The sequence below is a fragment of the Enterococcus sp. ZQ21 genome, assembly GCF_030053755.1.
Taxonomy (GTDB): Bacteria; Bacillota; Bacilli; order Lactobacillales; family Enterococcaceae; genus Enterococcus_B; species Enterococcus_B lactis.
In genome coordinates, this window is record NZ_CP125658.1 from 1,219,218 (window position 1) to 1,276,888 (window position 57,671).

The 57,671-nt window shown below is 36.8% G+C and carries 61 protein-coding genes, 1 tRNA gene and 4 pseudogenes (2 of these 66 cut by a window edge); 43 read left to right on the plus strand and 23 right to left on the minus strand.

The window, feature by feature from the left end; genetic code table 11:
- The 23 genes from trhO to clpB form a co-directional block, all read left to right on the plus strand.
- A protein-coding gene (gene trhO / locus QK255_RS05875) for an oxygen-dependent tRNA uridine(34) hydroxylase TrhO (protein WP_002291988.1) crosses the window boundary here: on the plus strand, positions 1–65 show its 3' portion. The gene continues 877 nt to the left of window position 1, outside the view; only the last 65 of its 942 coding nucleotides appear in the window; its start codon lies beyond the left edge, outside the window; its stop codon occupies positions 63–65.
- Positions 66–133: 68 nt separating this feature from the next.
- Positions 134–865: a metallophosphoesterase family protein gene (locus QK255_RS05880; protein ID WP_002291986.1), complete on the plus strand. Its 732-nt coding sequence runs from the start codon at positions 134–136 to the stop codon at positions 863–865.
- A 143-nt stretch (positions 866–1,008) separates the two neighbouring features.
- The gene (locus QK255_RS05885) at positions 1,009–3,189 is read left to right on the plus strand and encodes a Tex family protein (protein WP_002291985.1); all 2,181 of its coding nucleotides are present in this window, start codon (positions 1,009–1,011) and stop codon (positions 3,187–3,189) included.
- A gap of 19 nt (positions 3,190–3,208) precedes the next feature.
- Entirely contained in the window at positions 3,209–3,679 is a 471-nt protein-coding gene (locus QK255_RS05890) for a SprT family protein (RefSeq protein WP_002291983.1), read from the plus strand.
- 27 nt (positions 3,680–3,706) lie between these two features.
- Positions 3,707–4,468, plus strand: a complete 762-nt coding sequence (locus QK255_RS05895; protein WP_002291980.1) for a YdcF family protein — start codon at positions 3,707–3,709, stop codon at positions 4,466–4,468.
- A gap of 130 nt (positions 4,469–4,598) precedes the next feature.
- Complete coding sequence (gene murC / locus QK255_RS05900) at positions 4,599–5,933, plus strand: UDP-N-acetylmuramate--L-alanine ligase (RefSeq protein ID WP_002291978.1); 1,335 nt, start codon at positions 4,599–4,601, stop codon at positions 5,931–5,933.
- 306 nt (positions 5,934–6,239) lie between these two features.
- Entirely contained in the window at positions 6,240–6,725 is a 486-nt protein-coding gene (locus QK255_RS05905; protein ID WP_002291977.1) for a MaoC/PaaZ C-terminal domain-containing protein, read from the plus strand.
- Positions 6,718–7,401, plus strand: coding sequence for a Bax inhibitor-1/YccA family protein (locus tag QK255_RS05910; protein ID WP_002306560.1), 684 nt, complete (start codon positions 6,718–6,720; stop codon positions 7,399–7,401). The genes QK255_RS05905 and QK255_RS05910 overlap by 8 nt, the downstream gene beginning before the upstream one ends.
- Before the next feature lie 125 nt (positions 7,402–7,526).
- Positions 7,527–10,172 (plus strand): DNA polymerase I, encoded by a 2,646-nt coding sequence (polA, locus tag QK255_RS05915; RefSeq protein WP_002309058.1) that lies wholly within the window; start codon positions 7,527–7,529, stop codon positions 10,170–10,172.
- 44 nt (positions 10,173–10,216) lie between these two features.
- Positions 10,217–11,053 (plus strand): DNA-formamidopyrimidine glycosylase, encoded by an 837-nt coding sequence (gene mutM, locus QK255_RS05920; protein WP_002291972.1) that lies wholly within the window; start codon positions 10,217–10,219, stop codon positions 11,051–11,053.
- The gene (coaE, locus tag QK255_RS05925; RefSeq protein WP_002291970.1) at positions 11,017–11,646 is read left to right on the plus strand and encodes a dephospho-CoA kinase; all 630 of its coding nucleotides are present in this window, start codon (positions 11,017–11,019) and stop codon (positions 11,644–11,646) included. The genes mutM and coaE overlap by 37 nt, the downstream gene beginning before the upstream one ends.
- A gap of 51 nt (positions 11,647–11,697) precedes the next feature.
- Positions 11,698–12,030, plus strand: a complete 333-nt coding sequence (locus tag QK255_RS05930) for a hypothetical protein (protein ID WP_002291968.1) — start codon at positions 11,698–11,700, stop codon at positions 12,028–12,030.
- Positions 12,031–12,343: 313 nt separating this feature from the next.
- Positions 12,344–12,847 (plus strand): transcriptional regulator NrdR, encoded by a 504-nt coding sequence (gene nrdR, locus QK255_RS05935; protein ID WP_002291966.1) that lies wholly within the window; start codon positions 12,344–12,346, stop codon positions 12,845–12,847.
- Positions 12,848–12,869: 22 nt separating this feature from the next.
- Positions 12,870–14,243 carry a replication initiation and membrane attachment family protein gene (locus tag QK255_RS05940; RefSeq protein ID WP_283341615.1) on the plus strand — a complete coding sequence of 458 codons (1,374 nt, stop codon included), beginning with the start codon at positions 12,870–12,872 and terminating at the stop codon, positions 14,241–14,243.
- Positions 14,243–15,169, plus strand: coding sequence for a primosomal protein DnaI (gene dnaI / locus QK255_RS05945; RefSeq protein ID WP_002306563.1), 927 nt, complete (start codon positions 14,243–14,245; stop codon positions 15,167–15,169). The genes QK255_RS05940 and dnaI overlap by 1 nt, the downstream gene beginning before the upstream one ends.
- Before the next feature lie 128 nt (positions 15,170–15,297).
- Positions 15,298–15,738 (plus strand): hypothetical protein, encoded by a 441-nt coding sequence (locus QK255_RS05950; RefSeq protein ID WP_002291962.1) that lies wholly within the window; start codon positions 15,298–15,300, stop codon positions 15,736–15,738.
- 142 nt (positions 15,739–15,880) lie between these two features.
- Complete coding sequence (locus tag QK255_RS05955) at positions 15,881–16,582, plus strand: tRNA (adenine(22)-N(1))-methyltransferase (RefSeq protein WP_002291961.1); 702 nt, start codon at positions 15,881–15,883, stop codon at positions 16,580–16,582.
- Positions 16,579–17,700: a Nif3-like dinuclear metal center hexameric protein gene (locus tag QK255_RS05960; RefSeq protein ID WP_002291959.1), complete on the plus strand. Its 1,122-nt coding sequence runs from the start codon at positions 16,579–16,581 to the stop codon at positions 17,698–17,700. The genes QK255_RS05955 and QK255_RS05960 overlap by 4 nt, the downstream gene beginning before the upstream one ends.
- Positions 17,701–17,713: 13 nt before the next feature.
- The gene (gene pepT, locus QK255_RS05965; RefSeq protein WP_002291957.1) at positions 17,714–18,946 is read left to right on the plus strand and encodes a peptidase T; all 1,233 of its coding nucleotides are present in this window, start codon (positions 17,714–17,716) and stop codon (positions 18,944–18,946) included.
- Between the two features lie 130 nt (positions 18,947–19,076).
- Positions 19,077–19,985, plus strand: a complete 909-nt coding sequence (locus tag QK255_RS05970; protein ID WP_002291955.1) for a diacylglycerol/lipid kinase family protein — start codon at positions 19,077–19,079, stop codon at positions 19,983–19,985.
- Between the two features lie 34 nt (positions 19,986–20,019).
- Complete coding sequence (locus QK255_RS05975) at positions 20,020–20,292, plus strand: DUF1294 domain-containing protein (protein WP_002340736.1); 273 nt, start codon at positions 20,020–20,022, stop codon at positions 20,290–20,292.
- 10 nt (positions 20,293–20,302) lie between these two features.
- Entirely contained in the window at positions 20,303–21,349 is a 1,047-nt protein-coding gene (locus QK255_RS05980; RefSeq protein ID WP_002291952.1) for a lysylphosphatidylglycerol synthase transmembrane domain-containing protein, read from the plus strand.
- A 249-nt stretch (positions 21,350–21,598) separates the two neighbouring features.
- Entirely contained in the window at positions 21,599–24,208 is a 2,610-nt protein-coding gene (gene clpB / locus QK255_RS05985) for an ATP-dependent chaperone ClpB (RefSeq protein WP_002291951.1), read from the plus strand.
- Between the two features lie 148 nt (positions 24,209–24,356).
- Here the strand turns inward: clpB and QK255_RS05990 are convergent, their stop codons facing one another.
- The 3 genes from QK255_RS05990 to QK255_RS06000 are packed head-to-tail and all read right to left on the minus strand — an operon-like array spanning position 24,357 to position 26,755.
- Positions 24,357–25,043 (minus strand): DUF2238 domain-containing protein, encoded by a 687-nt coding sequence (locus QK255_RS05990; protein WP_002316308.1) that lies wholly within the window; start codon positions 25,041–25,043, stop codon positions 24,357–24,359.
- On the minus strand, positions 25,021–25,515 hold the full coding sequence (locus QK255_RS05995) for a nucleoside 2-deoxyribosyltransferase (RefSeq protein WP_002291949.1): 495 nt from the start codon (positions 25,513–25,515) through the stop codon (positions 25,021–25,023). Before QK255_RS05995 ends, QK255_RS05990 begins: the two co-directional genes overlap by 23 nt.
- 19 nt (positions 25,516–25,534) lie before the next feature.
- Positions 25,535–26,755, minus strand: a complete 1,221-nt coding sequence (locus tag QK255_RS06000; RefSeq protein ID WP_002291948.1) for a GNAT family N-acetyltransferase — start codon at positions 26,753–26,755, stop codon at positions 25,535–25,537.
- A 146-nt stretch (positions 26,756–26,901) separates the two neighbouring features.
- On the opposite strand from QK255_RS06000, the gene lepA reads away from it, so the two are divergent.
- On the plus strand, positions 26,902–28,737 hold the full coding sequence (lepA, locus tag QK255_RS06005; protein WP_002291945.1) for a translation elongation factor 4: 1,836 nt from the start codon (positions 26,902–26,904) through the stop codon (positions 28,735–28,737).
- An 882-nt stretch (positions 28,738–29,619) separates the two neighbouring features.
- Entirely contained in the window at positions 29,620–29,880 is a 261-nt protein-coding gene (locus QK255_RS06010; protein ID WP_002329257.1) for a hypothetical protein, read from the plus strand.
- A gap of 180 nt (positions 29,881–30,060) precedes the next feature.
- Here QK255_RS06010 and QK255_RS06015 read toward each other — a convergent pair whose 3' ends face one another.
- Together QK255_RS06015 and QK255_RS06020 are read right to left on the minus strand one after the other, a co-directional pair.
- Entirely contained in the window at positions 30,061–30,363 is a 303-nt protein-coding gene (locus QK255_RS06015; protein WP_002313710.1) for a hypothetical protein, read from the minus strand.
- Positions 30,364–30,693: 330 nt separating this feature from the next.
- The gene (locus QK255_RS06020; protein WP_002306574.1) at positions 30,694–30,948 is read right to left on the minus strand and encodes a hypothetical protein; all 255 of its coding nucleotides are present in this window, start codon (positions 30,946–30,948) and stop codon (positions 30,694–30,696) included.
- 86 nt (positions 30,949–31,034) lie between these two features.
- Here QK255_RS06020 and QK255_RS06025 point away from each other — a divergent pair, with 86 nt between their 5' ends.
- The 5 genes from QK255_RS06025 (at position 31,035) to QK255_RS06045 (ending at position 33,888) form a co-directional block, all read left to right on the plus strand.
- On the plus strand, positions 31,035–31,178 hold the full coding sequence (locus QK255_RS06025; RefSeq protein ID WP_002291935.1) for a hypothetical protein: 144 nt from the start codon (positions 31,035–31,037) through the stop codon (positions 31,176–31,178).
- Between the two features lie 292 nt (positions 31,179–31,470).
- Positions 31,471–31,668, plus strand: a complete 198-nt coding sequence (locus QK255_RS06030) for a cold-shock protein (RefSeq protein WP_002291933.1) — start codon at positions 31,471–31,473, stop codon at positions 31,666–31,668.
- A 287-nt stretch (positions 31,669–31,955) separates the two neighbouring features.
- Positions 31,956–32,309, plus strand: a complete 354-nt coding sequence (locus tag QK255_RS06035) for an ArsR/SmtB family transcription factor (RefSeq protein WP_002291931.1) — start codon at positions 31,956–31,958, stop codon at positions 32,307–32,309.
- A complete protein-coding gene (locus QK255_RS06040; protein ID WP_002291929.1) occupies positions 32,287–32,964 on the plus strand; it encodes a type 1 glutamine amidotransferase domain-containing protein in 678 nt (225 codons plus the stop codon). Before QK255_RS06035 ends, QK255_RS06040 begins: the two co-directional genes overlap by 23 nt.
- Positions 32,965–33,888, plus strand: coding sequence for an NAD-dependent epimerase/dehydratase family protein (locus QK255_RS06045; protein ID WP_002291928.1), 924 nt, complete (start codon positions 32,965–32,967; stop codon positions 33,886–33,888). It begins immediately after the preceding gene.
- Positions 33,889–33,968: 80 nt separating this feature from the next.
- Here the strand turns inward: QK255_RS06045 and QK255_RS06050 are convergent, their stop codons facing one another.
- The 5 genes and pseudogenes from QK255_RS06050 to QK255_RS06060 all read right to left on the minus strand — a co-directional run bounded on the left by QK255_RS06050 (position 33,969) and on the right by QK255_RS06060 (position 36,906).
- The gene (locus tag QK255_RS06050) at positions 33,969–34,361 is read right to left on the minus strand and encodes a VOC family protein (protein WP_002291926.1); all 393 of its coding nucleotides are present in this window, start codon (positions 34,359–34,361) and stop codon (positions 33,969–33,971) included.
- A gap of 109 nt (positions 34,362–34,470) precedes the next feature.
- The gene (locus QK255_RS06055) at positions 34,471–35,262 is read right to left on the minus strand and encodes a TraX family protein (RefSeq protein ID WP_002291925.1); all 792 of its coding nucleotides are present in this window, start codon (positions 35,260–35,262) and stop codon (positions 34,471–34,473) included.
- 392 nt (positions 35,263–35,654) lie between these two features.
- Positions 35,655–35,891 (minus strand): annotated as a pseudogene (locus QK255_RS13330) (hypothetical protein).
- A gap of 159 nt (positions 35,892–36,050) precedes the next feature.
- A complete protein-coding gene (locus tag QK255_RS13335) occupies positions 36,051–36,311 on the minus strand; it encodes a hypothetical protein (protein WP_033606565.1) in 261 nt (86 codons plus the stop codon).
- Between the two features lie 181 nt (positions 36,312–36,492).
- Entirely contained in the window at positions 36,493–36,906 is a 414-nt protein-coding gene (locus tag QK255_RS06060; RefSeq protein ID WP_002291922.1) for an Hsp20/alpha crystallin family protein, read from the minus strand.
- A 191-nt stretch (positions 36,907–37,097) separates the two neighbouring features.
- On the opposite strand from QK255_RS06060, the gene QK255_RS06065 reads away from it, so the two are divergent.
- Positions 37,098–37,736: a hypothetical protein gene (locus QK255_RS06065; protein WP_002291921.1), complete on the plus strand. Its 639-nt coding sequence runs from the start codon at positions 37,098–37,100 to the stop codon at positions 37,734–37,736.
- A gap of 80 nt (positions 37,737–37,816) precedes the next feature.
- On the opposite strand, the gene QK255_RS06070 is transcribed toward QK255_RS06065, so the two are convergent.
- From QK255_RS06070 to QK255_RS06080, 3 genes are all read right to left on the minus strand, one after another.
- On the minus strand, positions 37,817–38,257 hold the full coding sequence (locus QK255_RS06070) for a hypothetical protein (protein ID WP_050558389.1): 441 nt from the start codon (positions 38,255–38,257) through the stop codon (positions 37,817–37,819).
- A gap of 102 nt (positions 38,258–38,359) precedes the next feature.
- A protein-coding gene (locus QK255_RS06075; RefSeq protein ID WP_086956687.1) for an IS3 family transposase occupies positions 38,360–39,522 on the minus strand; the annotation gives its coding sequence in 2 pieces (ribosomal slippage) (positions 38,360–39,246 and positions 39,246–39,522; 1,164 coding nt in all).
- Between the two features lie 287 nt (positions 39,523–39,809).
- Entirely contained in the window at positions 39,810–40,025 is a 216-nt protein-coding gene (locus QK255_RS06080) for a DUF378 domain-containing protein (RefSeq protein WP_002293281.1), read from the minus strand.
- Between the two features lie 610 nt (positions 40,026–40,635).
- On the opposite strand from QK255_RS06080, the gene QK255_RS06085 reads away from it, so the two are divergent.
- Complete coding sequence (locus QK255_RS06085) at positions 40,636–41,421, plus strand: glycerophosphodiester phosphodiesterase (protein WP_002342184.1); 786 nt, start codon at positions 40,636–40,638, stop codon at positions 41,419–41,421.
- 272 nt (positions 41,422–41,693) lie between these two features.
- On the opposite strand, the gene QK255_RS06090 is transcribed toward QK255_RS06085, so the two are convergent.
- Positions 41,694–42,581, minus strand: coding sequence for a peptidylprolyl isomerase (locus QK255_RS06090; RefSeq protein WP_002293286.1), 888 nt, complete (start codon positions 42,579–42,581; stop codon positions 41,694–41,696).
- A 184-nt stretch (positions 42,582–42,765) separates the two neighbouring features.
- Here QK255_RS06090 and QK255_RS06095 point away from each other — a divergent pair.
- A pseudogene (locus tag QK255_RS06095) lies at positions 42,766–43,604 on the plus strand (CPBP family intramembrane glutamic endopeptidase).
- Between the two features lie 195 nt (positions 43,605–43,799).
- Positions 43,800–44,614, plus strand: a pseudogene (locus QK255_RS06100) (cell wall anchor protein).
- Between the two features lie 212 nt (positions 44,615–44,826).
- Here QK255_RS06100 and QK255_RS13340 read toward each other — a convergent pair.
- Positions 44,827–45,192: pseudogene (locus QK255_RS13340) on the minus strand (Spx/MgsR family RNA polymerase-binding regulatory protein); the annotation flags it as partial.
- A 155-nt stretch (positions 45,193–45,347) separates the two neighbouring features.
- Here QK255_RS13340 and QK255_RS06110 point away from each other — a divergent pair.
- From QK255_RS06110 to QK255_RS06120, 3 genes are all read left to right on the plus strand, one after another.
- Positions 45,348–45,854 (plus strand): cysteine hydrolase family protein, encoded by a 507-nt coding sequence (locus tag QK255_RS06110; protein ID WP_002342186.1) that lies wholly within the window; start codon positions 45,348–45,350, stop codon positions 45,852–45,854.
- A 168-nt stretch (positions 45,855–46,022) separates the two neighbouring features.
- Positions 46,023–47,936: an alpha/beta fold hydrolase gene (locus QK255_RS06115; protein WP_033706156.1), complete on the plus strand. Its 1,914-nt coding sequence runs from the start codon at positions 46,023–46,025 to the stop codon at positions 47,934–47,936.
- A gap of 4 nt (positions 47,937–47,940) precedes the next feature.
- A complete protein-coding gene (locus QK255_RS06120; RefSeq protein ID WP_002293296.1) occupies positions 47,941–48,942 on the plus strand; it encodes an alpha/beta hydrolase in 1,002 nt (333 codons plus the stop codon).
- A 244-nt stretch (positions 48,943–49,186) separates the two neighbouring features.
- Here the strand turns inward: QK255_RS06120 and QK255_RS06125 are convergent, their stop codons facing one another.
- Together QK255_RS06125 and QK255_RS06130 are read right to left on the minus strand one after the other, a co-directional pair.
- Positions 49,187–49,393 carry a DUF3955 domain-containing protein gene (locus QK255_RS06125; protein WP_002293297.1) on the minus strand — a complete coding sequence of 69 codons (207 nt, stop codon included), beginning with the start codon at positions 49,391–49,393 and terminating at the stop codon, positions 49,187–49,189.
- An 844-nt stretch (positions 49,394–50,237) separates the two neighbouring features.
- Positions 50,238–50,387 carry a hypothetical protein gene (locus QK255_RS06130; protein WP_002293298.1) on the minus strand — a complete coding sequence of 50 codons (150 nt, stop codon included), beginning with the start codon at positions 50,385–50,387 and terminating at the stop codon, positions 50,238–50,240.
- Positions 50,388–50,549: 162 nt separating this feature from the next.
- Between QK255_RS06130 and QK255_RS06135 the strand changes: the two genes are divergently transcribed.
- From QK255_RS06135 to QK255_RS06145, 3 genes are all read left to right on the plus strand, one after another.
- Positions 50,550–51,041: a flavodoxin family protein gene (locus QK255_RS06135; protein WP_002293299.1), complete on the plus strand. Its 492-nt coding sequence runs from the start codon at positions 50,550–50,552 to the stop codon at positions 51,039–51,041.
- Between the two features lie 242 nt (positions 51,042–51,283).
- Entirely contained in the window at positions 51,284–51,484 is a 201-nt protein-coding gene (locus QK255_RS06140; protein WP_002293303.1) for a cold-shock protein, read from the plus strand.
- 525 nt (positions 51,485–52,009) lie between these two features.
- Complete coding sequence (locus tag QK255_RS06145) at positions 52,010–52,597, plus strand: metal-independent carbonic anhydrase family protein (protein WP_002329249.1); 588 nt, start codon at positions 52,010–52,012, stop codon at positions 52,595–52,597.
- Between the two features lie 222 nt (positions 52,598–52,819).
- Here QK255_RS06145 and QK255_RS06150 read toward each other — a convergent pair whose 3' ends face one another.
- From QK255_RS06150 to QK255_RS06165, 4 genes are all read right to left on the minus strand, one after another.
- On the minus strand, positions 52,820–53,185 hold the full coding sequence (locus QK255_RS06150; protein WP_002306607.1) for a TIGR02328 family protein: 366 nt from the start codon (positions 53,183–53,185) through the stop codon (positions 52,820–52,822).
- Positions 53,186–53,262: 77 nt separating this feature from the next.
- Complete coding sequence (locus QK255_RS06155; RefSeq protein WP_002306609.1) at positions 53,263–53,508, minus strand: helix-turn-helix domain-containing protein; 246 nt, start codon at positions 53,506–53,508, stop codon at positions 53,263–53,265.
- 69 nt (positions 53,509–53,577) lie between these two features.
- Entirely contained in the window at positions 53,578–53,832 is a 255-nt protein-coding gene (locus tag QK255_RS06160; protein WP_002306610.1) for a hypothetical protein, read from the minus strand.
- Between the two features lie 156 nt (positions 53,833–53,988).
- Positions 53,989–54,312, minus strand: a complete 324-nt coding sequence (locus QK255_RS06165) for a hypothetical protein (RefSeq protein WP_002306612.1) — start codon at positions 54,310–54,312, stop codon at positions 53,989–53,991.
- 172 nt (positions 54,313–54,484) lie between these two features.
- Between QK255_RS06165 and QK255_RS06170 the strand changes: the two genes are divergently transcribed.
- Positions 54,485–54,558 (plus strand) — tRNA-Ile (locus tag QK255_RS06170).
- A gap of 513 nt (positions 54,559–55,071) precedes the next feature.
- On the opposite strand, the gene QK255_RS06175 is transcribed toward QK255_RS06170, so the two are convergent.
- Positions 55,072–55,575 (minus strand): cysteine hydrolase family protein, encoded by a 504-nt coding sequence (locus QK255_RS06175; RefSeq protein WP_002291257.1) that lies wholly within the window; start codon positions 55,573–55,575, stop codon positions 55,072–55,074.
- Between the two features lie 39 nt (positions 55,576–55,614).
- Positions 55,615–56,424 (minus strand): Cof-type HAD-IIB family hydrolase, encoded by an 810-nt coding sequence (locus tag QK255_RS06180; protein ID WP_283341616.1) that lies wholly within the window; start codon positions 56,422–56,424, stop codon positions 55,615–55,617.
- 333 nt (positions 56,425–56,757) lie between these two features.
- Between QK255_RS06180 and QK255_RS06185 the strand changes: the two genes are divergently transcribed.
- Both QK255_RS06185 and QK255_RS06190 read left to right on the plus strand, forming a co-directional pair.
- Positions 56,758–57,615: a glycosyltransferase family 8 protein gene (locus tag QK255_RS06185; protein WP_002291260.1), complete on the plus strand. Its 858-nt coding sequence runs from the start codon at positions 56,758–56,760 to the stop codon at positions 57,613–57,615.
- Positions 57,608–57,671, plus strand: the start of a protein-coding gene (locus tag QK255_RS06190; RefSeq protein WP_002291262.1) for a glycosyltransferase family 8 protein. Its footprint extends 839 nt past the window's final position; 64 of the gene's 903 nt are visible here — the first part of the coding sequence; its start codon is at positions 57,608–57,610; the stop codon falls past the right edge of the window. The genes QK255_RS06185 and QK255_RS06190 overlap by 8 nt, the downstream gene beginning before the upstream one ends.

Sequence of the window (57,671 nt, forward strand, 5' to 3'; positions counted from 1 at the left end):
ATGTTCAAGACCATGGAATCTCTCCAGAAGAAGCAGAACTGCGGTTTGCAGCTTTAAATAAATAGAAAACAATAGTTTTGATTGTCGACCATTTCCAATATGCGCTATACTATCGTTGAGGATGGTGATCCACATGAAATCATTGATTTATGCTATTGGCGATGTCCATGGTAAATATGATCTTTTTGAAAAACTTATTCACTATTATGATCCGACGATCCATCAGCTTGTTTTATTAGGAGATCTCAATGATCGAGGACCTCGTACAAAGGAATGTTTTCTATTAGGAAAACAATTAGTCGAAGAAACAGGAGCCATTTATCTCCGGGGCAACCACGAAGAATATTTTTTGCAATTTCTGCAAGCACCGGAGGACTGGTATGCGCCTTATATCAGAAATGGTGGAAAAGAAACATTTGAAAGCCTACTTCACCCAGGTGCGTCGGAGGAATACTCCCCGACTGAAATCTCAATGATGATCCGATCGAGATACCCAGAACTGATTGAATTTTTAGTCCAGCGCCCCTTGTATTATGAATGGGAAAATTATCTGTTTGTCCATGCTGGAGTGGATTTGACAAAGAAAGACTGGCGTAAGACAAGTCCAAGCGATTTTATTTGGATACGGGAACCATTTCATGAAGGGAAAAACAATACAGGTAAGACAATTGTATTTGGACATACGATTACACCAATGCTCCATGGAGATATGCAGACAACAGATCTCTGGATTCAGGATCATAAAATCGGAATGGACGGTGGGGCTGTATTCGGAGGGTCATTGCATGGGGTTGTTTTTGACAAGGAAGGCATCCTTCAAGACATTGAATATCAGAACAACGAAGGATCTTGGCAAGGAATCTGACAAATGGAAAGAATGAAGGAGCTGCGACTTTGTTGCGGCTCTTTTTATTTGTATAGATAATATTGTTTCTTTCAGCAGTTTAACCCATGATAAAAAGTATGATAGAATAAAGATGCAATTTTTAGCAGAAAAGAGGCATTTTAATGACGGAAAATTTGAACCAGACAATCATTCAGCTTGTACAAAAAGAGCTTTCAGACTATCGTCCCAAGCAGTTGACGACTGTACTTAATTTGTTAAATGAAGGAAACACCGTTCCTTTTATCGCGCGTTATCGAAAAGAAATGACGGGAAGTCTTGATGAAGTCCAGATTCGTGAAATCGAAGAGCGGTATGCATATCTTGAAAACTTAGAAAAACGAAAAAACGAAGTGATTCGGCTGATCGATGAACAAGGGAAACTGACCCCTGAGTTAGAAACAGAAATCACGCAATCCGTAAAAATGCAACAAGTGGAAGATTTATATCGGCCATACAAACAGAAACGGCGGACAAAAGCAACGATTGCTAAAGAAAAAGGACTTGAGCCACTCGCGCTGTGGCTGATGCAGCTTACAGATGGAGAGGTGCAAACGGAAGCAGAAAAATATATCGATAAAGAAAAAGAAGTCTCTTCTGCTGAAGAAGCGTTGCAAGGTGCGCATGAGATCATTGCTGAACAAGTCAGCGATAATGCAAAGTTTCGGACTTGGATTCGGTCTTATACGTATAACAAAGGCATGTATGTCAGCCAAGTCAAGGATGAGAAAACAGATGAGAAAGGCGTATATGAAATGTATTATGACTTTGCAGAACCTGTCCATAAAATGGTTTCTCATCGGATATTGGCCACTAATCGAGGAGAAAAAGAAGAGGTTCTCAAAGTATTCCTTCAAGTAGACGAAGCAGCAGTTTTAGCTTACTTGGATCGCCAATTAGTGAAAAATCCTGCCTCACCTTCTTCTTCCTTTGTAAGAGAAGCTTATCAAGATAGTTATAAACGCTTTATACAGCCGGCAATCGAGCGAGAACTGCGTAATGAATTGACTGAAAAGGCGGATGAGCAAGCCATCGCTATTTTTGGAGAAAATCTTCGCAATCTTTTGTTGCAACCGCCGCTAAAAGGTAAAGTCGTACTGGGATTTGATCCGGCCTATCGTACTGGATGTAAACTAGCAGTCGTAGATGCGACAGGAAAAGTTTTGGCAATCGAAGTCATTTATCCGCATAAACCTGCAGCACAAGCGAAAAGGGAAGCTGCTGGTCCAGCTTTTATCCAATTGATCAATCAATATCAAGTAGATATGGTAGCTATCGGGAATGGAACAGCCAGTCGGGAATCAGAACTTTTTGTGGCTGAACAATTGAAATCAGCTGACCATAAAGCCTATTATGCCATTGTCAATGAAGCTGGCGCTTCTGTTTACTCTGCTAGCGAAATTGCACGAAAAGAATTCCCGCATCTACAAGTAGAAGAAAGAAGTGCTGTTTCTATTGCCCGTCGTCTGCAAGATCCTTTAGCTGAATTAGTCAAGATCGATCCTAAAGCTGTCGGTGTAGGACAGTACCAACATGATGTTTCTCAAAAACGTTTGACTGAACAATTGGATTTTGTCGTGGAAACAGCGGTCAACCAAGTAGGCGTGGATGTGAACACGGCTAGTCCACAGCTCTTGCAGCATATATCAGGATTGAATAAAACGACTGCCCAAAACATTGTCAGTTATCGTGAAGAAAATGGAGAATTTACTGCACGAAATCAGCTGAAAAAAGTGCCACGTTTAGGACCAAAAGCATATGAACAAGCAATCGGCTTCTTGCGAGTTCCTGGCGGGAAAAACATTTTGGACAACACCGGTATCCATCCCGAAAGTTATTCTATTGCGAAAGACATATTAATGACCGTCCATCTTTCAGAAAAAGAGCTTGGGACAGAAGAAGCAGTAGAAAAATTGACACGGTTATCCGCGGAGAAACTGGCTGAAAGCTTATCAGTCGGAGAAGAAACGTTAGCCGATATTTTAGCTGGGCTGACAAAACCTGGACGAGATATGCGTGATGAGATGCCAGCGCCCCTATTGCGTACAGATGTGTTGAGTATGGAAGATTTGAAACCAGGTATGGAATTGACTGGAACGGTCCGTAACGTCATCGACTTCGGCGCATTTGTCGATATCGGTGTGAAACAAGACGGACTTGTCCATATCTCAAAACTTAGCAAAAAATTTGTCAAGCATCCAACAGACGTCGTGTCAGTCGGAGATATCGTGACGGTTTGGATAGAGCAAGTTGATACGAAAAAAGGCAGAATCAGTTTGACGATGCTTTCCCCTTATGAAGAGTAACAATGAGGAGTAACAAAAATTGACACAAGAAGAACTGCAGCAGTTAGTAGAAGAGATATCATTAAAAAGCTTCCAGCGTCCTTTCAAGCACCAAGCAATGTTCAATCCACGCTTGCGTACAACTGGCGGGCGCTATCATTTAAACGATCATCATTTAGATTTTAATGTAAAGCTGTTTGAAGAGTCAGACAAAGAAACGATTACAGGAATCATCAAACATGAACTTTGCCATTATCATCTGCATCTAACTGGAAGAGGATATCGTCATAAAGATATGGATTTCAAGTATCTTTTGAAAAAAACAGGAGGATTGCGCTATGCGCCAGCCTTGACGAAGAAACAGATAAAGATCGAATATTATCAATGCCAAGATTGTTCTGCCACGATCTGCCGCAAAAGAAGAATCGATGTACACAAATATCGTTGTGGAAGATGTCATGGGGAAATCAAATGGATTGAGACAAAGAGAGAAAGCCTCAATGAAGTATAAAAAATCAGATGAAAGGATGAAGAGTTTTTGGAAAAAAACGAGCAGAGAAATCTAAAAGACTGGAATCAGTTATTAGCCTTTTTAGCCGCGCCTGATGAGAAAGATTTTGAGAAATTGTCGGCACCTACACTTATTTTAGCTGGAAACGGTCTTCCTATCTTAGCTGATAAAGCAGCACAAATGTATGTAAATGGTCAAGTAGAACGTTTGTTTTTGGTCGGCGGGGTGGGTCATGCGACTAGGATCCTTTATGGGAATTTTGAAAAGCAAGGATTTCATTTTGAAGAAGGCATGAGTGAAAGTGAAATCTGTCGTCAGTATCTAAAAGAAGTCTATGATTTGCCCGATAAGGCTTTCCTGATAGAATCGAAGTCTACAAATTCTGGAGAGAACGCCACTTTTTCACTGGAGATTCTTCATTCCTTAGATGCTGTACCAGAAAAAGTCCTATTGATGAATGATCCGACACTGCAACGCAGGACTCGAGCAACTTTTGAGAAAGTATGGCAAAATGAACAAACTGTTTTCGCAAATGCTGTGCCATTTGTGCCGGAAATCCTTCACTTTTCTGAGGAGATCGTCTTTACAGTAAAAGAACTGAACCATCAATGGCCGAAGGAATATTTCTATGCACTGGTGTTAGGAGAAATGGAGCGACTCCACGACGATGAGAATGGCTATGGTCCGAAAGGAAAAGATTTTATTCCTCATATTGATATATCAGAAGAAGTTTGGTCTTCTTATACAAGAATCAAACAGTCAATAAAAACGGATTTTTCCCGTACATGACCTTTTTAGCAGGCGAATCCCCCTTTCTAAATAAATTTGGTTGAAATTTTCAATCGTTTATAAGATAATGAGGAGCGTGTTGAATGTAATAGCTAAAAGAATGGACGCTAGATAAGAGAAGAGGATTCAAATGGAAAATCAAAATAAATTGTATCATTTTGTTGGTATCAAAGGTTCAGGAATGAGCTCCTTGGCTCTTGTTTTACATGAACAAGGTTTAAATGTCCAAGGATCAGACATTGAAAAATATTTCTTTACACAAAGAGATTTAGAAAAAGCAAATATCACGATTCTGCCATTTAACGCAGACAATGTAAAACCAGGTATGACGATTATTGCAGGAAATGCATTTCCTGATTCACATGAAGAAATCCAGCGAGCAAAAGAATTAGGTTTGGAAGTGATTCGCTATCACGACTTTATTGGTCATTTTATCCAAAACTATACGAGTATCGCTGTAACCGGTTCTCACGGAAAAACAAGTACGACTGGTCTGCTCTCTCATGTATTGAGTGGTGTTCGTCCAACAAGTTATCTAATTGGAGACGGAACAGGGCATGGTGATCCGCAAGCGGAATTCTTTTCATTTGAAGCCTGTGAATATCGCCGTCATTTCCTTGCCTATTCACCAGACTATGCGATCATGACAAACATCGATTTTGATCATCCGGATTATTATACAAGTATCGACGATGTATTTACAGCTTTCCAAACAATGGCTGGACAAGTGAAAAAAGCTATTTTTGCGTACGGTGACGACGCTTATTTACGCAAATTAGAAGCAGATGTGCCGATTTATTATTATGGTGTCACAGAAAATGATGATATCCAAGCACGAAACATCGAACGTACAACATCCGGTTCTGCTTTTGATGTCTATCATGGGGATGAATTTGTTGGACATTTCACTGTACCGGCATTCGGCAAACACAATATTTTAAATGCTTTAGGTGTTATTGCAGTCGCGTATTTCGAAAAACTGGATCTGAAAGAAGTTGCGGAAGAAATGCTGACTTTCCCAGGAGTAAAACGTCGATTCAGTGAAAAAATCGTAGCAGACATGACCGTAGTCGATGATTATGCGCATCACCCTGCAGAAATCAAAGCAACCATTGATGGCGCACGCCAAAAATATCCAGATAAAGAAATAATTGCAGTTTTCCAACCTCATACGTTTACGCGTACGATTGCATTGATGGATGAATTTGCAGAAGCACTTGATTTAGCTGATAAAGTTTACTTATGCGATATTTTTGGTTCGGCTCGGGAAGAACAAGGAAACGTTAAGATCGAAGACCTTGGAGCGAAAATCAAAAAAGGTGGAGAAGTCATCAAAGAAAATAATGTATCTCCATTATTAGATTATCATGATGCAGTAGTAATCTTCATGGGTGCTGGAGATGTTCAAAAATTTGAACAAGCGTATGAAAAACTTTTAAGCAGCACGACGAAAAATGTACTGTAATACAATTACTGCAGTGTCCTTATAAAAATAGAAAGAGGGAGAGTGGCAAAATTCTTGTCATGCTCCCTTTTTTACAACTTTTGATAAACGGCGTTCAAAAGCTTGCATCTGCGGTAATAAGCCTAGCCAAATCAAAAACATGAGAAGCTGTTTTTTCTTGGCTGTTCTTATTACTTGATGCAGGACAGCTTTTTCACGACCTCTTTAAACTATAGAAATCTGTTAAATTAAAGGAGCAAAACTTGCCTTTTGCGCTGCTTTTGGTACAATAATGTATGATTAAAAATAAACTGGAGGGTTTCTATCTTGAACATAGGTAAGCCGAGAAAACTAGGAAAAACAATAAATGAAATCGAGGAAGGCGACTCGTTATCTTTAACAGAATCTATTGAAGATAACCAGCTTTTGCTGTATTTGGGATTGACGAATGATGCAAATCCTTTGTATATCCAACATGACTTTGCACAAAAAACAGAATATCATCAGCCAATCGTTCCATCAGTGATGCTGATGGGAATCATCACAAGTGCAATTTCAAAGCATCTTCCTGGACCAGGATCACATGTTGTCAATTTTTCTGTCAATTTTATTGAACCGGTTTTCCATTATGAAACACTGACTTTTCAGTTTGAGGTCATAAAAGTAGATAAGATGAAGGACGTGGTGACGATTTCTGTAGAAGCGGAAAACACGAACGAAGATCGTGTGTTGGATGCTGTTGTTATGGTCCAACCGCCACAAGTTCCTGAATTGGAAATAGCAATCGAAAGTGAAGGTGAATTAAATGAATAATCCAAGTACATCAATGTCAGGCATCAATCGTTTTTATGCAAAAGTTTATGGTTTTTTAGGTATGGGGCTTGCCCTTAGTGCAGTCACTTCTTACTTGGCTCTTTGGGTATTTCCTTTACAACTAGCAACTTTTATCAATAACTTTCCATTAGGCTTTATGGGTCTGTGGATCGTTGAACTGATTTTGGTAATGGTTCTAGGCGTAAAAGCACAAAAGAATCCGAGCTTAGCGATCGGTGGATTCATTGCCTACTCTCTTTTGAATGGCGTAACATTAGCAGTTACTCTTGCATTCTACGATATTGGAACAGTAACACAAGCTTTCTTGACAGCTACCTTGATGTTCATGGGGATGTCTGTTGTCGGAGTGACAACAAAACGAGATCTTAGCGGGGTCGGAAGAGCAGGACAGGCTGCTTTGATCGGAGTGATCATTGCACTAGTCTTGAACATCTTCATTTTGAGAAGTAGCGCAGTTGAGCTGTTCATCTCACTGCTTTTAGTCGTCATCTTTGCAGGGATCACAGCTTATGATAACCAAAGCATTCGTAATATCTATGTCCAGACAAATGGAACAGCACATAGTGGCATTGCTGTATTTATGGCATTGAAGCTGTATTTAGACTTTATCAATTTGTTCTTGGCGTTTTTAAGAATCTTTGGACGGAACAACTAAAAAAGGAAAAAATTGATCAGTTGGGGCTATACCAAAATATTTGGTATGGTCCCGCTTTTTCTTTTCGCATTCCGCATGATTCTTTGTTAGAATGAATAAGAACTTTACAGTAAGGAGTTAAGAAGATGACAAAAAATAAATTATTACTCGTTGATGGGAACAGTGTGGCTTTTCGCGCATTCTTTGCGCTGCACAATTCCCTTGAACGTTTCAAAAACAGAAACGGTCTTCATACAAATGCAATCTATGCATTCAATACGATGTTTGAAAATGTTATGCAAAAAGAGCAACCGACGCATGTTCTGGTTGCGTTCGATGCAGGAAAAACGACCTTTCGGACAGAAATGTATGCGGAGTACAAAGGAGGAAGATCTAAAACACCAGGCGAATTCAAAGAACAAATGCCATATATCCGTGATTTGTTGACGGGATTAGGTGTACAGTATTACGAATTGCCCAATTATGAAGCGGATGATATTATCGGTACTTTGGCAGAAAAAGTAGATAAAAATCAATTTGATGTCGTCGTACTTTCCGGTGATCGGGATTTGACTCAATTAGCTAGTAAAGAAGTAAAAGTGGATATCACTGTAAAAGGTGTCAGCGATATCGAAAGTTATACACCAGAACATGTGGCGGAAAAATATGATGGATTGATACCAAAACAGATTATTGACATGAAGGGACTAGCCGGAGATGCCTCTGACAATATCCCAGGTGTGACTAAAATCGGTGAAAAAACAGCTATCAAGCTATTGAAACAATATGGCTCAGTCGAAGGAATCTATGAGCATATTGATGAAATGAAGCAAAGCAAAATGAAAGAAAATCTGATAAATGACAAAGAGCAAGCGTTCTTATCGAAGAAATTGGCGACCATCAATACTTCAGCCCCTGTGGAGGTCTCTATCGACTCATTGAAGTATGAAGGGAAAAATCTCGATAAACTCGTTCCATTTTATAAAGAAATGGATTTCAATCAGTTCCTTTCTAAACTGAATATCGTTGAAGAAGAAGTAAAAATGGATGATATTTTATTTGAAGTCGTGCATGAATTTAAAGAGGAAATGTTTACTACGGATATGGCACTGTACGTGGAAATGATGGGCGACAATTACCATACAGAGGAAATCGTCGGAGTAGCGTGGGGGACAGAAAAGAAAATCTATGTCACAAATGATCTGTCTGTATTCGAAAACCAAGCGTTCCATTCTTGGATCACTGATCCGAACCGATTGAAAAAAGTATATGATGCGAAACGAACTTATGTTGCTTTAAATCGCTATACTGGAAAAACGAAAGGAATCGATTTTGATGTCTTGCTAGGTGCATACCTTCTCGATACGAATGAAAAAAGCACAGATATCGAAGGAATAGCTGCACATTACGGATACAACGATATCCAATCAGATGAAACTGTATACGGCAAAGGGGCGAAAAAAGGTTTACCAGAAGAAGAGGAACTCTTTTTTGCTCATTTAGCGCGAAAAGTAGCTGCAATCAATGCGTTAACACCAAAATTGAGCCAAGAACTGGCAGATAAAAACCAAGAAGATCTTTTCCGGAAAATGGAACTGCCATTGTCTATCATTTTGGCAGAGATGGAAATAAGCGGGATCAAAGTAGATGCGACTCGCTTACAAGAAATGAAGGGCGAGTTTTCTGCTCGCTTAAGAGAGATCGAACAAAAAATCTACGAAGAAGCCGGCGAAGAATTCAATTTGAATTCACCAAAGCAATTAGGAGTGATCTTATTTGAAAAAATGGGATTACCCGTTATCAAAAAAACAAAAACTGGGTACTCCACAGCCGTAGATGTACTGGAACAGCTTCGTGAACAAGCACCAATCGTAGAGGATATCCTAACCTATCGTCAAATCGCAAAAATTCAATCTACCTATGTCGAGGGACTGCTGAAAGTGATCCAATCAGATGGAAAAGTGCATACCCGTTATGTCCAGACATTGACCCAAACAGGACGATTAAGCTCTGTTGATCCTAATTTGCAGAACATCCCGATTCGATTAGATGAAGGGAGAAAGATACGTCAGGCATTTGTTCCGAGAGAAAAAGACTGGTTGATTTATTCTTCTGACTATTCACAAATCGAGTTACGCGTACTTGCGCATATCTCAAATGATGAACATTTGAAAGCTGCCTTCCTAGAAGGTCAAGATATCCATGCCAGCACAGCGATGCGCGTATTTGGAATCGAAAAGGCAGAGGATGTCACACCAAATATGCGTCGGCAGGCAAAAGCAGTGAATTTTGGTATCGTGTATGGCATCTCTGATTACGGACTTTCACAAAATTTAGGCATCAGCCGAAAAGCAGCACAGCAATACATCGATACGTACTTTGAAAAATACCCAGGTGTCAAAGAATATATGGAAAGAATCGTACGCGAAGCAAAAGATCAAGGCTACGTCGAAACGCTGTATCACCGCCGACGATATTTGCCAGACATCAATTCAAGAAATTACAATATCCGTTCTTTTGCGGAACGAACAGCTATCAATACACCAATTCAAGGAAGTGCTGCTGATATTTTGAAAATCGCGATGATTGAATTGGATAAACGATTAAAAGAAACAGGTCTTCAAGCTACGATGCTGTTACAAGTTCATGATGAACTTGTCTTCGAGGTACCTGAAAAAGAACTTGAATCATTAGATAAATTGGTGAAGGAAGTTATGGAACAAGCTGTTTCTCTCCATGTACCACTGATCACTGACAGCAGTTGGGGAAAAACGTGGTACGAAGCAAAATAAACATTGTTTAAGACAGAGCAATATAATGAAGGTGAAAAGAAAAAATGCCAGAATTACCAGAAGTAGAAACCGTTCGTAAAGGATTGGAACGGTTAGTAGTAGGAAAAACGATTCAGAAAGTGCAGGTCTTGTGGCCCAAGATCATTGAGCAACCAGAGACGCCCATCTTTGAGGCTTCTCTTGTTGGCGAAACCATCCAATCCATTGGACGTAGAGGGAAGTTTTTGATTTTTCATCTCGATCATTATGAACTGATCTCACACTTGCGAATGGAAGGAAAATATCAATTTACGAAAGAAAATACACCAATCGATAAACATACGCATGTACTTTTCTTTTTTGAGGACGGGAGCCAACTTCGCTACAACGATGTACGAAAATTTGGTCGTATGACAATTGTCGAAAAAGGAGCAAGTGCAACTTACCGAGGAATCATGAAATTAGGACCTGAGCCATTGCCTGACAGCTTTTTATTAGCAGATTTTGCAGCTGGACTGAAAAAATCGCACAAAGCAATCAAGCCTTTACTGCTAGATCAACGTCTAGTAACGGGACTAGGTAATATTTATGTAGACGAAGCATTATGGGAAGCGAAGATTCATCCAGAACAACCGGCGAATACATTACGTCCAAAAGAGATAGAACAATTACGTCTATCGATCATTGATGTTTTGAATCGTGCAATAGAAGCCGGAGGTACCACGATTCGCAGCTATTTGAATGCATTAGGAGAATCAGGCGGATTCCAAGTCGCACTGCATGTCTATCAGCAAACTGGCAAACCATGTATACGTTGTGGGACACCGATCGTGAAAATAAAAGTGGCACAAAGGGGGACTCACTATTGTCCGAATTGTCAAAGGCTGAAAATCGAAAAGTAGGCTTTGTTTTAGGTTTGACGGGCGGAATAGCTACTGGCAAAAGTACGGCAGCCAAAGTCTTTCAGTCTCATGGATTTCCTTTGATCGATGGTGACGTGATTGCTAGAGAAACTGTTGAGCCTGGAACGCTTGCTCTGAGGAAGGTTGTGTCCGTGTTTGGCCAAGAGATATTGCAGTCTGATGGTCAGCTAGATCGAGGGAAACTTGGGATGATTGTTTTTCCATCAAAGGAGAAACGACAAAAACTTGATCAGCTATTAGATCCGTTTATCCGAAAAGCGATAAAAGATCAAATCGCCTATCTAAGTTCCCATCATCCTTTAGTAATTGTAGATATCCCATTGCTCTATGAAGGTCATTATGACCACTATATGGATGCAGTAGCTGTCGTTTATACCACGCCAGATATTCAACTCAGACGCTTGATGAAACGTAATCAACTAACACTAGAACAAGCACAGCAGAGAATTAGCAGTCAACTTCCAATCGAAGAAAAAAAGCAGCGTGCGGATATTTTGTTTGACAACAACGGAACAAAAGAGGAACTTGTGGAACAAATCGAAAATTGGCTTTCAGCTAATCGCTTTCTTTGAGTATCTGTGTCAAGTTTGCTATCCTGAGTATATAGAAAGCGAGGGATAGCGATGGGATCATTTAAAAACCAAAAGGATAAAGTCGTAGGTAACGCAAAAGAAAAAATCGGCGAAATACTCAATAAAGAAAATCTAATCGATGAAGGTCGTACGCAATCAGAAACAGCAGAAGAGAAAGAAAAGCAGTACCAAGCAAGAATCGATGAAATAGAAGACCAGCAGGCAGAAAAAGAAGCGAAACAGCAAGATTTGACTCAAGAACGAAAAAATCCGGTACCTGATCGTAGTAAGACACCGCTCCCAGAAAGTGAACACATTCCTGATGAACAAAAAATCGAGGAACAACGAATGAAACACTATACAGGAATCGAAGAGAAGTTATAAAACAATAAGAAATAGAGATGTGACTTGAAGCAGATGATAAGATGTTCATCTGCTTCAAGTTTTTTGTGCTAGCCGACTAAATCAGCTTTTGGGCGAGTCATTTCTCAGCAATCAAGGTCATCAGTACTGGAAAATTAAAATTGAATTAGGACAGGGGACATAATTACGCATGAAAATAGAAAAAATTGTTCTTATATCCGTGTTTTTTTGGGTAGGACAGTCGCGTTTGTGATTTGTTTCGTGTTATAATACAACTAGTTGTAAAGAAAGACACATCCTTTATATAAAAATGCGATGCAAGAGGTGAGACAAAATGAGATGTCCCAGATGTCAACATAATAATTCACGAGTAATCGACAGCCGTCAAGCAGATGATGGACGTGCGATCCGTCGCCGTCGCGAATGTGAGAATTGTTCGTTCCGATTCACTACTTTTGAACGAATTGAAGCTGCTCCGTTATTAGTCATCAAGAAAAACGGGGAACGCGAAGAATTCAATCGCGATAAAATTTTAAGAGGACTCATCCGCTCAGCAGAAAAAAGACCTGTAGCTATGGAGCAAATGGAACAAATCGTCAACCATGTCGAAAACCGCGTACGCAGTCTTGGGGAAAACGAAGTATCAACGAATCTGATTGGTGAATATGTGATGGAGGATTTAGTCGATTTAGATGAAATCGCGTATATCCGTTTTGCCAGTGTTTATCGCCAGTTCAAAGATATGTCTGTTTTCTTAAAAGAGCTGCAAGATATCGTGGATAAAGCAAAAGAAAATAATAAAGAGAATAATAAAGAGAATAATAAAGAAAACAATTAAGAAACAAAAAGGAGGCATTTCCTTGGAAAATGCTTGGAAAGAGCTTCAACCAAAAAATATTTACCAAGGAAGAAAAGAAGCTCCGCTGAGGGAAGACAGCAAGAACGCGTTGCTGTATCTTTATCAGCCACTGATCGGCGGAGAAGCCTTGAGTATCTATTTCACTCTGTTATCAGAGATCTCGCAAGAATCTGGTGAAGGTCCTGAAGGGATACATGCAGATTTACTCAGTAGTCTAGGCTGCGGGATCCCTCAATTTTATGATGCAAGAAAAAAGCTGGAAGGAATCGGCTTACTGGATGTTTATTTTAAAGAAGATAGCGATCTGGGGCCTCGTTTTATTTATGAGTTGTTAGAGCCACTCATTCCTAAAGCATTTTTCAAAGATTCTGTTCTGGCATTTCTTCTTTTGGAAAAAGTTGGTGAACGACGATTCCAGAAGCTTACCCAGTTGTTTGAACCTAAAAGGCATACAACAGAGGGATATCAAAAAATCACAAAAAAATTTTTAGATGTTTATCGCTTCAATGAAGCAGTATACGCTGCTAATCAAGAAAACATCGAATCACTGAATAAATCTTTTGAAGAATCTGAGCCAGTAGCATTACTTGAAACAGATTCGACATTCGATTGGCAATTTTTGAATGATTGGCTGGCAAAAAAACATATGACTGTTCTTGATGATTCAATCATCAAACAAGTCGACATGTATCATCAGCTTTATGGATTCGATGAACTAACTCTTGGTGAACTCATCAGTCAATCTTATGATTTTAGTGAACAAAAAGTATCCATGAAGGAGCTGCAAAAAGCTGTTTTGGCAATGCAAAGACGACCAGTGAAGCAAATAAAGGAAACAGTAGCTGTTGCTGAAAACAGCAATGAATCTCCGACGAACGAACATTTGACAAATGCAGCGCTTCAGTTGATAAAAGAAGCACAGAGCATTCCGCCGATGAAATATCTGGAAGCAATCAAGTCAGAAAAAGGCGGATATGTTTCTAAACAAGAAACTTGGTTACTGCAAGACCTTGTTTCTCAATCAGGTCTTTCCAGCAGTGTGATCAATGTTTTGCTGAATTATGTATTGGTGATCAAAAATAATGCTAGCTTAAATGCTAGTTATGTGAATACAGTGGCAAATGAATGGGCACAAAAGAAAATCGCCACAGCAGAAGAAGCGATTCAGCATATTCGGCAAATAAGCAATCAAGCAAAACAATCAAAACAAAAAAAGCAAACAAATTATCCAAACGGCAAGCGAAATGTTCGGCGGGAAAAGCTTCCTGATTGGGTCAACCAGCCAAAAGATGAAAAACAGATCAGTAGTGAGAAAAAAGCAGAGATTGACCGCCGTTTTAAAGAATACCTGGCGAAAAAGGAGGGTGACATCTAATGGAAGACGTAGGCAAAGAATTGAAGAGGATCATCAGCAAACGTAATTATCAAGAAAAATATGCTGAAATGATTGCTGACGTCCTAAATGATACGGATGTTCAAGCTTTTCTAAGTGCACACCAAGAAGAACTGACACAAGCGGATATTGAAAAAAGCTACGCCAAATTGTATGAGTTCGTGCAAGAAAAGCGTAAATATCAAAAAAACGATCCAACGATGATCGCTCCAGGATACGAGCCGAAGTTGACGTTGAATTTTCATTATGTGGATGTCACTTATGTACCAACAGAAGCATTGTTAGCTCGGCAAAGACAAGAAGAAATTAGAAGCCGAGTAAAAGCAATGGATATGCCAAAAGATATTCAATCAGCATCTTTTGAAAACTTTGAGCGTACAGATGGACGAGGATATGCAAGCTTGGAAGCCCTAGATTTCGTAGAGAAATATACTGCAGATCCAAAAGGGTATCATAAAGGTCTTTATTTGGTGGGGAGTTTTGGTATTGGAAAAACATACTTATTAGGAGCAACAGCGAGAGAACTAGCGATTGCTGGATTCACCACGACATTAGTCCACTTTCCGACGTTTGCCGTTGAGATGAAACAGGCAATCGGAAAAGATCAAGTGGCAGAAAAGCTAGATGCAGTGAAGCGTTCCCCCATTTTAATGATTGACGATATTGGTGCAGACGCGATGAGCAGTTGGATACGGGATGAAGTATTTGGCGTCATCCTTCAATATCGGATGCAGGAACAGCTACCGACCTTCTTCTCATCAAATTTCACAATGGATGAATTGGAACAGCATTTGTCCGTCACTCAACGTGGAGATGAAGAGCCGCTGAAAGCAAAACGCATAATGGAACGCATACGTTATTTGACAAAAGAAATCGAAATGACTGGTCGCAACCGCCGCAATGGTTGAACAGTTGATAAGTCCAACTGATATTTGACCAAGGAGTAAAAGCAGGTCAGCGAATCTTTACATGGACAGAAATGACCGGAGACAATCACCGCAACAAGTAATGCAAAAACTTAAACGGAGGATTTTTTATGAGGGCTATTTTTTCTAGTATATATGTAGTTGGTCTATTTTTTATTTTAGCAGGATGCGGTAGTGCAGACAGCAACACAGGTTCTCTTGATTCGATTGATGCGGGTCAAACAATAAAAACAAGCAGTACGAAAACGGAGGGACAAAGCATATTTGTAGGAACGATTGAAAGCATCACTCAAGTAGAAGCGGAAGAAGAAACGATTCAACTGAAACTCGTCGATGTCATGGCCAAAGAAGATCCAGCGAATATGGGGACATCATTCAGCAATGACGGAGTGATTTTGAATGCTACTGCTGAAAAAATAAGCGTGGACATAGATGAACTGAAAATCGGTGACAAAGTCCAATTTACATTAGTTGAGATGCCGATCATGACGATGTCTATCCCACCACAAGTGCCTGGAGATTCGATCATTGATATTTCATTGAACAAATAATTAACAACATTTTTCAAAAATAAGAAAATGTTGTTTTATAGAACAAAAAGGTATAATTTTTAAGGAGATCTGGGAATTTTTTTATTCCTAGTCTCCTTATTTTATATGGAAAATGCTATAATTACCTAGAAGGAGTGAAGCTATGAACCATTTAGATTTATCTCAGCGCTTAGCGGCAGTTGGTGAATTTGTTCCTGAATCTGCTCGTTTAGCAGACATTGGATCAGATCACGCATACTTACCTGTTGCATTGATGCTAAAAGGAAAAATCAAATATGCAGTTGCAGGTGAAGTCGTTCAAGGTCCTTATGAATCAGCACGTAAGCAAGTCCAAAAAGATGGATTGGAAGACCGTATCACTGTACGTCTTGCAAATGGTCTAGATGCGATCCAACCGCAAGATGCTATAACGGCTGTCACGATCGCGGGTATGGGAGGTTCGCTGATCCGAGAGATCCTAGAAGCTGGCAAGTTGCATCAACGCCTAAGTGGACAAGAACGTTTGATCCTTCAGCCAAATATCGGAGAGCGTACGTTACGATCATGGCTGCAAGAAAATCAATACAAAATCCAATCAGAAAAAATACTTGAAGAAAACAAAAAAATATATGAAATTATTGTAGCCGAAAAAGAACAAAAACCAGTTACTTACAACGAAATGGAGCTGATGTTCGGACCATTTCTGCTCGAAGAGAAAAGTGAGATCTTCAAATCAAAATGGACAAGAGAGCTTCAACAAAGAAAAGCTATCCGTGAACAGCTCAAACAAGCAGCTAATCAAGAGACACGTCAAAAACAAATCGAACAGGAAATCCAAATGATTGAGGAGGTTTTAGAGATATGACAATAAGCGGACGTACCTTCATCCAAAAGTTTGAGAGCTATTGTCCTCAATGGCTAGCTGAAGAAGGAGACCCAGTCGGACTGCATATTGGAACATTAGATAAACCGATTCAACGGGTAATGATGACATTAGATGTTCGCCCAGAAGTGGTCGAAGAAGCAATCGAGAAAAAAATCGATCTGCTGATTGCTAAACATCCCCCAATCTTTCGCCCTGTAAAACGGCTGACTACTGATCAGCCGCAAGAAAAAATGTATGCAGATCTGTTGAAACATGATATTGCCGTTTATGCGGCACACACGAATATGGATATTATTTGGGACGGACTGAATGACTGGTTTTGCGAACTGCTTGGTATTGAAGTGGAGAGTTATTTAGTGAAGACTCATGAAATCCATTATAAAAAACTGGCGGTTTATGTACCTGTGGATCATGCACAGAAAATGCGGGAAGCATTAGCTGCAGCTGGTGCTGGTACGCAAGGCGATTATACCGGTACAAGTTTTACCTCGATTGGACACGGTCGATTTACTCCGAATGTTGGTGCACAACCAGCGATTGGGAAAGTAGGGAAGGCAGAACAAGTCCAAGAAGCAAAAGTCGAGGTTATTTTGCCCGAAACAATCGAAAAACAAGGGATTGATGCCATGCAATCGGTTCATCCTTATGAAGAACCTGCGTACGATCTTTTCGCAATTGATGAACCAGTCGAAAAGTTTGGGCTAGGTCGAATAGGTGAATTACCGCAAGAAATCCCCTTAGAAACATTTGTGGAACAAGTAAAAAAAGTTTTCCAATTAGAAGGACTGAGAATCGTTCAGCCTCAAAAAACAAAATCATCCATCAAGCGTATTGCGATTTGCGGTGGAAGCGGCGAAAAATTTTATCCGCAAGCAATCGCTCAAAGAGCAGACGTCTATATCACCGGAGACATCTATTATCATACGGCTCATGATATGCAAAGCGCCGGGTTGATTGCAATTGATCCCGGACATTATATTGAATCGTTATGTAAGGAACGGTTCATCGAGAAATTTGAGACTTGGAAACAAGAAGAAAATTGGGATATTGACTTTTTCGTTTCTGAAACGAATACAAACCCATTTCAATTTAATTAAAGGAGAGAATACTATGTACGAAAATCTTTTGCCACGTTTTTTACGGTATGTCAAAACAGAAACACGCTCCGATGCAACAAGCAAAACGACCCCATCGACTCAGACACAAGTTGCTTTTGCACAAGAATTGAAAAAAGAATTAGAAGAGTTAGGTTTATCAGATGTTTTCTATAATGAAGACAATGGATTCGTTATGGGAACATTACCAAGCAATGTCGATCATGAAGTGCGTTCCATTGGATTTATTTCCCACATGGATACAGCAGACTTTAATGCAGTAGGAGTCAATCCACAAATCATTGAAAACTATGATGGAGAGTCTACGATCGTACTAGATGCGGAAGAACGTTACACGTTGAATACAAAAGATTTCCCAAATTTGAAAAATTATGAAGGCCACACGTTGATCACTACAGATGGCAGTACTTTACTGGGAGCAGATGACAAATCAGGGATTGCGGAAATCATGACTGCAATGGAGATCTTGATCAATAATCCTTCTATCCCTCATGGTACCATCAAAGTAGCTTTTGGACCTGATGAAGAAATCGGTGTCGGAGCGGATAAATTCGATGTTGAGCAATTCAATGTGGATTTTGCTTATACAGTCGACGGCGGTCCTTTAGGTGAATTGCAGTATGAAACATTCAGCGCTGCTCAAGCAAATATCACGATCCAAGGGAAAAATGTACATCCAGGGACGGCAAAAGATACGATGATCAATGCTTTACAGCTGGCCATTGATTTTCATAATCAGCTTCCAGCCGATGAAGTTCCAGAAAAAACAGAAGGATACGAAGGTTTCTTCCATTTGATGGCATTGAATGGGAATCCTGAAGAAGCTTCTATGAGTTATATCATTCGCGATCATGATCGTGAAAAATTCGAAGCACGCAAAGCACAAATCACACATATCCAAGAAGAATTGAATCAACGATTTGATCAAGAACGAATCAAAGTAGATATGTATGATCAATATTACAACATGAAAGAAATCATCGAAAAAGATATGAGCATCGTGGAATTAGCGAAACAAGCAATGATCGAGCTTGGGATCTCTCCAGTGATCGAACCAGTCCGCGGAGGAACAGATGGTTCAAAAATCTCTTACATGGGTATTCCGACGCCAAATCTATTTGCCGGAGGAGAAAATATGCACGGTCGATTCGAATTTGTTTCTTTACAAGTAATGGAAAAAGCAACAGATGTGATTGTTAAAATTGCAGAATTGAACACAAAGAGTTAAAATCGAAAAAGAACAGCTTATGACAAGGCGTTCGTCCGATGATGGAATGTCATCTGTCTAAGGCTAAAGGGCAGGACAATGGAATGGATTGTCCCGCCCTCTTTTTTGAAGAGTAAATAGGAGGTAAAGAATGAAAAAGCTGCTAGTTTTTTATAACAAAAGTTCAGGGAAAGATGAGGGGGAGAAATTAGCACGCTGGTTTCAAGATTATGTAAAAGAAAAGCAACCAGAATTATTTGTAGATTTAGCTGAAACTGGCCCGTCAATTGACCATGCGGATTTAGTCAAGAAAGCAGAAGCTATAGGAGCCGATACTCTAGTGATCATAGGAGGGGACGGAACGATCCATCATATCGTCCAAGCGTTCCAGCAAACGTTATCTCAGTATCATATCGGATTACTTCCAGGTGGAACAGTCAATAATCTCGCACGTGTCCTTGAGATTCCATTGAAGAAAGAAGAGGCTGCTGACGTGATTCTAGAAGGAAATGTCCGAAAAATAGACTATGGCCAAGTCAATGATGCAGTCATTATCTCTACACTGACAATCGGTATCTTAGCCGATACAGCAGTTTGGATCAGTCAAGAAGAAAAACAGCGTTATGGCTCGTGGATTTTTATCAAGAAATTCTTTAAGTTATTGCTGAAGAAGAAAAAATATCATTTGGATTTAGAAACAGACGAGGAGCATTGGAAAGGAAAATCTCAGTTATTGACAGTCACGATGTCTAACTCCGTGGGCGGATTTACAAATTTCGACGATTCAGCGACCCCAGATGATGGAAAATTCCATGTAACGATCGTACCTTCCTTAGATATTTTCCGATTTATTTTTTATTTGCCTAGAATCATGAGAGGAAAATTCTATACGATACCTGGCATCACTTATTTCACAGCCAAACGCATGAAAATCAAAGCAAAGGAAAAATCTGTTGGCACTCGGACAGATGGAGACACGACAGATGATCTTCCAGTTGAATTATCTGTTGTATCAAAAGGATTAGCAGTTTATTCACCAAAAAAAGAAGAACAAGCTTAGAAATAGTAGTTAATAGAAAGTTGGAAGAAGAATAATGGATGTATTGTTGCACAATCCTTTGTGGTTTTATCTATTCATTGTAAATTTTTATTTATTTTGTCTGATGGGATATGATAAACATCAGGCTCGAACTGGCGGCTGGCGTGTACCTGAAAATAACTTGATATTTGTCAGTTTGTTAGGCGGTGGTTTGGGAGGATTGATTTCTCGGAAAGTTTTTCATCATAAAACAAGGAAAAAGAAGTTTACCGTAGGATTCACTGCGGGTGTGCTTGTTGATTTGATTCTCATTTATTTTTTCCATTAAGGAGCAGGAGATGTCATCTAAAGGAACAAAAATTAAAATCATTCTGAATCTGCTTTTGCTGATTGCGATTTTTGCTATTATTTATTATTTAATCAATCAATCATTTGCAGATATCTTTACCGAATTAATGTCTACCAGTGTTGTCGTTTTGGCAGCCACTGTTATATTAGGGACAGTTTACCAAATCGCTGAAGGGCGTTCGATCAAAGAGATTGCTGAACCTTTCGCGCCGAATTTTACAACGAAAGATGGGTTCTTGACCTCTAGCTATATTGCGTTTTACCGAATCGTTTCGTTTGGTACAGGAACATTGATCTCGGAAATTTATTTTTATAATAAAAAAGGAATGAAACTGTCTCAGGGAGCAGGAGTGACAGCACTCCATATGATCATGTACAAACTTGCAGTGATTACCTATGCGTTAGCTGGCTTGCTCATCCAATTCTCTCTTTTTTATTCTAATAGTCCGTCAATGATCTGGTTTATTATTGCTGGAATTCTTTTGACGATCGTGATTGTTGCCTTTTTATTGGTAATGTCCATCAGTCTGAATGTCCAAATATTTTTTGTCAGCTTATCGAATAAGTTATTTAAGAGTGAGCGTTTGCGAAAATGGGTGGATACATGTAATCAGCAGATCTACTCTTTAAGGGAAACGGTCCAAACCATTATCCAAGACAGGACTGCGCTATTGCGTATTTATCTATGGAATATGTTGAAACTTGTATTTTGGTATGTACTTCCCTATTTGATTCTGATTGAAAACCATCCTAAAATAGATTTTCTACTGACCATTTCGTTTATCAGCTTTGCAGTAGTGCTTTCAGGGGTTATTCCTACGCCAGCTGGTATTGGCTCCTTTGAATTTGTCTACTTGTTATTGTTTAGACCAGTTGTCGGAACAGTTGACGCAGTTTCTTCGCTTTTGTTGTATCGTTTCAGTTCCTTTATCTTGCCATTTCTCTATGGATTTGTGTATGTGATTGCTGAACGGCGAAGAGTGATCAAAGAAGAAATAATAGAAGTAAAAAAAGAGAATAAAGAAAATCAAGGGTAGGTCTTTTATAAGATCTACCCTTTTTATCAAATCAAAGAAAAACGTTATGGGTAAGATAATTTTACGTTTGTTTTGCTCTTTTTTTGTATGTATACAATCAATTTTGTTTTTTTAAGATTTATATAAGACGAGAAAAAAAGTCAAAAAAACATGTGTATATTTTGACCAAAATTGACCAAAGAGATATAATAGTTTGTGTAAAGATCAAAGAAATAAGTGATCTTACCTTTAATTAGGAGGTATACCTGTATGAATATTGAGAAAATGACTACGACGCTTCAAGAAGCGATTGCTGAAGCTCAACAGATTGCGGTCACTCGAAAACACCAAGATATCGACATTGCCCATGTATGGAAAATCTTTTTACAACCTAATCATTTTGGTCGAAATTTCTATACGGATGCCGGATTGGATGTCGAATCTTTTGAACATGAAATCGATCGTCTACTGGATGAGTATCCAGTTGTTTCTGGTGGAAACGTCCAATATGGACAAAACCTCAGCCAGAATTTCTTTCGATTATTGAATGAAGCAGACCAAATACGTGAAAGCTTCGGCGACGAGTTTCTTTCAACGGAAGTCGTTATTTTAGCGTTGATGAAATTAAAAAATTATCCGTTAACTGTTTATTTGAATAAAAACGGATTATCTGAAAAAGAATTGCGTAAAAACATCGAAGAGATGAGAGGAGGAGAAAGGGTGACCTCGCAAAACCAAGAAGAACAATACAAAGCATTAGAAAAATACGGCGTTGATTTAGTACAGCAAGTCAAAAGTGGAAAAATGGATCCAATCATCGGTCGTGATGAAGAAATCCGTGATGTCATCCGTATTCTTTCACGAAAAACAAAAAATAATCCTGTTCTGATAGGAGAACCAGGTGTAGGTAAAACGGCGATCGTTGAAGGACTTGCTCAACGTATCGTACGCAAAGATGTGCCTGAAAATTTAAAAGATAAAACGATTTTTTCATTAGATATGGGTGCATTGATCGCTGGAGCAAAATTCCGCGGTGAATTTGAAGAAAGACTAAAAGCGGTCTTGAAAGAAGTCAAAAAAAGTGATGGGCGGATCCTCTTGTTCATTGATGAAATTCACAATATCGTAGGAGCAGGAAAAACAGAAGGAAGTATGGATGCCGGAAATCTGTTGAAACCAATGCTTGCTCGCGGTGAATTACATTTGATCGGTGCCACAACTTTAGATGAATACCGTCAATATATGGAAAAAGACAAAGCGTTGGAACGTCGCTTTCAAAAGGTATTAGTCAAAGAACCAACAGTGGAAGATACGATCAGTATTCTGCGTGGATTAAAAGAACGTTTTGAGATCCACCATGGTGTTAACATCCATGACAACGCACTGGTCGCAGCAGCTACTTTATCTGACCGTTATATTACTGATCGATTCTTACCAGACAAAGCAATCGATTTGATCGATGAAGCCAGTGCAACGATTCGGGTAGAAATGAACTCTATGCCAACGGAATTAGATCAAGTGACCAGACGTTTGATGCAGTTGGAAATCGAAGAAGCTGCACTGAAAAAAGAATCAGATGATGCAAGTAAAAAACGACTGAAAAATTTGCAAGAAGAATTAGCTGAACTTCGTGAAGAAGCAAATGCAATGAAGATGCAGTGGGAAACAGAAAAAGAAGAGGTCAATTCTGTTTCAGCAAAACGTGCTGAAATCGATAAAGCAAAACACGAATTAGAAGATGCAGAAAATAACTATGATCTGGAACGCGCTGCTGTATTGCGCCATGGTACGATACCTCAATTAGAAAAAGAATTGAAGGAACTAGAAACCAAAGCAAAAGACAGCGAGATCAAGATGGTTCAAGAGTCCGTTACCGAAAATGAAATTGCTCAAGTCGTTGGCAGATTAACGGGTATCCCCGTAACGAAACTTGTAGAAGGCGAACGAGAAAAACTGATTAAATTGAATGAAACGCTTCACAAACGAGTGATTGGTCAAGATGAAGCAGTTGATGCGGTCAGTGACGCGGTGATTCGTTCACGGGCTGGATTGCAAGACCCAAATCGTCCTCTAGGTTCTTTCCTTTTCCTAGGACCAACTGGTGTCGGAAAAACCGAATTAGCGAAAGCTTTAGCTGAGAACTTGTTTGACTCAGAAGATCATATGGTACGGATCGATATGAGTGAATATATGGAAAAACATGCTGTGTCTCGTCTAGTCGGAGCTCCTCCAGGCTATGTAGGTTACGAAGAAGGTGGACAATTAACGGAAGCTGTCAGACGAAATCCTTATACAATCGTCTTGTTGGATGAAATCGAAAAAGCGCATCCCGATGTCTTCAATATCTTGTTACAAGTCCTAGATGACGGACGCCTAACCGATTCAAAAGGGCGAGTAGTTGATTTCAAAAATACGGTTCTGATCATGACTAGCAATATCGGTTCACAGTTACTGTTGGAAGGTGTGACTGCTGATGGAACGATTCCAGAAGCAGTGGCTGAACAAGTCAACACGCTATTACGTGGAAACTTCAAACCAGAATTCTTGAACCGAATCGACGACACGATTTTATTTACACCATTGAGCCTAGACAACGTGAAAGGAATCGTTGACAAAATGGTGGCGCAATTGGCACAACGTCTGGAACATCAAGAAATCCTACTAACAATCAGTGATGAAGCCAAAACGTGGATCGCTGAAAATGCTTATGAACCAGCATATGGTGCCAGACCATTGAAACGATTTATCACTAAGGAAGTAGAAACACCATTAGCTAAAGAAATCGTTGCAGGGCATGTTATGCCTAAATCAAAAGTAACGATTACTTTACTTGATGGACAACTTCATTTCAAAACAGAAGAGCTAGAAGAAATCGTCTAATCTTCCATTGAGACTATAAAAGAAAAAGGGGTCTGACACAACTACTGTCAGACCTCCTTTTTTTCAAATAAACAGTGTTCCAGAAGTAGCTTTTTCGGATATAAGCCGAAATTTTTTGAGCTGTCCACTTCTGTCACGACCTTTGTTATTAAGTATTTTTCACTTTTTCTAATTTATAACTTTCAAAGTAACGCTCATCTTTTTTACTTTGAGACCAAGCAAACAATCCCATCAAGGCAGCCCCTATCGTATTTGTCAGCAAGTCGCCCATCGTATCCATCAATGCTGCTCGTCCAACAAACAGTGTGCCATCAGAAGCAGCAAAACGTTGAAGATTCATGCCTAAGAACTGGTCGCATAAGAATTCCCAGAACTCCCAAAACACGCCGCAAAGTCCAGCAAACGCAAAGCCGAATAAGAGGAACAACCAAGGACTGGTTTTTGATATCTCCGCATCTTTCATCAAGTAACCAATCAATCCATAGCCAAGAGCTGTCAGAACCATTGGACTCACTGCATGTAAGATTTTGTCCCAAAAAGAGATGATACTAATCAAATGCATCCCTGTACCTAAAAAGACAGAGATAAATAAGAAAAACCAGTAAAACAAAACGATTGCTGCTGGAATTTTAAGTTTGAAAACTGTCAAAATGACTTGTGGCATGAAAATCAATGCAATCCCTAATAAAGATTCCACGATAAATGTGATTCCTTGAGAAGTCGAATACTTTTGGGTGATAAATTCATAAAAATTATAACAGACAACGAATACACCAAAAGCAAGTAAAGCTATTTGAACCTTTTTGATTTCTTTAATCACTGAAAGTCCCTCCATCTAAAAATCTTTTTACTTCTGAAAGCAACTCAGTCTCTGAAGAAACCACTTTTCCGTTCAATTTGATCAGTCCTACTGTATATAAGTTCAGATAGTGAAATTGATTCTCAGCTGTTTCCTGTAGCGCAGCGATTTTTTTCGGGTGGGCTCCGCCTTGCTGCCGGGTATCAGTATACAAGCCAATCACTGGGATACCTTTCGCATAAGCCACACCGATTTCTGATGCTACGCCAGCATCAATCGTCAATCCATCTAATAAAGCGATCATCAAATCGCTTTCCAGCACTTTTTCTGTATCTGCAAGAGCAATCATCCGACTGTCTGCATAAGCAGTTTTGTCATTGATTGCTTCATTTTCTTGAGGAAGATAAATTGAAAGTTTAGAAGAGATCGCTCTGACTTCTTTAACTATCTGCTCGTTATATAACAAATCACTTTTAGCAAACATTGGTGCGGCAAAATAAATTTTCATCTAAACATCATCCTTTTTATTAAAAATAATCGCTAAAGTAAGCTTCCATATTTGGAATAATACGCTCTAGTGACTTCAGTGTTTCTTCATCTGTTTCTAACCGTTCGATTCTTGCCAAATAAGAAGCACGTCGATAATTCATCATCAAGCATGTCAATGTTTGGATATTCAATCGAACAGGTTTTCCTATAGGTTCATTCAAGACACGGACTTGTCCTTGTTCATCCCATGTTAAGGCGAAGATGCCATTATTCCAAGGAGCGACAGGATCTTCAATGATGAAATGAAAAGCATCAGCTGTTCCAACAAACGGAAAATGTTGTAGGAATTCTTTTACATCAACGATCCGAGCCATAAAATATGGTTCGATCTGCTCTTTGATCTGACTGTCTTCAATCAAAAAAGCTAAGGGTTCATTTTTGTAAATATCTCCATGTACCCAGTAAATCATGGAAAAATGTGCGGAAATAAAGTTCCATAAGCCATTTCGAGCTTCTTGATCAAGATAGAACATTTCTTTTACGTGAAATATTTCTTCAGCTACCCAGTAGAATAGAACACCTCTTGGTTCATGATTGCTATCGTAGTAGACAGCGGCTGTGCGCTCATCTTCATTTTCGAAACGCCAATATTCTTCCCAATGAAAATTACTGCGGAATAAAGCACCATGGTTTCGTTGGGCAAATTTGTCATAAACGGCAAATACATCTGGATGATCAACTGGTAATCGTTCAACCATCCCACTTACTGGGACTTGTTTAGGTAGCTGTGTATCTCTGATTTTAAAGGAAAGTTTATCAGACATAATCTCCCATCCTTTGCGCCGATAATAGGGGATACTGTAAGGATACAAATAAGAGATCCATTGCTTGTTCTTGCGCATATTATCCAATGCAACGATGATTAAATCTTGCATCAATCCGTGGTTCGCATATTCTGGATAAGTTCCAACTCCAGTCACGCCTCCCATTTTATAACGTGCACCGTGAATATTGACTTCACAAGGATAGATAGCGATTTGAGAGATTAGTTTGTTTTCATGAAACCACCCGAACACTTTTGATACTTCTAAAATCGGTCTTTTGGAACGGATAAAAGCTCGTTTATTCTCAAACCCGCTTTCCTCGATATCTGCTTCAGTCACTTGGAACACATAGGAAAGTAATTCGTTGAACTGATCGATATGTTCTTGAGTGACTGGTTTTAATTCAAGATTTTCTCTAAAATCTTTTTGATCCATTTTTTCATCTCCATTTATTAGCTTGATAACAGTATAGCAAAATTCTACCAAAAAAACTTCTAAAGCTGACTAATTAAAAAGTCTTTAAATTACTGCTTTTCGTTGGTATAATGGAAAGTGCTGATTATATGAAAAGAGGAGACGCTATGGATATAAAGAAAATGAAAGAACGCCAAGAGCAGATTCGTAATTTTTCGATCATTGCTCATATCGACCATGGAAAATCTACATTGGCCGATCGTATTTTAGAAATGACGCACACTGTGACGTCTCGCGAAATGCAAGATCAGCTGTTAGACTCGATGGATTTGGAACGTGAACGTGGAATCACGATTAAATTAAATGCTGTAGAACTCAATTACACAGCGAAAAACGGAGAAACATATATCTTTCACTTGATCGACACTCCAGGGCACGTCGACTTCACCTATGAAGTCTCTCGAAGCCTTGCTGCCTGTGAAGGCGCCGTTTTAGTGGTTGATGCAGCCCAAGGAATCGAAGCACAAACATTGGCCAATGTTTATTTAGCGTTAGACAATGATTTGGAGATCCTGCCAGTCATCAATAAAATCGACCTACCCGCAGCAGATCCCGAACGTGTCCGTCAAGAAATCGAAGACGTAATCGGAATCGATGCTAGTGAAGCTGTATTAGCTAGTGCAAAAGCAGGGATTGGAATTGAAGATATTCTCGAGCAGATCGTGGAATATGTTCCAGCACCAAGTGGAGACTTAGATGCACCGCTAAAAGCTTTGATCTTTGATTCTATTTATGATAGTTACCGCGGTGTTGTTCTAAATGTCCGGATCACGGACGGTATGGTCAAACCCGGAGATAAAATCAAACTGATGAGTAATGGCAAAACATTTGATGTTACAGAAGTCGGGGTCTTCTCGCCAAAAGCAGTTGCTAGAGACTTTTTGATGGTCGGTGATGTTGGTTATATCACAGCAAGTATCAAAACTGTCCAAGATACTCGAGTAGGGGATACAGTAACATTAGCAGACAATCCTGCCGCTGAAGCTTTACCAGGTTACCGAAAAATGAATCCGATGGTTTATTGTGGTCTTTATCCAATTGATACTTCTCGTTACAACGATTTGCGGGAAGCTTTAGAAAAACTGCAATTGAACGATGCTGCTTTACAATTCGAACCAGAAACTTCTCAAGCATTGGGATTTGGGTTCCGCTGCGGGTTCTTAGGACTTCTTCATATGGATGTCGTCCAAGAACGTTTGGAACGAGAATTCAATCTAGAATTGATTACGACTGCACCATCCGTTATTTACCATGTTAATAAAACAGATGGTACGACTGCTACAGTTGATAACCCGGCAGATTTTCCTGAACCTGTAACGATCCAAGATGTAGAAGAACCATTTGTCAAAGCACAGATTATGGTGCCCAATGATTTTGTCGGTGCAGTCATGGAACTTTCTCAACGAAAACGTGGAGAATTCATTACGATGGATTATTTAGACGATTACCGAGTGAATGTCGTCTATAATATTCCGCTTTCTGAAATCGTCTTTGACTTTTTTGACAAATTGAAATCAAGTACAAAAGGCTATGCCTCATTGGATTATGAAATGTCTGGTTATCAAAAAAGCAAGTTAGTGAAGATGGACATCTTGCTGAATGGAGAAAAAGTCGATGCATTAAGCTTTATCGTTCACCGAGACTTTGCCTATGAACGTGGAAAAGCAATCGTTGAAAAACTGAAAAAACTAATCCCACGCCAACAATTTGAGGTGCCAATCCAAGCAGCTATTGGACAAAAAATCGTTGCCCGTTCAGACATCAAGGCCTTGCGTAAAAACGTCTTGGCTAAATGTTATGGTGGAGATGTTTCTCGTAAACGTAAACTCTTAGAGAAACAAAAAGAAGGGAAGAAGCGGATGAAACAAATCGGCTCCGTCGAAGTTCCGCAAGAAGCCTTCATGGCCGTTCTGAAAATGGACGAAGAAGAAAGTAAGAAGTAGTAAGAGGTCTATTTGACAATACTGAAAAAAATACCATATTTACATGGGTTTGCCACCGGAATGTCACCGGTGGTTTTTTTGTTGGTAAAATTCTCCATGATATCTACCATTTCAATTCTCATTTTATTTGTAATATGAGAATAGGTGTCCATCTAATCATGTTTTGGATGCCATGGAATCAGAGGATTAGTCGGAAACAACTTTGGATTAGTCAAAAGAATCCATGTATAAACTGAGTGATGTCGCTTAAGTTAGCGCAAAATTCTTAGCTGTTTTAAAAAATAGTTTGGCTATAATCTCTCAAAAAGTGTATTTATTCAAGTAACTTTTTCAGAAAAAATAGACTAGAAACAAAAAAAGCCAGCCCTAAGAGCTGGAAAACTTAATTTTTTGTATTCAGATAAATTAGTATGCAAATAAAAAATACTATCGAAAATACTAAACCAACTAAATAATTGGATAAAAAAAGGGGATCAGTATCTGAATCATCCCAAATCTGAATCATGAAATAGATAAATGGGAGGGATGAGACGATCAGTAAACAATCTTTTTTACGTCATGTTTTTAAACAATGTAGAACAATAATTTTATATGCACAAGTAACCCAGAATAAAATTTTACTAATAAATAACAAAGTTATATCCCCTTTATTTTTTCTCTTTTGCAATATATTTATCTTATCATTATTCATTGATTATGAGAAAAAAATGAGATTGAAGGGGGGAATCGGTAATAAAAGACTTATACAAAAATGAAGGGTTGCTTAGATACGTAGATTACTACAGTATAATAAGAACGGTTTCAAGCTATATGATCATTGATACATAAGTTCAGAAAATCGACTTAAAATGTTATTGATTAATGAGAATTGGAAAAACGGCAATGAATAAATCGAGTAAACAAGAATCGAACGTACTGAAGGCAACATTTGAAAAAGAATACGGAGTTTCTACAGAAGAAGTATATAAAGTGGCAAGTCAGGGTGTTGCTATTGCAAGTGAGGTTATTCGTAAGCTTGGATTTCTATATAAAATGATGCTCGTCAATGGGAGGGAGCGGAATGAAAAAAAAGACAGATGTTACGCTAGTAGTCATGGTATAGACGGTTTAATACTAGATATGCCGATAAAGTACCCTAATTAATTCGGATTGAAAGAATGATGAAATGCGATAGACAGCAACGGTTGAAAAATAGTAAGAACAATTATGAAGAGTTGAAATTCACATCCTTGTTTCCTAGTATGTTTTTACTATTTCCGTTGCTGTCTATTAATTTATAAACATCGGAGTTACGCATATTTAAAACACATCAATTACTTATTGTCAAAGATAGATATAATACGCATCAGCTTCCGAAGTAGCAGAATTTACCTTATGGAGTCCTTCTAATTTGATGTGGAGTTCTTTGGCAATTTCTTGAATATATTTGTTAAATATACTATTTTCTAATTTTAAATAATTAGCAATCTCTATAGAAATAACTTTTTTACATTCTTTTCCTATAAACTGAATATTAAACTGTCTTATTACACTGTTTCTATCACTTTCATTAGGAAAGCTACTTATCATCGATACATATTCTTTTATAGACATAAGAGTACTTTTTATCATTTGGAATTCATCCATAATTTCACCTTCTCTAATTATTTTAATTTTAATTTAATTATACATGATACTTTTGTTTCTATCCATTTTTTTGCTGAAGAGAAAATAAGGTAAGGAAAGTTTAACGACTATCGCTAGGTGAAAAGATAAACAGCTTCTTTTTTATTTTTTAGTTACATAGACATTCAGAAAAAAAGACAATCAACTAGTGATCGTCTTTTAGAAAGTTACCAATCAATTTTATAATATTGCTAGAAAATAATATAAGAGCAAGACCTAAAATATTTATAAAAAATTGAAATCTAAAAAAATAGCATTAAGGATAACAAGAATCATTTCGATGTATAATAATTAATCATTCTTATAAAGATATCGCAAAACAATGATGAAAAGAATAAGTGATAAAAACAACCCAACTACGTAAAAAAATAATGCTGAAAGCGATTGATAAAATGTATATTTCACTATTTTTATGATAAAAATTGCTGTAGGAAGAAAAGAAAGCATTAATATAACTGTTTTTCTAGAACGTTTAGTGAAGTAAAAAAAAGAGCTGATACCAATACAGACTGGAATCCAAAATAAAAGCATGCTAAATGTGACCACCGTATCATCTCCCATATCGTCTTATGTCAATTAGGATAATAGCACTTTATCAACTAATAACCAAATATTAAGGATAATAGTTCCGAATGGACTACAAACACACCAGAATGGAAAAAGTCAGAAAACCGGAACTAACTGAAATAAAAGCAAAGTTTAAAAAATACGGTGTTCCTACAGAAGCAGTAGATAAAATTGCGAGCAATTGTATTGCCGGCCATCATTCAGGTTGAAAAAGTAAGTAGTTAACGAAGAACAAAAAGAAAGTAGATAGATATGAGATTTTTAATCGGAGATCATACTCGTTCATTAAACAATTGTTGTGATTTTTCTGAAATTTTACATCTTTTAAACCTTATATCGAGTGATTATCCTTGTGTTAGTATTATATCCGTGTTACAGTAAATAAGTAATCTAATTTGAAACGTAATCTGAGCGATATATTCACACTATAAAAACTCCTTTTACCAAGTAATATTAATTGCAATAAAACACGTATTATATACGTATCAGGAGGAAATATATATGAATAAAGGTACAGTAAAATGGTTTAACTCAGATAAAGGTTTTGGTTTCATCACTGGTGAAGATGGAAATGACGTATTCGCTCATTTTTCAGCAATCCAAGGAGAAGGCTTTAAGTCTTTAGATGAAGGCCAAGCAGTTACTTATGATATTGAAGAAGGTCAACGCGGTCTTCAAGCAGTAAATATCGTAAAATAATGTTGAATGTTAACCACCTCATATGAGGCGGTTTTTTTGTTTATGTTGGTAGAAAAAATCCTTCACTGTAATATTAGGTGAGGGATTTTTTTCGTTCATTGATTAAGTTTAACACTATTGTTTGATTTAGTTTGTTTATTTTCTGTTACTCAGTTTTTACTTGCTTTGATATTTTTTTCTGAAACCGTCAAATCATAAAGAAGATACTTTTCTGAGCAAAGGAATTTACATATTTTACCAAATATAGTTTAATGGTTTAAACATATGAACAAAAGAGGTGAGCTACAATGATTAGACATGATCGTTTAAAAACAGAACTAGAATCATTGAGTGGTTTTTTAGCAGCGTTAGGTGACGCAAAAAGACAATTGATCTTGATTAGACTATTAAATGAAAAAAGCTGTCATGGTTTGCAAGTAGGAGAACTAACTGACGATACAGGTTTATCAAGACCAGCAGTATCGCACCACTTGAAAATTTTAAAAGACGCCGATTTATTAGAGGTCAGAGAAGAAGGAACTAAAAATTTTTACTATCTAAAACACGAAAATAAAAATATATACAAATTAAGAGATTTTTTGAATGATGTAATAACTGAAATAGAGGAGCTAAAAGACAGTGAAGAAAATTTTGATCGTTGAAACAAACGTCAATCAATATAAAGGAACAAATAAAGCTACTGGGCTTTGGCTAGGAGAAACAGTAGAATTTTTAGCAGAAATCTATAAATATCAGTTTGAAGCTGATTTTGTTAGTCCGTTAGGTGGCTATGTGCCGATTGATCCTAGAAGTATGAAAAATCTAGATTCTGATGTTATGGACATTTATTCTAATGCAACATTTATTGAAAAAGGTTTGAGGAATACGTTGTCTCCTGCAAACGTAAAGAGTGAAGATTATATTGCTATTTACTTTACCGGAGGACATGGTGTGATGTGGGATTTTCCAGAAAATAACGCATTACAAAAAATAGCGAGTGATATTTATGAATCAAATGGCTATGTATTATCTGTGTGCCACGGTATAGCAGGTTTATTGAATATCAGACTTGCTAATAATGACTATTTAATAGCAAATAAAAAATTGACTGGTTTTACTAAAACGGAGGAACGATTAGCGATGAAAAGCAAAGTAGTTCCTTTTGATAATGAAGAGATGACTGTAAAGAGAAAAGGACATTTTATCAAGAAGCGTTTCTTTAAGAGTCATGTGGTAAAGGATGGACATCTGATTACTGGACAAAACCCGTATTCAACAAGAGAACTAGCACGAACATTCATCAAGGAGGTTATCTAAATGCAAACAGTTATTGGTAGTAATGGCCAAATTGGATACGAATTAGCAAAAGAACTCAATCAAACGTACGGGAAACAGTTGCGCTTAGTTAGTCGAAATCCGAAATCAATCAACGATACAGACGAACTAATCTCAGCGGATATTTTAGATCGTGAGGCAACTATTCGTGCTGTAGCAGGAAGTGAGATTGTTTATTTTGCTGCAGGATTACCGATGGACTCCGAACAGTGGAAAACAAAATTTGAAATCATGTTAGAAAATGTCATACAGGCTTGTAAAGAAACAAAGGCGAAATTAGTTTTTTTCGATAACACTTATATGTACGAAAAAAATGACACGGAACAATTTGAGGATAGCAAATTTATTTATGATGGTATCAAATCCACTGTTCGAGCTAAAATGGCAGATCGGCTAGTGACTGAAATGGAGAATCCTGACATCGATGTGATGATTTGTCGCGCTCCTGAATTTTATGGACCTAATAAGACGCAAAGTATTACAAACAGTTTATTGTTTAACCGAGTGAAAGACGATAAGACTGCTTTGGTACCAATTTCTGATCAAACTTTAAGGACCTTGATTTGGACACCTGATGCTAGTAAAGCCATGGCACTTTTAGCAAATCATCCTGACACTTATAACCAAACTTGGCATCTACCTTGTGATGTAAGTCGAACATATGAAGAGATGATAAAGTTGATGGAAGAAAAGTTGTGCAAACCGGTAAAATATAAAGTGATCAAACAATGGATGTTTGATCTTGGTTCTATATTCAATAAAAATATGCAAGAGCTAAAAGAGTTACTACCTAGATATCATTATGATAACAAGTTTAATTCTGATAAATTTAAAAAGAAATTTCCAGATTTTGAAATAACAACATTCTCCAATGCGTTAGACGAATTATTCAAATTAGAAAAGTAATGCTACTCGAGAGAAAAAGCGATAGTTGCCATCCACTAAATATGGAAAGTCAACTATCGCTTTTTCGTTTTATCTCATGACTAGAATAACAGTTGCCAAGTAAAGCCAAACTTGTCAGTCACCCAGCAAACTTCCGTATACTTTTCGTAATTTTTTTCATGCATCATTACGGTTCCGCTATCTTTTAATGTATTAAATGCCTGATCAAATTCTTCCTGATTATCTACTTCAATCAAAATTGTAGATGCCCAGGTGGAGACAGGCGCAGGGAAATCTTTTGACATATCCAAAAATCCAATTACTTGATTGCCTAACTTAAGTTCACCTTCAAGGATAAGATCCGATTCCTCTTTGCTCGCATCCCCATACCGATTCAACTTAGTGATTTGGGAGTTAGGAAAAGCTTTGTGATACCAATTGATTGCTTCTTCTGCTTGACCATTATATGTCAAAAACGGTAATAGTTGCTTCATCTTTTTCCCTCCTGCTTCCTTTTTTGAGATCGATTGCAAAGCGATTGTAACATGGAATGGGTAAAAAAGACTAAAGACAGGAACTAAATCGAAATGGTCATTCATCAGTCTAGTATTTATATAAAAAGGCAGACAGCAAATATAATAGGGCAATATGTGCCGGATAAAAAATATAAAAGAAATATTTTATTCCTTTTCCTTTTTGTCCGTTATATAGCAAGATTGGGATGATTGAAAAGATCATTATCCACTGGGTCGTACCTAAAAAGAAGAATATTCCAGCAACAATCGAAATGATGACACATTGAATGTTACGGTGATTTCTTGCTAAATAAAGCAAAGGAATCAAAAGAACCATAAAACTATTTTCTGCCAAAAGCAGTGCAGGTAAAAATGATGTAATCAGCATAAAAACAACTTTGTTTTGAAGGATAACAGGACTAGAAAATAACAACGGGATAAATAATGAGAGCAAGATTGGTAAAATGAATAAGAGAATACTTGTAACAATCTTTTTCCAACTTCCTGTATTTTTTCCCTCAGTGAAAAGATCGATTGCATACATCATGACCGTACCAATAAACAGATCTCTGAAAATGTTATTCATTAATACTACTTCATCATAATGAACGATATTACCTAAAAAATAAGTAAAAAAGGCCATAAGAACCATTGAGAGATAAAGCCGCTGCATATATTTCTTTTTATCATGTGTATGTGAGAAGCCTACAACGCTTATAAAAAAGAACAAAGTAGCAACTGGTCTACCAAACCAATCCAGCCAGTCGGGGACACCAAACGGATAAAACATTTGATGAATGTGATCGACAAACATCAATGTAATCCCTAAAATTTTCAAGTCAAAGGTAGAAAGTCCTCTTTTCAAACGAACAGTATTCAAATTTTCCCCTCCTAATGATTAAATAAATGAAACAAGTGACAATCACATTATTAATGAATTGAAGTAAGAAATACAATCGAAAAGTCGAACATTTTTGTCATGTGAATCACTGCAAAAATCAAAACAAAGTAGAAATTATCTTTGGAATATCAGAGAATGAGGGGGGAAAATAGTATGTAACTATAATTAAATGATGTAAACTTATAATTTGCAAATAATTTCTATGCCAATGTATCACGAACCTAAAAGTAATCCAATTTGTCTAAACGTTTATCTATAATAAAAATGTGCGAAATACCGAACTTTTTTATCTTTTTATTTAGTTTTAATGCAAAAAATCAAGTTACAAGATAAATTAGTTGGGACAAACGTGTTTATACATTATTTTTTATTCAAAAAAATAGCACAATGGCAAAGAACATAAGTGAGAGCATAAGCCCCAAGGAATGACTAAAAAGAAAAGCAGAATCACATGCCATGTCATCCTAAATTTCTTCCAGAAAATAAATAAGCGGAAAAAAGGGAAGAAACAGCAAAACATCGATCCAGCACCATTTTAACCCCCTTTTGAAGTAACATAAAACAATAAACATGAATGTGCAGGGAAGTAAAAATAAAGCTTTACTCATAGCTAACAAAATACCAGCTCCTTTTATTCTTTATCCCTCACATTCAAAGAGTAACAATGGTATGTACTTAATAATAGAAAAATGGATCAACTTGTATGAATATCAAATGAAAAGTTCTACGCCAAAATAAAAAACTTCCAGCCAATTTTGACTGGAAGCTTATTTTTTTCTGAAATATCCTAACACACAAATGAAAAAGATGGCCGAAGCTAATAAACCGATTTCGTAGTAAAACAATGAAATACCAGAGTCATAATAATAAAAGCCTCTGATTTTATGGATAAAATAAATCATCGGACAAGCAGATAAAAGTAAGTATTTGTTCGGTTTTTTGAATAAGTAAAAGAAAATACTGGTCATTATGATGAATGGTATCCAAAATAAAAGTTTACTTAAGACAATCAAATGATCAACTCCCATATTTTTTACCAAGAGAGATCATACCATCTTTATCGCCAAAACAAAATATTTTTTTGTATCGTTTGAAATTTTAATTAGGATTATTGAATTAGTTCTGAATAACTATAAATTTCAATTAGAAATCACTTGTTCTTATCAAAAATAAAAATATCGCCTCTCATTTATTGAGAGGCGAAAGTTCTTAGTTTAACTCAATTTTTTTCGTTTCTTTTGGATGATGCGCCGTTTTAGGTAATGCTAATTTCAGTACACCATTTTTAAAGGTTCCGGTGATTTTTTCTTCATCAACATCAGGAAGATAGAATGAACGTTTGTAAGAGACCGAATGTCTTTCTTTCCGTACATAGTTGCCATTTTCTTTATCTTCCGTATGGGACTCGTGGTTGGCGGAGATCGTCAAAGTATTGTCTGAATATTCAACTGTCGTGTCTTCTTTGTCACAGCCAGGCATATCAGCTGTTAGTTTGTATTCTTTTTCGTTTTCAACTAAATCTACTTTTGGATAACTTGAAACACCTAAAAAATCATTGAACGCTGGACTAAACACATCATTGAAATCAGGGAACATGTCGCGAATGCTAGGTACATTTGCCATTTTTGATCATCCTTTCAATAGAGTATTTTTTATTTATCCCTATTTATGTAATAACTCTATTTTGAAAAAAATTCAAGTATAACGGTTGTCTTTGTGAATGTTTCATCTAGTGAATTACAAAGGTTATCTTTCTAATTTGAGAAAGGGTTTGCTAGAATAATAGTAAGAAAATAATTTAGAGAGGAGAAAATATGGCAAAAACCACAAATCCCTATTGGCGAGAAGAAAGCAGAATCTATCATTTAGAATTAGAAATCGCTAGGACAAGCAATCCACAAAAGAAACGTGAACTCGGCTATCTTTTAGAAAAAGAAAAAACAGCTTTGCAGCAACGAAAATGGCGAGATCGAGAAGCGCGAAATTACCAAATAAAAACGATACGTAAAACCCGTAGAAGAAAAATCGTCTATTACACATGTTGTATAGCAGGAATCATCATCGTGTCATTTTTTATAATAAGCAAATTCTTTTACCCAAATGTAGAAAAATTGGATTTAGAAAACCATCCGGCGACTAATTTTATTACACAACTGACAAAAAGCGAAGTAGATACCACAAATTTAACAAGAGAGCAAGTAGAGAAGTGGGCATACTATCATTTGAAGTTAGAAGATCCAACTATTGTAAGCGCTAACCATTATTGGTTTGACGTTCGTATCAATCAAGTTAGAGAAGTAGAAGTAGATATTTTTATGGAAGAAGTAGCTGTAGCAAACTATGTAGTTGACGCAAATGGTCACTTATATCGTATGACTGCATCTGACAAAAAAATGGTGGCGAATAAATGGGACGTACCAGAGAATTTTGAAATAGAAAACGCGAACGATTGAGATACTCGTTCGCGTTTTTCAAAATAAAATAGCGTTAAAACACACAATGAACAGACAGAAATGTGAAATTTTCTATATCATCAAAACGGTGTGCCGTACGCATCAGTAATCAAGATCACTCCATCGGGGGAAACTCGATAGAAACCGACACTTCCTGATCCTCCTTGGGCACGAGTCTGCTTGCTAGAAGTCGTGAACAAATAATCTTGATCGATTTTTTGATAAAAGCTAGTAACGATATCTTCACTTTGTAATTCGGAACGATGGGCAATAAGAAATAGAAGTGCTTCATCAGAGTTTTCCAATGGAAGAGAAGGTTCAGTTCTTTCTTGCATTTCAGATGTTGAAGAAATGGTAGACGACTGAATGCTTGATTGGCTATATTGAGAATCTACATTATTAGTAGAAGTATTAGTAATGGAAGCAGTAGAAGTACTTTTAGTTGAACCGACTTTAGGTGTTGAATTGGTTAGTGAAGATTCATTGATAGAATTCTGGAATGGCAACAGTTTTTTTGACAAATTTTATAAGGTGCAGAACTTCTTTCCGTATGCTATTCCGATTGTCCTTGACAATGAGCCTCCTCGGATGTGACGATCTTCGGCAGGAGCTAACAGTTAAAGTTAGACTGCCTCGCTAGCGTTAGCACATCCGAGCTCATTATCAAGGATTCGCTGCGCCAATCTCTGGTTACGGTAACCAACCGGTGTCTCGTAGCCAAGTGTACCGTGCAACCGAAGGTGGTTCCACCAATTGACATAGTCAAATAACTCCAAATCCAATTGTTGTAAGGTTTCAAATGTGTATTGATAGACAAATTCTACTTTCAACGACTTATAAGTTGATTCAGCTACGGCATTATCAAAAGGACAGCCTTTATGACTCAATGATCGATTGATGTCAAAAGTTGTTAATAATTCATCAATAGCTTGGTTATCAAACTCTTTTCCACGATCAGTATGAAAAATCTCAACCTCTGTCAGAGGTTGTTTGATACGGCTAAATGCTTTTTTTACTAGAACGGCATCTTTATGTTCTCCACAAGAATAGCCGAGAATTTCTCGATTGAACAGATCCAAAATGAAACAGACATAATTCCATTTTTTCCCGACTCGTACATAAGTCAAGTCTGTTACGATCGCTTCTAATGGGTTGTCTCTTAAGAATTTACGATTCAATACGTTTGTCGTTTTGGCTTCATTGCAAGTAGAATGATGTACTTTAAAATAAGCAACAGTATAGCTCGATTTTAATCCTCTATTTTTCATGATTCTACTAATTTTTCGTCGGCTGATCTGAATGCCTCGTTTTGATAAGGCTTTTTTTATTTTTCTTGAGCCGTAGGCCTTTCGGCTGCGGATAAATTCTTCAGCGACTACTTCTTCAAGTTCTGATTCGTCTTTCTTTGGTTTTGATTGATAATAATAGGACTGACGTGATAGACCTAATATTCTGCACATCGCTGATATAGGGTAAAGATGCTTATTCGCATCGATTACTTGTCTCTTCGTCCGAATATCAGCGCTGCTTGCTTTAAAATATCATTTTCCATTTCTAATTGCTGGTTTCTTTTACGTAGTTCTAACAATTCTTTTTGTTCAGGCGTAAGATTATCTTTTTCTTTGAATGAACCACTCGTTTTAGATTGCTTTACCCATTTGTCAAATGCTGAAGCCGTTAGTTCATATTCTCGAATGATTTCTACACGTGGCTTTCCAGCTAAGTAAAGATTGACGATTTGTTGCTTGAATTCTTGTGAAAAAGTTCTTCGTGTTCTCTTAGACATAAAAATTCCTCCTGGTATGTTTTCTTCTAGTCTACACACCTTAATTTTTCTGTCTAGTTAATTGTAGCCTATCCATTCTTTGTAGCATTTCCACAGGCTGAAAAAAGTAGTACAACCCCTAACAATCCTACGTAAATCCCTTTATTCATGATGGTACCTCCTAAAATAGATTACCTTGATTCAGTATACCACTTTCCATGTGGAATCAGATGACTTCAAAATAAAAAAACCTTCCCACTAATGGGAAGGTTCATGAAGATAATTGCTTTTTTAATAATTATAGCTTTCTAATATCTTTCATCAACTTTTCTAGTAATCATAGGGAAAAATTTCAAGCAGTAAATCGCACAAATACCTACGATGATATAAATGATCTTCGCAAAAATAGTTGTTGAACCACCAGCAATCATAGCTACTAAATCAAATTCGAACAAGCCTACCAACAACCAGTTCAGCCCTCCCACAATCAATAAAGTTAATGCAATAGCATCTAAAGTTTTCATTAGAATTCTCCTTTCTTAAATGATAAAACAATTATATATCAAAAAGAAAAACATTGCTTATATAACGCTCAGGGATTTTATCAATCTATGCAAAAAGAGGAAAAACAAGTAAAGGTATCGCAGATAATGCCTTCAATCAAAAAAAGAAATAGACTTACAAAACGTCTGATTTTCAACATTGACAGTCAGAAATACTTGATGAGCTCCGATGAGGGATGAGGAATGACTTGCGGACTCACTTATCCATAAAATAAACGATAGCCTTCTCGAAAACTCGAGAAGGCTATCTGACGATTCAATATTCATTAATTTAAAGTTTCGGTGACTATTACTAACTATTACTTATTTCTCATTTAAACGATGTATTCCCTAACCTCTAATACATCCTTGTAACTCTGAAGTTACGCCAGTTTTGAATAAATTTCATAAAAACAAATGAAAAGTGTCGCATAAAAATATCTTTCGTGTTTCTTTAGTATAACAGAACAAGAAGAAAAAGTCCATAAGGGATATTTTTAGCTCATTTTAAAATAACTTTTTAATCAGGTTTAAGTTTGCTATACTTGTTTTTGAGGTGATTTGGCAAGTGAAAAAAAAGATTGGAATAGTAATGCTATTCACTGTTTTATTAACAGGATGTGTTTCATTAGCAAATAATTGGTTGGAACATGAAGGTACTTACTTAGTGGCTCATCGTGGCGCACACATTATTGCGCCTGAGAATACGGTGGAGAGTATCCATCAAGCAAAAATATTAGGCTACCAAGCAGTCGAGATTGATGTTCGGACAAGTAGAGACGGCGTGAATTTTTTGTTGCATGATGACACATTGGATCGAACAACAGATGGAACGGGGAAACCAGAGACATACACGATCAAACAACTAAAGAAGTTTAATTTAGATACGAAAAACTATCCAGAATACGTAAATAAAAAAGTTAAGATACCTACTTTTGAAGAAGCCGTAAAGGAAATCAAAAAAAATAACTTGATTGTCAACGTGGATGGTTCAAAAGGAAACTGGCTGGATGAACATTTTGTTAATGACATCGTAAACACGCTAAAACAAAATAGTGTGTATGAACGTTCATTTTTTGTACTGACGGATAAAAAGATCCGAGACGAAGTCGTAAAGAATCATCCTGACTGCACAGTATCTTGGTTATATGACCAAAAAAATAAACTTGAAGATGAGATTGAACAAGTAAAAAGTTATAAAAAAGCGTTGCTCTCAGTATCTAATGATGCTGCTACAGAAGAAACAATCAATAAACTAAATAAATCTGGAATCGAGTATCAAGTGTATGGGGTGAATGACGTTAAACGATTTGAAGTGTTAAAAAAATCATCCGTTCCAATCGTAGAAACGGATGAAATCAATCCTAGTGATTTATAAACATAATATATTCATTTTATGTAATTATTCATCTTTATATCCATTTTTGAACCTAGGTCGTCAAGTTGACTTAGGTTTTTTTATATAGCATGTTCATAAATAAAAAAACTTCTTTTTTATTTTATATTGATATGATTGTGATAAATTCAGTTACTTGTTTTGGTATGGAAAAAAATAACCCGCATGAGGTCGTGGCAGAAGTGTTCATCTTTAAGAAATAAGAAGTAATTTCCGAAACTTGCTTGCCACATCCCCAATCGGGTCAAACTTGTTTATTTGAATATATTTTTTACATAAGGATCTTTAATAGTTACATTGTCTTTTTTCATCACTTTATGGATTGTTTTATCCATGAATTCCGTATCAAGGGTTTTTGTTTCCGTGGCGATTTTTTCTAGCTCTGATTTGTATTTATCTTTATTGGCACCTTTATCCTGTTTTTTTACCATTTTTACTAGATAATAGCTTTGCTGATAAGTCGTTGGATCTGTTACAGGAATGATATCAGAAACTTCCCCGTTGTTTAATTGAAATGCTGCTTTTTTTACTTCAGTAGGAATCCCTGGATTGGTTGAATCAAAATTCATTTTTCCATCAGTTTCCTTTAGTGTTTTATTTTTTCCATAAGCTTGAACAAGCTTGGAGAAATTTTCCCCTTCATTTACTTCTTTTTTTGCATTATCTGCTTCTTCTTTAGTCGAAAATGGGATGATCTGTGTACTAACTTCTGGATGGAATTCTTTCCAAGCAGTGTCTAGATCTTTATCTGTTAATTTTACATTGGCTTTCAAACCGTACTGGAAAGCCAGCATCTGTTTCAAAAGTTTCTTATATGTCTCTTCCGTTTGGCCAACTGCTTTTAATTGTTCTTTGTAGTTTGGACCAAGTTTTTTGATCTGTTCATTATATTCTTTTGTTATTTCCTTTGAAGAAATCTCTTTTCCGTATACATCATCAAATGCTTTGAAGACGATCATTTTTCTTAATAGTGTTTGATTGTTTGATTTAACTTTTGGGTTATCATAAAAATCCTGAACTGTAAGTGTTCCACCTTTAAACGTTGCAATTGTTTCATTGGACTTGCTACAACCTGAGAATAGCAAAATAGCAAATGCTGAAAGGCACATAATCAGTAGTTGTTTTTTCAAAAAATTTCCCATCCTTTCCTTATTAAAGACAGTCTAACAGAAGAACCAGGCAGACAGTCTTTCATTTTCGTAAGGTTGCTGTAGACATTCTTAGTTCGTAAAAATCTATTCTCTCTATGATGGAGAACATTTACATAGTTTTCACGAGACAAGAAAGAAAAGGGTTATTACACTTAATATAAAGGAGGGATGAAAGATGATCAGGATTATTCGATTGATTGGCTCTGTTTTAATAGTCTTAGTTGGTTTTGTTTTAGGAATTCTTGTCAATAATGCACTTGCGGATATGTTTCTTGGAGACAGTGAATGGATTGGAGCAATTGCTGGTACGGTTGGACATTTAGTTGTTTTTTTACTAGCTTTATTTCTTGCTAGTAAGATAGAAGGGAAAAAAGTGGAAGATTATGGTATTTCTGGACGAGGAAAAGACTGGGGGTATTTAGTGGGAGGTCTCGTTGGTGGAATTGGAGTGTTTCTGCTTATTACTAGTCCATTATATTTGATAGGGGCGTATCGGTTAGATTCAGGAAACGCAAATATTGTGCCGCTGATCACGAGTTTTATTTTATTTATTGCAGTGGGGTATCCGAAGAGCTTTTATTCCGTGGCTTTTTTCAGCACCAGCTGCTTAGATTTGGTCCGTTAATAGCAATGATTGGATCTGCTGCATTATTTGCTCTTTTGCACGGATTGAATCCTAACATGACATTTCTGGCAGTTTTCAATATCTTTTTAGCAGGTTGCTTTTTCAGTGCACTTATCTACAGTACAGAAAGTTTATTTACGGCCATCGGTGCTCACATTACTTGGAATTGGACACAAGGAGTTATTTTAGGTATACCAGTCAGCGGAACGTAAGAACAAGGTTTTTTCTCCACTCTGGTCCAATCGCAAAACACAATAATTACTGGGGGAAACTTTGGGGCTGAAGCGTCTATATCGACTACATTATTCTTGTTAGTCTTGATTGTTGGTTTGTTACTCTATGCATATAAAACAAAGCGAATGAAGAAACATACTGCTGTTTATCAATAAAAGATGAAGAAAGCAAGGCTGATATCGGTCTTGCTTTTTTAAGTCTTTCATTGATTAAACGAAAAAGTAAACAGATTCAAACGAATACACGACATCTTTTGTTAAATTTTCACAACTGACTGTCGTGTTCTCATCATTTTCATTTTATATAATTCCTTTATCAAATAGAAGGTTATTATATGGAGAGTGATTGAAATGAAGAAAACAGCGACCGTATTATTTGTTATTCTTGGGCTAAGTATAATTGCAGCAATGATTGGAATCAGTACTTCTGCAAATGAACGGACAAATGAAAAATCTTTCATTTACTGTGAAAACTGATCGGATCGTTTATGACGTGACACAACAAGTCATTACTATTCCGATCAAACCAAATAAAAGCGTGAATGCTAGTGATATACATGCTGTTTTAACATATGGTTGGGATGGTAATGGAAGTTCAGAAAAGGTTATTGGGGAAGTTTATTTAAAGGACGTACAATGGACCGCTGGTATTGAGTATACAATAATGATTTCTGCAGAACTATCGATTGATGAGATCAAGAGTAAAGATAAAGTTGATTTGATTGTTTTTTATGATGGACAGATGACGATTACGGAGAATTTGAAACCAAGTAGTTGGACAGTTGTTGGACCGTCGAGCAGTACGGATAGTACGAGCAGTGAAAGCAGTACGGATAGTACGAGTAGTGAAAGTAGCACAGGAAACACAAGTAGCGAAAGCAGCACAGGAAAAGTAAATAATGAACTTGATTTGGTACCTATCATACCAACTAAGGAACAAAAGAGAAATGCAGGGAGCAACCTAAAAAGTGTGCTAAAACAGTCTGATTTTGTTTCTCGTGGAATTGATCATCAAGAAAAAGCGAAAGAAACAGATAAGAGAAAAAGCGATTTACCAGAAACTGGTAGTAGAACCATAAACAAGCTAATTACATGGATGGTTGTGTTACTCATTTTGATTTGTAGGAGCAAGCTATTTTCGTTCTCTCTTCCATCGAGTGAAATAAAGAATAAAAGCAACAGATTTAAAATTGAATAAAACGATAGATTTTTGAGTGAATATTTCATTCGAGAGTGCTGTATTGCCTGGCGAAGTTGTAGCTTTGCCAGGTTTATTTTTGTTTACTAACATATTTGAGAAACAGGAAATAACAGGAACGCAAAGATTATTTTCTTTAAAATCAACAAGATGACCAGAAAGCAAGAGTTCGTTGAGCTCTTGTTTTCTTTTAGTTTTAGGAAGGAACATCCTGATTTTATCTTCGCTAAATCCAGTCAAAAGTTTTGCAGGTTGGTCGTAGATAATCGGTTTTTTCAATAAAGAAGGGGACGTACGAATCTCAATATATAGTTCACTCAAACTGAGCTCATCTATTCTGTGAACAAGATTTTTATAACTAATAGAATGAGTAGAGAGCATTTCGGTCACGCCATTGTTTGTCAATTTTAGTAAGTGGATAAATTCATTTTTGGTTAGTGGTTGACGAATTAAGTTCTGTTCGATAAACGGTATATCATGTGTGATAAGCCAACGTTTTGCGCGTCTAGAAGACGAGCAACTAGAACCTATATATAATTTAATCATGATACATTCCTCCAATAGCTAAATATTTATGAAATAATAACATGAAGAAATAGTCGAAAAGTGCCATTTATAGGTGTAAAATAAGAAATTGTTGTCACGTATAAAGGAACTAACTAGATAAGAAATACTATTAAATCAAGAAAGAAGGCATACATATGTCAAACACAGCCGACGCATTCGTAGTGATCGATTTACAAAAAGGGGTATGTTTTGATTCTTCGCCGATACACGGATTAAAAACAGTGACAGCATTAGTGAATAAAAGAATCAAAGCATACGAAACGATTGGAAAGCCAGTTATTTTCGTTCAACACGAAGATGATCAATTAGTACCAAAAACAAAACCATGGGAGCTATTGTCGGAATTATCTATTCCTGAACACAGTTATTTTGTGAGAAAAACCCATGCGAATTCATTTTATAAGACTAATCTGAGTATGTTATTAACTGAATTGGACTGTCATTCGATCGAATTATGTGGGGCGCAAACAGAGTATTGTATAGATACGACTGTGAAGTTTGCTCATGGATTAGGTTACCAGCTTATGATGTGCAGAGGAGCAGCGACGACTTATGATCATCCTTTTATGAAAGCAAAGGAAACAATCGCTTTTTACGAGAATATTTGGGATAAACGATTTCTGACATTTTTGGAGCAATAAGCTGTTTCATTGTTTAAAGAAAAGCAGAATGGATAAACCAGTATCCATTCTGCTTTGTTACGTAAATTGAGAAAATAATCCTGTTCTATTTTTATGGGATAAACCGTTTGTTTTTTGTATAAAAAATGTTTGCGTTTACATATAATTCTCCTAGAATCATAAAAAGGAGTGAATCGATTGAGAACAAAACAAGTGTTAAAGGGAGCGTTGGTCGTCTTATTTGCTGTAAGTACAAACGTCCCGCAATGGTCAGTATATGGAGAGAGTATCTTTTCCGAATCGGGATCTAGGGAGGTCGAAACCACGGAAACAACTGATGCTAGAAACGAAACGAAATCGAGTACTTCACAAACAGAAACAAGTACTGAAACAACGGCTGAGACATCTGTTACTAGCACAGATCAAGAAACGACCGCTACCACAGATAACCAACAAACAGATGAAGCAACAGCTACAGAAACGCCAAACGACAAATCCTCTTCTGCTAAAGTAAGTGACAAAGAGAATGGGACAGAAAATGATGATATCGGTAAAGGCGAAAACTTCAATGGTAAGAAATATCTTAATTACTTCGGTAAACAGATGACAGATATACTTAATGGACCAGTAGATGAAATTAACGCACGACTAATAGGTTTAGTATTAAGTGAGCTTTTTGGTAAGGATTATGGTGTAGACAAAGAGATTATCAAACATCTGATTGCTACTTATCTATTGTATGATATCGCTTTTTCTAAAAATAGTGTGTTGATGTCAATGCTTGGAGGTACAGATGATGGTACGACGCCTACAGAAAACACAGGCTTCTATCCAAACACAAAACAACTTCATCAAACTGTACTAAACAAACAAGACGGCAAAATGATGGATGTGTATGCTTACTATGTCGACCAGGGTTCAGATAAAACAGTCATGATCCATGGCGGATTTAGAGGGAATTGGAATAATGGGATCGTTACAGAAGAATACAATGATTTTTATAAGGCAGGGTATAATTTATTATTTGTTGATTCCAGAGCAACTGGTAACAGTGGAGGCGATTATGTAACCTATGGACAATATGAATCAGATGATGTCCTTTACTGGATCAATCAAGAAGTTCGAGAACGTCCATCTCAAAAGATCCTGCTGTATGGTGGTTCCATGGGAGCAGCTACGATGATGTCTGTATTAGCAAAAGATATCCCAGTCAATGTCAAAGGAATTATTGAAAATTGCGGATTTGCATCAATCGATGAACAACTACGTTTTACGTATAGCCAGACAGTAGTCCCTGCATTACCGCCTGCCATAAAAAATCAGTTAGACATCATTGGGGATCAAGAGCATGAAGATTTGTTTATGGGGCTTTTGAAACAATATTATTTTGATCAGGAGATGCATTTGGATCCGACAGCCGCTCTACCTACGATTGGAATGTCTGGTTCATTGCCTAAATTGATCATCCATGGAACGGCAGATGATGTAGTACCTGTGTCTAACGCGCAAAAACTATATGAGTTAGCAGGAGGGTATAAAGACCTTTTATTGGTAGAAGGAGCAGGGCATGGAAAGGCACAGGAAGTTGACCATGCTGCCTACACGAAACATGTAACGGACTTTTTGAAAGTAGTGTTCCATGATCAGATAAACGTGAAATATGTGGATGAAAACAATAAAAGTCTACTCAAAGACCAGGACGAAATCTGGCTTTACGGAGCTTATGGAGAGAATTATGTGACAGAGCAAAAGACATTCGAAGGATACGAATTAGCAAATGTTGAAGGACCGACTGAAGGGGTTTTTAACGAGACGACACCAACTATTATTTACCATTACAAAAAAATCCCAGTAGTTCCACCAAAAAAACAAGATCCGGCAGAGAATGCAGACAATAAGGGAAAGGATGAACCTCGAGATGATCAATCAAGTGATGATACGCTACCGATTCAGATGACAGTGAAAGTACAAAAAAAGACAGATACAAAAAAAGGAATGTTGCCGAAAACTGGGGAAAAGAAACATTCGCTTCTCATTTATTCAGGTGGATTTTTATCTGCTAGCACGATTATCACATGGATTTGGCGAAGAAAGAGAGGGTAAATGAATGAAATGGTTCAAGCGAATAGTGATTGCAGTGCCAGTTATCATCGTAGTTATTTTAGTCACTGTATTTTTGATTAATCAAATCACACCAAAGCCGATTAGTTTGCTTGTTAGAAAACAATTTGACACAAGTGAAAAAGAACAAGTATATGCCAGACCAGACGATTTCCAGCAAAAAATCAAACAAATCGATAGAAATAAAGAAATAACTTATCCTTCAAAGTACAAAAACAATCATATGGATATCTACACACCGAAAACGGAGAAGAAAAAGTTGCCCATCCTTTTCTGGATGCATGGAGGCGCATATGTAGGAGGGGATAAAAACGATTGTCGTGATTATTTGGAATACCTATGTTCAGACACGCAGCAGATCGTCGTAAATATCGATTATGAACGATCACCTGAAGCAAAGCATCCTACACCAGTTATCCAATTGAGCGAAGCCATTCAAGCAGCCAAAAAAGAGATAAAAGAGCAAGCGGATTGGTCGAATATTTCGATTGGTGGCGATTCAGCAGGCGCACAAATTAGCGGAGAGTATTTGTTAGCACTTCAAAACGAAGAAATCAAAAAAGCCGATCAACTTGATCCAACTTTGGAGAACAAGCAGATCACAAAATTTGTTTCTTTGTCTGGACTACTAGACCCTTCTGCATTTACCCAAGTAAGTGATAAGATTTCTAGCTTTCTTTATGCAAAATGTGGATGGGCTTATTTTGATAGTAAGAACTTTGAACGTTTAGAAGACGTCAAACATTTAGCTTTAGCAAGACATGCAGACCGTTGGACGCAAAAAACATTCTTGACGGATGGGAACACAAATACGTTTACGAAACAAATGGAACAAACAGCTTCTGCATTTGAAAAAGTAGGAGTGAAAGTCACAAAAGTAGACTATACGAAGAAAAATGTTGTCTTGAACCATGAATATCAGTTTGATTTTAGTAATAAACAAGCGCAAGAAACATACCAAAAATTAGTAGCATTTTTCAAGGAATAAACGCTCATGATGTAAAAGAGGATGTGAAGAAACTGCTTAGTTCCGAGTCAGAAGGAACTAAGCAGCTTCTCAGGTTTGATGAATAGTGGGACTGGTGACTGAAGAGCTTGTAGGTACCGTGTATCAGTTCTCGCGAAAGAGACGTCCAGCCTATTGTCAAAAGATTGTTTATGGAAAATATTTATTCGGAATAAGGAAAGGTGATATGTTTTTTTTTACGGTCTCTTTTACGTAAATTTTATAGTCAGATTTGTTGTTTCGATCGTTTAAAAAAGGTAACAAATCCGAATCCAGCGGAGGCAAAAAGGGATAAAAGACCGAGCGGTAAGCAAAAGAATGCTGGTTCTACTAATATTCCGTTGTTATTGATATAAGGCTGGGAGCAAAGATGAATAGCAAATAAAATCAATGCACTAGCGAAAAAAAGCAAAGAAATATGAATAGCTTTCATACGCAGCACCTCCTTTTTTTATAATTATAGGATAGATAGATTAAGAATTCATAAATGTGTCAAGTTTGTTAGAACGTGAACAAAAAATACCATCCATCTATCATAAGTAAGTTTGGAGCAAAGTTATCTCATGATAAATGAAAAAGGATTCATCCATCATATAGATAGGAAGTTCATTAGTATATGTCTAGACCAATAATGGAAAATATGAGAAAATAATAGAAAAGGTTTAGGATACCCCCCAAAAAGAATTTCCCCAAAAAATCGATGTATCCTAAACTTTTTTATTTTACATAACAATCATAACAACTGTGAAATAAAATTACAAACGATAACCTAATATGTATTCGAAAGCCAGTTTTATCCGGAGAATGCTTGATTCATCAAATATTTATTTTTATTTTTTAGAAAATAAGAAACAAAACTAATAAAAAAAAGAAAAAATAAATTTTTTCCCTACTGTATACTATCCTTGTTATCGCATCTAATAAGTCACTCGAATAATACCAATACAACCTTCTCCAAAGATGTGATAACATACGTTCTAACCCACCGACTATTGATGTTCTGTACCACCCTTACAGAACCCGAAAAGCCACTACCAAATATTTGGTAATGGCTTTTTAGGTTTTAATGGATTTTTTACTTTTTCTGTTATAGTAGGATTCTTCCTTTTTTTAAAAAATATTTAGTTGATTGAGTTAGCCGAATACAATCGTCAATTAGATGGAGGGTTGTCAGATGAGAAGAAGTTATTGAAAACACAAAACGCACCTACTGTTATCATCCAGTAGATGCGTTTAAAGAGAAGAACGAGAATCGTCCATATGAGGGTTTCCACTCCTTATGCAGATTTTTTTAATTCTTGCACTGCTTGTTCGATCGTAACACCTGTTGCTACATGATTGCTATTTTCTTTGTCAAAAACGACAAAGAGATTCAAATCTGTATCCAAGGTTACTCGATATTGTATATCTTTGTTATAGAATGTCATAGCCATTCTCCTTTCTTTAAATACTTGCTGAAAGGCAACGAACACGTTGATAACGAAATTCCATTTATAAGTATATCACCAATTGAAAGGTTTTCATAGTTAAGAAAGTTTAAAGTCAAAATTTAGCAATCATGTTGTAAAATAAAGTGGGGAGGGAACACAATGACAACTATATTTATAAATGCAAGTCCAAACAAAGAAGGTATGACTAGTAAGTGGGGAGCGAAAGTTCTAGAAGGAATAGATTATGAGAGGATCGATCTTGTAGATTTTCATATTGCTCAATTAGGTCAAGTCAAAGCTAATGATGATTTTGATGCCGTTATGGATAGATTGGCGAAGGCGAACTACGTAGTTATTGGTACACCGATTTATTGGTGGGATATTAGTGGACTGCTTAAAACGTTTATTGACCGTTGGACAGAATTATTCCAAATCGGACTTGATTCAGAAAACGCGCCATTGCACCAGTTACCAGTACTATGGATCGTCCAAGGAGCAGCGCCAGAAGAAGCCATACCAGGCATAGAGAGAATGCTAGAAAATATTAGTAAACGATTCATGATGGATTCACAAGGAATACTATATCAAAAGAAACAAATCTCTGAAGCAAACAGACAACTTAAACAAATGCTAGTAGATAAAAACAAATAAATGGAGAACAATAGGCGGCTCAAACGCGGTTATCCAACTTTTTTATCGATTCGAAGACAATAAATTTTATATTTCATTGCATTATTCTTGTGTTATTAGAAAAAGCATGATATATTAAATAAGTAATCTATTTTGAAACGTAATTTGAGCGATATATCTACATAGATAAAACTCCTTTTGCCTATCAAATATTTATTGCAACGAAAAAACGTACATTGATACGTATCAGGAGGAATTTATTTATGAATAACGGTACAGTAAAATGGTTCAACGCAGACAAAGGTTTTGGCTTCATCACTGGTGAAGATGGAAATGATGTATTTGCACATTTCTCAGCTATCCAAGGCGACGGTTTCAAAACTTTAGAAGAAGGCCAAGCAGTGTCTTACGATGTTGAAGATGGTCAACGTGGCCCTCAAGCAACAAACATTGTTAAAGCTTAATAAAAATTGACTTTTAACCGTCTTTTCTTTCGAAAAGACGGTTTTTTTTGTACGAAGAAATTCATTGATCGTTGAATAGGCGGAAGGATGTTTTTCTTGGTGCTTTTTTGCTTCGTCCTTTGCTTTTTCATTTCATAGCTGTGTTTGTTTGTCAATAGGTATTTTCGAGAAGTATTTTACATAAAGTGGTGTATCGATTATTAAAACAATAAAAAAACAGATAAACTATTACTTTTGCATAATTATTTAAAGAAAATTAAAACGAAAAAGCCTAATAGTAGTAAGATTTTAAAAGGATTTTTTTGTTTTTAGATAACGATATTTATTTGATTAATTTTAATTATGTCTTTTATTTTAAATGTATTGAGCTTATTTTTTTATTTAAAAATAACTATGTTATGTATTATGAAAGTTATAAGAGTTTTTAAATAAAATTTAAGAACATTTAGAAATTATTAAGCTTTAACTGAAAATAAAAAAACGAAATGTTATTATTTTAGTCTGTTTTCAGGGGGGGGTAATCTTATGATAAAAAAACTATTTTTACTATCAACATTAACACTAGCAATGGCAGGTTGTTCTACAACCGATTCGGCAACTGAATCAACAACAGAAACAACTGAAGACACGACAGAAGAGGTAAAAGTTGAGACGATCACAGAAGCCGAAGTCGACGAAGCACGGGAACGCTGGGCAGAAGCAATCATAAGTATCGGTAAAGCAAGCGAAGAAGGTATGGAGGAAGCAACAGAAAAAGCAGAAGAAGTCATCGAGACATTGTATGCATACGACGAAGGTGCTGTGCTTTTTAAACCAACTAAAGCTGCAGAGTTACCATTCAGGGCAACAAAAGAAGAAGCACTTTCTTATTTCGTTGGCGGTGATATCAGCGAAGATTCTGGTTTTGCGTTAGAACCTTGGACAGACATCCGCTTCGACAATCATGAAACGATCATCGATACGGATTCAGCAATCGCATCAGGAGAATATTACTTTACTTCTGGGAAAACGGGTGATGAAACAAAAGTAGAATATACTTTCGGATTTATACGTGATGACGAAGGTAACCTGAGAATCAACTTGCACCATTCGAGCTTACCCTACGTTGGTTAAGACTTTTTCGATGAGTAAAGAGTAGAAGAGTTTTTCATGTTATATTAGAGCGTGGGACAAAAGTAAAGAAAAACTTTTGTCTCACGCTCTAAACATGTGTAAACGGCGGAAGCAGAAGCAACTCCTTCGGAAATAAGCTGAAATTCACAAAGATTTGAAAAGCAATTTTCGTGAATTACCTCTTATTTCTTGGAGTTAAACGCTTCTATCCCAGCCTCTTTTTTAGGTAAGATAAATTCCTTTTTGCTCCAAATTTGCTAAACACTCTGCTAGATACACTTCATCATGTTCCGGATAAATCGGAACGCTACGTTCTACAGTAGGCAAATCAAAAAATGCTTCGCATGATTTGCCACGGTACATAGGATCTGTCCATTCAGGTGCTGGGCTGTAGCCACGCTTTTCCATTTCGTCCATGACAAGTTGATGATATTGAAATAATTTATAAGGAGAATAGTGGAAGACATAATCTACAGTAGCGTGTTTCTTTCCCCAACCATTTCCTCTTAACGCACAGCATTCTCGATGTTGTCCTAAAAGCTGCTGACGAGGAAGCTTTGAAATCAATTTTTCATGCCATAAACGCATAGATACATCTCCTTTTTGTACATAGTTTGTTCACTTTAAACATTAAATGAAAAAACCAGCACAATGGCTGGAAAAAATCATTTCAGTTTGCTTGCTGTTTCTGAGCGACCAATCAGGTAGTCAACGGAAATATCGTAAAAGTCGGCGATGTAGATCAATTCAATGATACTTGGAATTTCTTCCCCTTGTTCGTATTTACGATATTTGAATAAAGGAATACTTAACGCGCTAGAAACAGCTACTTGGGATAAAGATCGGCCAGTTCTTAAAAAATTCAGACGACAACGTAAAGTATCCAGTAAAATAGCTTCTTCGATACTCATTTAATCACCTTTCATCATAATAGGATAGTTGTAATGACCATAGAAAGCTACACAAGCAATCAATAGGACTCAATGTTTTTTATTTAAACGTATCAAATAAAGAATGACGATTAATAGAGACAAAACCAACCCTGATAATTCTTCTACAAAAACACTATCAGGTTCAAAGTAGTTGTAATTAAAAACCTTCCACATAAAATAAATAACCGGAAGAGTCAAAACAGCTAAATAAAGCCGTTCTTTGTTCCAATGCATAAGATAAAAAATAATTGCGATCAGGACGACCGAAGGCAACCAAAACAAAACTCTAACCAACGTAATCATGTAACGGACTCCTCAACGTTTCTTCTAATAAAAGATAACATGTTATTGCATACATCACAAATGAAATGCTAGGAAAATCAAAGAAGAATAGACCGATGAAAAAGCGGAACAGCTCTCTGCTCATACGCGAGAACTGTTCCGCTAAATACAAGTTATCTATCTAGAAAAAATCAATGGATTGATATTTAAGTAATTCAATACATATAAAAAGAGGACGATTGCATTCATTAAAAAGGAAAGAATGATGATCCCGTAACGAATAGAAACATATTTAACAAATATTTCTGTCTGGACACGTGCATATTTTTTTCCTTTGTAGCTGATTATCATGATGAGAAGGAGAAGGGTGATCACACCTTGGAAAATCATTCCAACAAACAGGACTTCTGAACTTTGATGATTGTATTGGAGAAAGTAAGCTGCTGCCGCAACCAAATCGAATAAAATCGCAATAAATGGCAAAATAATCACTCCTAGCATTGAGAATTTTTAAAAGAATAGCATTTCTTCTAAAATAAGCAAGTAAAAAATAGTCAAGTTTCAAGTCAAGTAAATAAGAATAAATATATCATATTATTTATATTTTGAAGCTTGTGAGCGTCTATAATTCGTGCTATAGTTAAAAAGTAACTAAAATATATCTCATGATGATGTACCTTTAGCTCAGTTGGTTAGAGCAGACGGCTCATAACCGTCCGGTCGTAGGTTCGAGTCCTACAAGGTACATAAGAGGTTGTGAAAAAGCTGCCCTGCATCAACTAATAAGAACAGCCAAGTAAAAACAGCTTCTTATGTTTTTAACTTGGTTGGACTTATTACCGCAGATGCAAGCTTTTGAACACCGTTTAAGGAAGAGGTTGTGAAATCAGCGTTTTGACCTGAGTATTAGAGAAACAAACGGAAAAATAGTTCCTCATATTTTGCCGTTTGTTAAGCTAATACCGAGAGTCAGCTGATTGAACACCATTTAAGAAAGAGGTCGTGAGCCTACCGTTTAACTCTGAGTCACAAGGAGCAATTTCAAAAAACAGCTTCCCATGTTTGTTGAATATTGTGACTTGTGACTGAGGAGTTGGCAGGAGAACACTGTTTACCAAGGTGTCATGGAAAAGCCAATATACTTTTGTAGAAAAAGCACGTAAGACTGAAAACAGTTCTTCGTGCTTTTTCTTTTTTATTTGCTTGCTAAATGATAATAGAACTTATATAAAGAATAGACTGTAGCATACGTGTGACTGTCTATTTTTTAGGTTCAATGATCGAAACATTGAAATCTTTCAGAAGTTCCAACGCAGATTCTCCATGTTTTCTACTAGAAACTAACGTTGGATCAACAAAAAAGTCAGCTTCAGGAAACGCACTCTGCAAGCCTATCAAATTAGAGAGCACACATAAGTTTGTTTCGATCCCAACCACTTCGATCTCTTTTTGTTCTTCTTTGCTTTCAAACAAAGTCTTTTTGATTTCAGCTAAAGTTTCAGGGGGGATCGTAAAGTAATACTTTTTGATCACTCGTTCATTTTCTTGGGGAGAAAGAAGAGGGATCAATTGCAAATCTTCCCGTTCCTCTTCTTTGTCCTTCAGTTCGACTGGAATATCCCGTGTGAATAGAATATATTCCTTGTCTTTGCGTGCTTTAGCTAATCGTTTAGCAATGCGTTCCGCCAATTGGTCTGATTCTGGAATATAAAATTCGCTGTTTGGATCAAGAATATGATTTTGCATATCGATAATAACTAACATTTTCTTTCCTCCTACGTTCATGACGTCATTTTTTTATTTTCAATAGAAGTTTTTTAAAATATAAGCAACACCAGCTTCCTCATTCGTCAGTGTTACTTGGTTTGCAATTTCTTTTACTTGCCGCTGTGCATTCCCCATCGCAATACTCAACCCACTATAATTCAACATAGCAATGTCGTTTTCTTGATCGCCAAAAGCCATGATGTCACTCGACTCGATTCCAAGGTAATCCGCCAGAAAAACAAGTGAATGAGCTTTAGTGATACCTGTAGGCGTGATTTCTAAGAAATGCGGATCAGAGAATACTGAATTGATGCCGTCTGCTTGCAAATCGCTTTGTAGCTTCTGTAGTTTTTCTTCACTCTTATCTGTTAACGCTAATTTAAGATAGCTAAGAGAAGGATCTTCTAACATACTTAAAATTTGATCAAAAGAATGATTCTGCAGATTGAAATGCTCATAATAGGGGTCGTCTTTGACAAGATTAGATTCATCGAATGTCAGCTGATCATCTTGGGTTTCTCGGCTGGCAATAATTGAGATTTTTGCTTCTTGAGCATAGAAGAAGGCTTTTTTCAGAGTATCGATATCTATTTTCGAACGTCTGAGAACCTTTGCCATCTTTCCATCCTTCATTTCAGCAATCAGCGAACCATTGGAAGAAATCAAATAGCCGCCGATTCCTAATTCGGAAAAAATATCTTTAGCAGAAATGCTGTTCCTTCCTGTAGCTACTGTTACGATTCCGCAATTTTCATCAAATTTCCGAAGTGCTTGGATATTTTCTTCTGGTATCTTTCCATTTCGATCAAGCAAGGTACCGTCTAAATCAATCGCTGCTAGTTTCATTTTATCTTCCTACTTTCTTTTTACATATCTATTTTCCTGTTACCTTAAGATTAAATGAGAAATCAAAAAAATGAAACTAACTTGCTTTGCCGTTATGAATTTTTTCAAAAAATATTCTTAAGAAAAAGGTGGCTATATATAGTAGTTTTTGGTCAATACCTTTGAATAAAAAGCCATGAAAAACGAATAGTTAGCGCTTACCAATGCGTTTTGTGATGAAAATATTTTAAAATATTCAATGAAAACAAAGCATATATTTTGCTTTAATGCCAAATGAGGAATATTCTAGATGTAGAACAGGTTAGAAAAAGATTAGAAAAAGGAGTGATTTTGATGGAGAAGAGATACGGCGTAGTTCCTGTGGTGACTGCTTCAGACGAAAATTATGCTCCTTACTTGAGCGTGATGATCGCCACTGCATTAGAAAATTGCAATAAAACAAGACGCATAAAATTTTATGTGATTGACGATGGTCTATCAGAATATAGTAAACAAGGATTGGAAGAAACGGTAAATAAATATTCAAGTAATGCAAGTATCCAATTCCTGACAGTGGAAAAAGATATCTACGAAGACTTCCTAGTCAGCGACCATATCACAACTACCGCTTACTTAAGAATTTCTTTACCCAACTTATTAGCTAAAGAGGATTATAAAAAAGTCCTTTACTTAGATTCAGATGTGTTAGTGCTAGACGATATCGTAAAACTATATGATGAACCATTAAATGGAAAAACGATCGGCGCTATTATCGATCCAGGACAAGTGAAAGCATTGGAAAGATTAGGAATAGATTCCGATGACTTGTACTTCAATTCAGGGGTGATGGTGATTGACATCGATCAATGGAATAAAAAAGAAATTACAGAAAAAACTATCCATTATTTAAGTGAAAATGGTGATCGAATCATCTATCACGATCAAGATGCTTTGAATGCTGTCCTTTATGAAGACTGGGAACCACTTCATCCAAAATGGAACATGCAGACTTCTTTGATTTTTGAACGACACCCAGCACCAAATGAAAAATATGAACGTCTGTATAAAGAAGGAAATGAAAAACCTTCGATCGTTCATTTTACAGGACATGATAAACCTTGGAATACATTGAAAGATCATCCGTATACCAATTTATACTTAAAAAAATTAGCACACAGTACTCTAACGAAAGTAGGCGAGATCAATGAATAAAAAAGAAATAGCAGTAGTCGCAAGTTGTAACACAAAATTCGTACCGCATTTAGCTG

Bases quoted from the DNA above. Each gene is read 5' to 3' on its own strand.
- QK255_RS06145 (WP_002329249.1), top strand. From the start codon at position 52,010: ATGATAAAAAAACTATTTTTACTATCAACATTAACACTAGCAATGGCA.
- QK255_RS06180 (WP_283341616.1), bottom strand. From the start codon at position 56,424: ATGAAACTAGCAGCGATTGATTTAGACGGTACCTTGCTTGATCGAAAT.
- QK255_RS06165 (WP_002306612.1), bottom strand. From the start codon at position 54,312: ATGCTAGGAGTGATTATTTTGCCATTTATTGCGATTTTATTCGATTTG.
- QK255_RS05910 (WP_002306560.1), top strand. From the start codon at position 6,718: ATGAATAATCCAAGTACATCAATGTCAGGCATCAATCGTTTTTATGCA.
- QK255_RS05980 (WP_002291952.1), top strand. From the start codon at position 20,303: ATGTCATCTAAAGGAACAAAAATTAAAATCATTCTGAATCTGCTTTTG.
- murC (WP_002291978.1), top strand. From the start codon at position 4,599: ATGGAAAATCAAAATAAATTGTATCATTTTGTTGGTATCAAAGGTTCA.
- QK255_RS06060 (WP_002291922.1), bottom strand. From the start codon at position 36,906: ATGGCAAATGTACCTAGCATTCGCGACATGTTCCCTGATTTCAATGAT.
- QK255_RS06080 (WP_002293281.1), bottom strand. From the start codon at position 40,025: ATGAAAACTTTAGATGCTATTGCATTAACTTTATTGATTGTGGGAGGG.
- QK255_RS06035 (WP_002291931.1), top strand. From the start codon at position 31,956: ATGATTAGACATGATCGTTTAAAAACAGAACTAGAATCATTGAGTGGT.
- QK255_RS06050 (WP_002291926.1), bottom strand. From the start codon at position 34,361: ATGAAGCAACTATTACCGTTTTTGACATATAATGGTCAAGCAGAAGAA.
- QK255_RS06090 (WP_002293286.1), bottom strand. From the start codon at position 42,581: ATGGGAAATTTTTTGAAAAAACAACTACTGATTATGTGCCTTTCAGCA.
- QK255_RS05970 (WP_002291955.1), top strand. From the start codon at position 19,077: ATGAAAAAGCTGCTAGTTTTTTATAACAAAAGTTCAGGGAAAGATGAG.
- QK255_RS06010 (WP_002329257.1), top strand. From the start codon at position 29,620: ATGAATAAATCGAGTAAACAAGAATCGAACGTACTGAAGGCAACATTT.
- QK255_RS05950 (WP_002291962.1), top strand. From the start codon at position 15,298: ATGAGGGCTATTTTTTCTAGTATATATGTAGTTGGTCTATTTTTTATT.
- QK255_RS05955 (WP_002291961.1), top strand. From the start codon at position 15,881: ATGAACCATTTAGATTTATCTCAGCGCTTAGCGGCAGTTGGTGAATTT.
- QK255_RS06025 (WP_002291935.1), top strand. From the start codon at position 31,035: ATGGACTACAAACACACCAGAATGGAAAAAGTCAGAAAACCGGAACTA.
- QK255_RS06135 (WP_002293299.1), top strand. From the start codon at position 50,550: ATGACAACTATATTTATAAATGCAAGTCCAAACAAAGAAGGTATGACT.
- pepT (WP_002291957.1), top strand. From the start codon at position 17,714: ATGTACGAAAATCTTTTGCCACGTTTTTTACGGTATGTCAAAACAGAA.
- QK255_RS06185 (WP_002291260.1), top strand. From the start codon at position 56,758: ATGGAGAAGAGATACGGCGTAGTTCCTGTGGTGACTGCTTCAGACGAA.
- QK255_RS06065 (WP_002291921.1), top strand. From the start codon at position 37,098: ATGGCAAAAACCACAAATCCCTATTGGCGAGAAGAAAGCAGAATCTAT.
- QK255_RS06130 (WP_002293298.1), bottom strand. From the start codon at position 50,387: ATGACATTCTATAACAAAGATATACAATATCGAGTAACCTTGGATACA.
- polA (WP_002309058.1), top strand. From the start codon at position 7,527: ATGACAAAAAATAAATTATTACTCGTTGATGGGAACAGTGTGGCTTTT.
- QK255_RS05885 (WP_002291985.1), top strand. From the start codon at position 1,009: ATGACGGAAAATTTGAACCAGACAATCATTCAGCTTGTACAAAAAGAG.
- QK255_RS06110 (WP_002342186.1), top strand. From the start codon at position 45,348: ATGTCAAACACAGCCGACGCATTCGTAGTGATCGATTTACAAAAAGGG.
- mutM (WP_002291972.1), top strand. From the start codon at position 10,217: ATGCCAGAATTACCAGAAGTAGAAACCGTTCGTAAAGGATTGGAACGG.
- QK255_RS06085 (WP_002342184.1), top strand. From the start codon at position 40,636: ATGCTATTCACTGTTTTATTAACAGGATGTGTTTCATTAGCAAATAAT.
- QK255_RS13335 (WP_033606565.1), bottom strand. From the start codon at position 36,311: ATGGGAGTTGATCATTTGATTGTCTTAAGTAAACTTTTATTTTGGATA.
- QK255_RS05930 (WP_002291968.1), top strand. From the start codon at position 11,698: ATGGGATCATTTAAAAACCAAAAGGATAAAGTCGTAGGTAACGCAAAA.
- QK255_RS06125 (WP_002293297.1), bottom strand. From the start codon at position 49,393: ATGAAAGCTATTCATATTTCTTTGCTTTTTTTCGCTAGTGCATTGATT.
- QK255_RS06160 (WP_002306610.1), bottom strand. From the start codon at position 53,832: ATGATTACGTTGGTTAGAGTTTTGTTTTGGTTGCCTTCGGTCGTCCTG.
- QK255_RS06030 (WP_002291933.1), top strand. From the start codon at position 31,471: ATGAATAAAGGTACAGTAAAATGGTTTAACTCAGATAAAGGTTTTGGT.
- QK255_RS06120 (WP_002293296.1), top strand. From the start codon at position 47,941: ATGAAATGGTTCAAGCGAATAGTGATTGCAGTGCCAGTTATCATCGTA.
- QK255_RS06045 (WP_002291928.1), top strand. From the start codon at position 32,965: ATGCAAACAGTTATTGGTAGTAATGGCCAAATTGGATACGAATTAGCA.
- clpB (WP_002291951.1), top strand. From the start codon at position 21,599: ATGAATATTGAGAAAATGACTACGACGCTTCAAGAAGCGATTGCTGAA.
- lepA (WP_002291945.1), top strand. From the start codon at position 26,902: ATGGATATAAAGAAAATGAAAGAACGCCAAGAGCAGATTCGTAATTTT.
- QK255_RS06175 (WP_002291257.1), bottom strand. From the start codon at position 55,575: ATGTTAGTTATTATCGATATGCAAAATCATATTCTTGATCCAAACAGC.
- QK255_RS05960 (WP_002291959.1), top strand. From the start codon at position 16,579: ATGACAATAAGCGGACGTACCTTCATCCAAAAGTTTGAGAGCTATTGT.
- QK255_RS06000 (WP_002291948.1), bottom strand. From the start codon at position 26,755: ATGGATCAAAAAGATTTTAGAGAAAATCTTGAATTAAAACCAGTCACT.
- dnaI (WP_002306563.1), top strand. From the start codon at position 14,243: ATGGAAGACGTAGGCAAAGAATTGAAGAGGATCATCAGCAAACGTAAT.
- QK255_RS05990 (WP_002316308.1), bottom strand. From the start codon at position 25,043: ATGGAGGGACTTTCAGTGATTAAAGAAATCAAAAAGGTTCAAATAGCT.
- QK255_RS05975 (WP_002340736.1), top strand. From the start codon at position 20,020: ATGGATGTATTGTTGCACAATCCTTTGTGGTTTTATCTATTCATTGTA.
- QK255_RS06155 (WP_002306609.1), bottom strand. From the start codon at position 53,508: ATGAGTATCGAAGAAGCTATTTTACTGGATACTTTACGTTGTCGTCTG.
- QK255_RS05995 (WP_002291949.1), bottom strand. From the start codon at position 25,515: ATGAAAATTTATTTTGCCGCACCAATGTTTGCTAAAAGTGATTTGTTA.
- QK255_RS06140 (WP_002293303.1), top strand. From the start codon at position 51,284: ATGAATAACGGTACAGTAAAATGGTTCAACGCAGACAAAGGTTTTGGC.
- QK255_RS06015 (WP_002313710.1), bottom strand. From the start codon at position 30,363: ATGGATGAATTCCAAATGATAAAAAGTACTCTTATGTCTATAAAAGAA.
- nrdR (WP_002291966.1), top strand. From the start codon at position 12,344: ATGAGATGTCCCAGATGTCAACATAATAATTCACGAGTAATCGACAGC.
- QK255_RS06150 (WP_002306607.1), bottom strand. From the start codon at position 53,185: ATGCGTTTATGGCATGAAAAATTGATTTCAAAGCTTCCTCGTCAGCAG.
- QK255_RS05880 (WP_002291986.1), top strand. From the start codon at position 134: ATGAAATCATTGATTTATGCTATTGGCGATGTCCATGGTAAATATGAT.